Origin of the sequence: Actinosynnema sp. NPDC059797 (assembly GCF_042732085.1) — a bacterium.
In the GTDB taxonomy this organism is placed as follows: Bacteria; Actinomycetota; Actinomycetes; order Mycobacteriales; family Pseudonocardiaceae; genus Actinosynnema.
On the sequence record NZ_JBHWIE010000041.1, the window covers coordinates 1 to 43,922 of the forward strand.

Annotated in this window: 38 protein-coding genes, 2 pseudogenes and 1 riboswitch; of the genes and pseudogenes, 15 read left to right on the plus strand and 25 right to left on the minus strand. The window is 71.8% G+C overall.

What is annotated here, in order from left to right; translation table 11 throughout:
• The coding region (locus ACFV4N_RS13750) for a S1C family serine protease (RefSeq protein WP_499672851.1) at positions 1–239 on the plus strand (239 nt) is incomplete at its 5' end.
• A 145-nt stretch (positions 240–384) separates the two neighbouring features.
• Here the strand turns inward: ACFV4N_RS13750 and ACFV4N_RS13755 are convergent.
• The gene (locus ACFV4N_RS13755) at positions 385–1,611 is read right to left on the minus strand and encodes a class I SAM-dependent methyltransferase (protein WP_499672852.1); all 1,227 of its coding nucleotides are present in this window, start codon (positions 1,609–1,611) and stop codon (positions 385–387) included.
• 13 nt (positions 1,612–1,624) lie between these two features.
• Positions 1,625–2,956, minus strand: a complete 1,332-nt coding sequence (locus tag ACFV4N_RS13760) for an FAD-binding oxidoreductase (RefSeq protein ID WP_499672853.1) — start codon at positions 2,954–2,956, stop codon at positions 1,625–1,627.
• An 88-nt stretch (positions 2,957–3,044) separates the two neighbouring features.
• Here ACFV4N_RS13760 and ACFV4N_RS13765 point away from each other — a divergent pair, with 88 nt between their 5' ends.
• Positions 3,045–4,637 carry an acyl-CoA dehydrogenase family protein gene (locus ACFV4N_RS13765; protein WP_499672854.1) on the plus strand — a complete coding sequence of 531 codons (1,593 nt, stop codon included), beginning with the start codon at positions 3,045–3,047 and terminating at the stop codon, positions 4,635–4,637.
• Positions 4,634–5,389 (plus strand): crotonase/enoyl-CoA hydratase family protein, encoded by a 756-nt coding sequence (locus ACFV4N_RS13770; protein ID WP_499672855.1) that lies wholly within the window; start codon positions 4,634–4,636, stop codon positions 5,387–5,389. Before ACFV4N_RS13765 ends, ACFV4N_RS13770 begins: the two co-directional genes overlap by 4 nt.
• Positions 5,390–5,407: 18 nt before the next feature.
• On the opposite strand, the gene ACFV4N_RS13775 is transcribed toward ACFV4N_RS13770, so the two are convergent.
• The 5 genes from ACFV4N_RS13775 to ACFV4N_RS13795 all read right to left on the minus strand — a co-directional run bounded on the left by ACFV4N_RS13775 (position 5,408) and on the right by ACFV4N_RS13795 (position 11,347).
• Entirely contained in the window at positions 5,408–5,605 is a 198-nt protein-coding gene (locus ACFV4N_RS13775) for an Imm1 family immunity protein (protein WP_499672856.1), read from the minus strand.
• Between the two features lie 99 nt (positions 5,606–5,704).
• Complete coding sequence (locus ACFV4N_RS13780; protein ID WP_499672857.1) at positions 5,705–6,859, minus strand: acyl-CoA dehydrogenase family protein; 1,155 nt, start codon at positions 6,857–6,859, stop codon at positions 5,705–5,707.
• A 3-nt stretch (positions 6,860–6,862) separates the two neighbouring features.
• The gene (locus ACFV4N_RS13785) at positions 6,863–8,779 is read right to left on the minus strand and encodes an acetyl/propionyl/methylcrotonyl-CoA carboxylase subunit alpha (protein WP_499672858.1); all 1,917 of its coding nucleotides are present in this window, start codon (positions 8,777–8,779) and stop codon (positions 6,863–6,865) included.
• Positions 8,780–8,784: 5 nt separating this feature from the next.
• Positions 8,785–10,389, minus strand: coding sequence for a carboxyl transferase domain-containing protein (locus ACFV4N_RS13790; protein WP_499672859.1), 1,605 nt, complete (start codon positions 10,387–10,389; stop codon positions 8,785–8,787).
• Between the two features lie 169 nt (positions 10,390–10,558).
• The gene (locus ACFV4N_RS13795) at positions 10,559–11,347 is read right to left on the minus strand and encodes an SGNH/GDSL hydrolase family protein (RefSeq protein ID WP_499672860.1); all 789 of its coding nucleotides are present in this window, start codon (positions 11,345–11,347) and stop codon (positions 10,559–10,561) included.
• Between the two features lie 191 nt (positions 11,348–11,538).
• Here ACFV4N_RS13795 and ACFV4N_RS13800 point away from each other — a divergent pair, with 191 nt between their 5' ends.
• Entirely contained in the window at positions 11,539–12,114 is a 576-nt protein-coding gene (locus ACFV4N_RS13800) for an SACE_7040 family transcriptional regulator (RefSeq protein ID WP_499672861.1), read from the plus strand.
• Positions 12,115–12,219: 105 nt separating this feature from the next.
• Positions 12,220–14,361, plus strand: coding sequence for a phospholipase A2 (locus ACFV4N_RS13805; protein ID WP_499672862.1), 2,142 nt, complete (start codon positions 12,220–12,222; stop codon positions 14,359–14,361).
• 6 nt (positions 14,362–14,367) lie between these two features.
• Here ACFV4N_RS13805 and ACFV4N_RS13810 read toward each other — a convergent pair.
• The 4 genes and pseudogenes from ACFV4N_RS13810 to ACFV4N_RS13825 all read right to left on the minus strand — a co-directional run.
• Positions 14,368–15,264 (minus strand): annotated as a pseudogene (locus tag ACFV4N_RS13810) (acyltransferase family protein); the annotation flags it as partial.
• Positions 15,261–15,941, minus strand: a complete 681-nt coding sequence (locus tag ACFV4N_RS13815; RefSeq protein WP_499672863.1) for an alpha/beta hydrolase — start codon at positions 15,939–15,941, stop codon at positions 15,261–15,263. The pseudogene ACFV4N_RS13810 and the gene ACFV4N_RS13815, both read right to left, overlap by 4 nt.
• A 63-nt stretch (positions 15,942–16,004) precedes the next feature.
• Positions 16,005–16,652: a response regulator transcription factor gene (locus ACFV4N_RS13820; RefSeq protein ID WP_499672887.1), complete on the minus strand. Its 648-nt coding sequence runs from the start codon at positions 16,650–16,652 to the stop codon at positions 16,005–16,007.
• 106 nt (positions 16,653–16,758) lie between these two features.
• Positions 16,759–17,886, minus strand: a complete 1,128-nt coding sequence (locus ACFV4N_RS13825) for a sensor histidine kinase (protein ID WP_499672864.1) — start codon at positions 17,884–17,886, stop codon at positions 16,759–16,761.
• A gap of 159 nt (positions 17,887–18,045) precedes the next feature.
• Between ACFV4N_RS13825 and ACFV4N_RS13830 the strand changes: the two genes are divergently transcribed.
• Both ACFV4N_RS13830 and ACFV4N_RS13835 read left to right on the plus strand, forming a co-directional pair.
• Complete coding sequence (locus tag ACFV4N_RS13830) at positions 18,046–18,546, plus strand: hypothetical protein (protein ID WP_499672865.1); 501 nt, start codon at positions 18,046–18,048, stop codon at positions 18,544–18,546.
• Between the two features lie 139 nt (positions 18,547–18,685).
• The gene (locus tag ACFV4N_RS13835; RefSeq protein WP_499672866.1) at positions 18,686–20,245 is read left to right on the plus strand and encodes a cellulose binding domain-containing protein; all 1,560 of its coding nucleotides are present in this window, start codon (positions 18,686–18,688) and stop codon (positions 20,243–20,245) included.
• Here ACFV4N_RS13835 and metX read toward each other — a convergent pair.
• Positions 20,229–21,314, minus strand: coding sequence for a homoserine O-acetyltransferase MetX (gene metX, locus ACFV4N_RS13840; protein WP_499672867.1), 1,086 nt, complete (start codon positions 21,312–21,314; stop codon positions 20,229–20,231). The genes ACFV4N_RS13835 and metX overlap by 17 nt on opposite strands.
• Positions 21,311–22,603, minus strand: a pseudogene (locus ACFV4N_RS13845) (bifunctional o-acetylhomoserine/o-acetylserine sulfhydrylase); the annotation flags it as partial. The gene metX and the pseudogene ACFV4N_RS13845, both read right to left, overlap by 4 nt.
• Positions 22,604–22,820: 217 nt before the next feature.
• Here ACFV4N_RS13845 and ACFV4N_RS13850 point away from each other — a divergent pair.
• Positions 22,821–23,840 carry a Gfo/Idh/MocA family oxidoreductase gene (locus ACFV4N_RS13850; protein WP_499672868.1) on the plus strand — a complete coding sequence of 340 codons (1,020 nt, stop codon included), beginning with the start codon at positions 22,821–22,823 and terminating at the stop codon, positions 23,838–23,840.
• A 115-nt stretch (positions 23,841–23,955) separates the two neighbouring features.
• On the opposite strand, the gene ACFV4N_RS13855 is transcribed toward ACFV4N_RS13850, so the two are convergent.
• Entirely contained in the window at positions 23,956–25,290 is a 1,335-nt protein-coding gene (locus ACFV4N_RS13855) for an MFS transporter (protein WP_499672869.1), read from the minus strand.
• Between the two features lie 195 nt (positions 25,291–25,485).
• On the opposite strand from ACFV4N_RS13855, the gene ACFV4N_RS13860 reads away from it, so the two are divergent.
• The 4 genes from ACFV4N_RS13860 to ACFV4N_RS13875 all read left to right on the plus strand — a co-directional run bounded on the left by ACFV4N_RS13860 (position 25,486) and on the right by ACFV4N_RS13875 (position 29,293).
• Positions 25,486–25,839 (plus strand): SSI family serine proteinase inhibitor, encoded by a 354-nt coding sequence (locus ACFV4N_RS13860; protein WP_499672870.1) that lies wholly within the window; start codon positions 25,486–25,488, stop codon positions 25,837–25,839.
• A 308-nt stretch (positions 25,840–26,147) separates the two neighbouring features.
• Positions 26,148–28,061: an ABC1 kinase family protein gene (locus tag ACFV4N_RS13865; protein ID WP_499672871.1), complete on the plus strand. Its 1,914-nt coding sequence runs from the start codon at positions 26,148–26,150 to the stop codon at positions 28,059–28,061.
• Positions 28,062–28,092: 31 nt separating this feature from the next.
• Positions 28,093–28,794, plus strand: a complete 702-nt coding sequence (locus tag ACFV4N_RS13870) for a hypothetical protein (RefSeq protein WP_499672872.1) — start codon at positions 28,093–28,095, stop codon at positions 28,792–28,794.
• Positions 28,795–28,804: 10 nt separating this feature from the next.
• Complete coding sequence (locus ACFV4N_RS13875; RefSeq protein WP_499672873.1) at positions 28,805–29,293, plus strand: glutathione peroxidase; 489 nt, start codon at positions 28,805–28,807, stop codon at positions 29,291–29,293.
• A gap of 246 nt (positions 29,294–29,539) precedes the next feature.
• On the opposite strand, the gene ACFV4N_RS13880 is transcribed toward ACFV4N_RS13875, so the two are convergent.
• The 9 genes from ACFV4N_RS13880 to ACFV4N_RS13920 all read right to left on the minus strand — a co-directional run bounded on the left by ACFV4N_RS13880 (position 29,540) and on the right by ACFV4N_RS13920 (position 38,030).
• Positions 29,540–31,240 carry a hypothetical protein gene (locus ACFV4N_RS13880; protein WP_499672874.1) on the minus strand — a complete coding sequence of 567 codons (1,701 nt, stop codon included), beginning with the start codon at positions 31,238–31,240 and terminating at the stop codon, positions 29,540–29,542.
• Between the two features lie 64 nt (positions 31,241–31,304).
• Positions 31,305–32,501 carry a tyrosine-type recombinase/integrase gene (locus ACFV4N_RS13885; protein ID WP_499672875.1) on the minus strand — a complete coding sequence of 399 codons (1,197 nt, stop codon included), beginning with the start codon at positions 32,499–32,501 and terminating at the stop codon, positions 31,305–31,307.
• A gap of 9 nt (positions 32,502–32,510) precedes the next feature.
• Positions 32,511–32,690, minus strand: coding sequence for a helix-turn-helix transcriptional regulator (locus ACFV4N_RS13890; protein WP_499672876.1), 180 nt, complete (start codon positions 32,688–32,690; stop codon positions 32,511–32,513).
• Between the two features lie 32 nt (positions 32,691–32,722).
• On the minus strand, positions 32,723–34,336 hold the full coding sequence (locus ACFV4N_RS13895) for a replication initiator (RefSeq protein ID WP_499672888.1): 1,614 nt from the start codon (positions 34,334–34,336) through the stop codon (positions 32,723–32,725).
• 56 nt (positions 34,337–34,392) lie between these two features.
• Complete coding sequence (locus tag ACFV4N_RS13900; protein ID WP_499672877.1) at positions 34,393–35,868, minus strand: FtsK/SpoIIIE domain-containing protein; 1,476 nt, start codon at positions 35,866–35,868, stop codon at positions 34,393–34,395.
• A 318-nt stretch (positions 35,869–36,186) separates the two neighbouring features.
• Complete coding sequence (locus tag ACFV4N_RS13905) at positions 36,187–37,095, minus strand: helix-turn-helix domain-containing protein (RefSeq protein WP_499672878.1); 909 nt, start codon at positions 37,093–37,095, stop codon at positions 36,187–36,189.
• Entirely contained in the window at positions 37,095–37,355 is a 261-nt protein-coding gene (locus ACFV4N_RS13910; protein ID WP_499672879.1) for a transcriptional regulator, read from the minus strand. The genes ACFV4N_RS13905 and ACFV4N_RS13910 overlap by 1 nt, the downstream gene beginning before the upstream one ends.
• A gap of 1 nt (position 37,356) precedes the next feature.
• Positions 37,357–37,596 carry a hypothetical protein gene (locus ACFV4N_RS13915; protein WP_499672880.1) on the minus strand — a complete coding sequence of 80 codons (240 nt, stop codon included), beginning with the start codon at positions 37,594–37,596 and terminating at the stop codon, positions 37,357–37,359.
• A gap of 5 nt (positions 37,597–37,601) precedes the next feature.
• Positions 37,602–38,030 carry a plasmid replication, integration and excision activator gene (locus ACFV4N_RS13920; RefSeq protein WP_499672881.1) on the minus strand — a complete coding sequence of 143 codons (429 nt, stop codon included), beginning with the start codon at positions 38,028–38,030 and terminating at the stop codon, positions 37,602–37,604.
• A gap of 147 nt (positions 38,031–38,177) precedes the next feature.
• Between ACFV4N_RS13920 and ACFV4N_RS13925 the strand changes: the two genes are divergently transcribed.
• Both ACFV4N_RS13925 and ACFV4N_RS13930 read left to right on the plus strand, forming a co-directional pair.
• The gene (locus ACFV4N_RS13925) at positions 38,178–38,963 is read left to right on the plus strand and encodes a GntR family transcriptional regulator (protein ID WP_499672882.1); all 786 of its coding nucleotides are present in this window, start codon (positions 38,178–38,180) and stop codon (positions 38,961–38,963) included.
• Between the two features lie 14 nt (positions 38,964–38,977).
• Positions 38,978–39,604, plus strand: coding sequence for a 2'-5' RNA ligase family protein (locus ACFV4N_RS13930; protein ID WP_499672883.1), 627 nt, complete (start codon positions 38,978–38,980; stop codon positions 39,602–39,604).
• 897 nt (positions 39,605–40,501) lie between these two features.
• On the opposite strand, the gene ACFV4N_RS13935 is transcribed toward ACFV4N_RS13930, so the two are convergent.
• On the minus strand, positions 40,502–41,866 hold the full coding sequence (locus ACFV4N_RS13935; protein ID WP_499672884.1) for an L-serine ammonia-lyase: 1,365 nt from the start codon (positions 41,864–41,866) through the stop codon (positions 40,502–40,504).
• 2 nt (positions 41,867–41,868) lie between these two features.
• Positions 41,869–42,249, minus strand: coding sequence for a glycine cleavage system protein GcvH (gcvH, locus tag ACFV4N_RS13940; RefSeq protein ID WP_499672885.1), 381 nt, complete (start codon positions 42,247–42,249; stop codon positions 41,869–41,871).
• A gap of 123 nt (positions 42,250–42,372) precedes the next feature.
• Positions 42,373–42,467, minus strand: a riboswitch (glycine riboswitch).
• Between the two features lie 195 nt (positions 42,468–42,662).
• Here gcvH and ald point away from each other — a divergent pair.
• The gene (gene ald, locus ACFV4N_RS13945) at positions 42,663–43,769 is read left to right on the plus strand and encodes an alanine dehydrogenase (RefSeq protein ID WP_499672886.1); all 1,107 of its coding nucleotides are present in this window, start codon (positions 42,663–42,665) and stop codon (positions 43,767–43,769) included.
• Positions 43,770–43,922 lie beyond the last annotated feature (153 nt).

The window sequence follows — 43,922 nt, forward strand, 5'->3', positions numbered from 1 at the left end:
CGCCGGGCGCGACCACGGGCCGCCGCGGCGCGTCGGTGAGCTACCAGGCGATCCAGACCGACGCCTCGATCAACCCGGGCAACTCGGGCGGTCCGCTGGTCGACGCGGCCGGCGAGGTCGTGGGCGTGAACTCGGCGATCTACTCGCCGGCGTCGGAGAGCGGTGCGGCGGGGAGCGTGGGCATCGGGTTCGCGATCCCGTCGAACCAGGTCCAGCAGATCATCGGCGGGATCGCCTGAGCGCGCGGGCGGGTGAGGACCGACCGGGCGCTCAAGGGCGGTGGACCCTTGAGCGCCCCGGCAGCGGTCACCCGGCGGGGCGGCGGGGCGGCCGATCGGGCGGTCACCCGGCAGCGGTCACCCGGCAGCGGTCACCCCCGCGCCGTCACCACTCCGGCCGCAGCGGCATGTGCGCGTCCGTGCCGTCCAGCTTCACGCCCAGCACCTGGTGCAGCTGGATGTTGTTGCGGTCGAACCCCAGCCGGGACGCGGCCAGGTACAGCCGCCACACGCGGGCGCGGCCCAGGCCGACCTCCGCCACCGCCTCCTCCCAGTGCTCGTCCAGGTTCCGCGACCACGCCGCCAGGGTCAGGGCGTAGTGCTCGCGCAGGTTCTCCTCGTGCCGCACCTCGAAACCGGTGTCGTGCACGAGCGACACGATGTGCCCCGGCCCGACCAGCTCGCCGTCCGGGAACACGTACCGGTTGATGAACCCGCCGGTCCGGGCGGGCTGCTTGTTGTCCGGCCGGGTGATGCAGTGGTTCAGCAGCCGGCCGCCGGGGCGCAGCTTCCGGTGCAGGGACCGGAAGTAGCCGGGCAGCTTGGCCTTGCCGATGTGCTCGGTGAGGCCGATGGAGCTGACCGCGTCGAACCCGTCCTCGCGCACGTCCCGGTAGTCCAGGTGCCGCACCTCGGCCAGGTCGGACAGGCCCGCCTCGGCGATGGCCTTGCGCGCCCACTCGGCCTGGTTGCGCGACAGCGTCACGCCCAGCGCCCGCACGCCGTACTCGCGGGCCGCGTGCACGACCATCCCGCCCCAGCCGCAGCCCACGTCGAGCAGCCGCATCCCCGGCCGCAGGCCCAGCTTGCGCGCCACCAGGTCGTGCTTGGCGAACTGGGCCTGCTCCAACGTGGACCCCGGCGTCGGGTACACCGCGCACGTGTAGGCCATCGACGGCCCGAGCAGCCACTCGTAGAACCTGTTCGACACGTCGTAGTGGTGGGCGATGGCCTCGCGGTCCCGCGCCTTGGAGTGCCGCAGCCCGCGCAACCGCCGCTCCTGCGGCGGCGGCTCGACCCTCGTGCCCAGCCGGGCCCGGCCCAGGGTGCTCAGCAACCCCACCCGCTGCCCCCACGGCACGTCCCGCAGCGACAGCTCGGACAGGCGCGTCAGCGCCCCGTACACGTCCCCGATGATCTCCAGGTGCCCGGTCACGTACGCGCGGGCCAGGCCCAGCTCGCCGGGCGCCGACGCCAGGTAGGACAGCGCCTGCGGGGTGCGGACCTCGATGCGCACGTCCGCGTCGCCGGGCCCCGCCCGGCTCCCGTCGTACGCGGTGAAGACGACGTCCCGCCCGCCGACCGCACGCTGGAACACCTCAGCCAACCGCACGACCACGCTCCTCTCATCCACGCAGAACGCACTTGGCGTACAGATCGGGCAGCCGCCCGTCCGGGTCGTAGCGCTCCTTGAGCCGCCGGTAGGCCGACCCGTCGTAGAGGTCCCAGAACTCCTCTTCCCCGTAGTAGGAGTCGGAGTACAGCGACTTGTGCCCGCCCAGCCGGGTGACCTCGGCCTCGATGAGCCGGTTGCGGCTGCCCAGCTCCTCGTCGGGGCGCAGCGGCACCGACGACCAGAAGCCGACGTTGACGTACAGCACGTCCGGGTCCATCGGGTACAGCGGCCAGCCCGCCCGGTCGCGGAGCCGGATCGGGCACAGCCACACCGGGCTGATGCCGATCTCGCGGTGGAAGAAGTCGAGGAACTCCGCGAGCCGGTCCACCGGGATCTCCACGTCCTGGATCACCGGCTCCTCCACCGCCTTGCTCAGCCGGGCCGAGAAGCGGTGCCGCCGGTCCCACGCCACGACCCGGCGGTAGACGTCCGACCGCAGGTAGCGCTTGGGCACCAGCCGCCGGACCAGCGGGCGCTGCACGCCGAACGCCCGCGAGCACCAGAACCAGTCGGTGTCCCACCGCCACAGGTAGTCGCGCGCGGTCAGGTAGTCGGTGCGCCGCTCCTGGATCGACCGGTAGTAGATCCGGTTGCCGGTGTAGTCGGAGGTCCACGGCGCGGTGCCGGTCCAGTTGCCCAGGGTCAGGTACTGCTCGCCCGCCGAGAACACCGTGCCGTCCACGAAGTCGACCGGTTCGCCCAGGTACGCGCCCTCCGCGCAGATCGCGGAGATCACCCGGGCGCATTCGGCGGCGTCGCCGAACGGCACGTGCCGCAGCCGCACGTACGGCGAGACGGGCTCCAGCTCGATGTCGAGCCGCAGCGCGTAGCCGAGGGTGCCGTAGGAGTTCGGGAACCCCCGGAACAGGTCGTCGCCCGGTTTGACCACCTCGACGGCGCCCTCGCCGGTCATGACCTCCAGCTCGCGCACCGACTCGTGCGGCAGGCCGTTGCGGTACGAGCTGGACTCGATGCCGAGGCCCGCCACGGCCCCGCCGAGCGTGATGGTCTTGAGCTGCGGCACGACCAGCGGCATCAGGCCGTGCGGCAGGGTGGCGTCGACCAGGTCCTCGTAGGTGGTCATGCCCTGGACCCGAGCGGTCCGGGCCTCGCGGTCGACCGAGAGCACCCGGTTGAACCGGTGCACGTCCAGACCGCCGGGTTGGTCGGCGCGGAACCGGAACAGGTTCGACGTCGACTTGGCGAGGCGCACGGGTGCGCCCGCCGGGATAGCCGCGTACTGGCCGCGCAGCGCGGCCACCGCCCCTTCGTGATCGCTCACCGGATCGACGGTAGGCCCGAACGGTTTGATCAGCACCCCCGACTTTCCGGGGTCCACGAAGTTACCCGCGAGTAGTACTCTGACGTGCATGACGCGCGTCACGCACGAGGTGACCAACCAGGTCCCCCCGCTGGAGGGCCACGACGTCTCCGCCGACCCGGCGCTGCTGGACGGCCTGCACCGGGGCGGCGCGGGGTGGGCGGAACCGGAGCTGCGCGAGCTGGGCGCGCTGGCCGGCACGGCCGAGGTCCAGGACCTGGGCCGGCTCGCCAACGCCCACCCGCCCGTGCTGCGCACCCACGACCGGTACGGGCGCCGGATCGACGAGGTCGAGTTCCACCCGGCCTGGCACCGGCTGATGACCACCGCCGTGCGGCACGGCCTGCACGCCTCGCCGTGGCGGGACGACCGGCCCGGCGCGCACGTGGCGCGGGCCGCGAAGTTCTACGTGTGGAGCCAGGCCGAGGCCGGGCACGGGTGCCCGATCTCGATGACCTACGCCTCCGTGCCCGCGCTGCGCGTGTCGCCGGACCTGGCGGCGCGGTTCGAGCCGCTGCTGGCCTCCCGCGAGTACGACTTCGGCCTGCGCGCGCCCGAGGGCAAGCGCGGGCTCATCGCGGGCATGTCGATGACCGAGAAGCAGGGCGGCTCGGACGTGCGCTCGAACACCACGCGCGCCGTGCCGAACGGGGACGGGTACCTGCTGACCGGGCACAAGTGGTTCACCTCGGCCCCGATGTCGGATCTGTTCCTGACGCTGGCGCAGGCGCCGGGCGGCCTGTCGTGCTTCCTGGTGCCGCGCGTGCTGCCGGACGGGACGCGCAACGCGGTGTTCCTCCAGCGCCTGAAGGACAAGCTGGGCAACAGGTCCAACGCGTCGGCGGAGGTCGAGTACGACGAGGCGGTCGGCTGGCTGGTCGGCGAGGAGGGCCGGGGCGTGCGGACCATCATCGAGATGGTCAACACGACGCGGCTGGACTGCGTGATCGGCACGGCCGCCGGGATGCGGGCGGGGCTGGTCCAGGCCGCGCACCACGCGGCGCACCGCGGCGCGTTCGGCGCGCTCCTGGTCGACCAGCCCGCGATGCGCAACGTGCTCGCCGACCTGGCCGTGGAGTCGGAGGCCGCGACCACGGCGGCGCTGTGGCTGGCGGGCGGGCGCAGCCGGCTCGGGCTGGCGGTGACCAAGTACTGGGTGTGCAAGCGCGGCCCGGCGCACGCGGCCGAGGCGCTGGAGTGCCTGGGCGGCAACGGGTACATCGAGGACTCCGGGATGCCCCGGCTGTTCCGCGAGTCGCCGCTGATGTCCATCTGGGAGGGCTCGGGCAACGTGGCGGCGCTGGACGTGCTGCGGGTGCTCGGGCGCTCCCCCGACGCGGTGGCGGAGTTCCTCGCCGAGCTGGACGCGGCCCGGGGCGCCGACCGGCGGCTGGACGGCGCCGTGGCGGCGCTCAAGGACGAGCTGGCGGACACCGGTGACCTGGAGGTCCGGGCGCGCAGGCTGGTGGAGCGGATGGCGCTGGCGCTGCAGGGCTCGCTGCTGGTGCGGTTCGGGCACCCGGCGGTGGCGGACGCGTTCTGCGCGTCCCGGCTGGCCGGCGACCGGGGCGCGGCGTTCGGCACGCTGCCGCGCGGCGTCGACTTCGGCGCGATCGTGGAACGGGGGCTGCCCGAGCTGTGAGCGCGGTGCGAGTGGAGCGGTCGGGACCGGTGTTCACGGTCCTGCTGAACCGCCCGGAGGTGCGCAACGCGGTCGACGGGCCGACCGCCCACACCCTGACCGAGGTGTTCCGCGAGTTCGACGAGGACCCGACCGCGTCCGTGGCCGTGCTGCACGGCGAGGGCGGCACGTTCTGCTCGGGGGCGGACCTGAAGGCGGTGGGCACGGCCCGGGGCAACGACCCGATGTCGGCGTCCGGGCCGATGGGGCCGACCAGGCTGCGCCTGTCGAAGCCGGTGATCGCCGCCGTGTCGGGCCACGCCGTGGCGGGCGGCCTCGAACTGGCCCTGTGGTGCGACCTGAGGGTGGTGGACGAGGACGCGGTGTTCGGCGTGTTCTGCCGCCGGTGGGGCGTGCCCCTGATCGACGGCGGCACGGTGCGGTTGCCGAGGCTGATCGGGACGTCACGGGCGCTGGACCTGGTCCTGACCGGCCGGCCCGTGCACTCCGGCGAGGCGCTGCGGATCGGCCTGGCGAACCGGGTCGTGCCGAACGGCACCTGCCGGGCGGCGGCCGAGGAGCTGGCCGCGCAGGTCGCCGGGTTCCCCCAGGGGTGCCTGCGCCGGGACCGGTTGTCGGTGCTGGAGCAGGAGGACCTGACGGAGGAGGAGGCGTTGGCGAACGAGCGGGACCACGGGGTGGTGTCGTTGCGGGAGGTGGGGAGCGGGTTGCGGCGGTTCCTGGCGGGCGAGGGGCGGCACGGGCGGTTCTAGCCGGTTCCCGGGGGTGGTCTACCGGCGGTCCTCCTGCCAGGTCACGCAGGTCGGCCGCTCGCCGCCGGTGGTGAGCAGCTCCCACATGGCCTCGCGCACGGTGTCCAGGGGCACTTCGGCGTCGGCGGGGAAGTCGTGGGGCACGCCGAAGTACGTGAGAACAACCTGGCCGGGGTTGATCCGCCTGCTCGACCGGCAACCGCGCCTCTTCGGCACCTTCGGCGGCATCGGCCAACCGCGCGAACGGCAACAGGAACAACACCCGGCAGGGCTACAGCCCTGCCGGGTGTTGACCAACGGTCACCGCGAGGAGCGCTACTTCAGCCCCAGCTCCCGGGCGATCAGCATCTTCTGGACCTCGCTGGTCCCCTCGCCGATCTCCAGGATCTTCGCGTCCCGGTAGAACCGCCCCACCGGGAACTCGTTCATGAACCCGTACCCGCCGAAGATCTGGGTCGCCTCGCGCGCGTTGTCCATCGCCGCCTCCGACGACACCAGCTTCGCGATCGCCGCCTCCCTCTTGAACGGCTCGCCGCGCAGCATCTTCGACGCCGCCTGGTAGTACGCGAGCCTCGAGGTGTGGGCGCGGGCCTCCATCTCGGCGATCTTGAACTGGATCGCCTGGTACTCGCCGATCTTGCGGCCGAACGCCTCGCGCTCGCCCACGTACCCCAGGCACTCGTCCACGCAGCCCTGCGCGAGCCCCACGCCGATCGCGGCGATGGCGATGCGGCCCTCGTCCAGGGTCTGGAGGAACTGCGCGTACCCGCGCCCCCGCTCACCGACCAGGTTCCCCACCGGCACGCGGCAGTCCTGGAACGACAGCTCGCGCGTGTCCGACGCGTTCCACCCGACCTTGGAGTACTTGCGCGACACGGTGAACCCGGGCGTGCCGGTCGGCACGATGATCGCCGAGATCTCCGGCTTCCCGTTCTCCCGCCGCCCGGTCACGGCCGCGACCGTCACCAGGCCGGTGATGTCCGTGCCCGAGTTGGTGATGAACGCCTTGGTCCCGTTGATCACCCACTCGTCCCCGTCGAGCACGGCGGTGGTGCGCAGCGCGCCCGCGTCCGACCCGCCGCCCGGCTCGGTGAGGCCGAACGCGCCCAGCACCTCGCCCGAAGCCAGGCTCGGCAGCCACCGCGCCTTCTGCTCGTCCGACCCGAACCGGTACACCGGCATCGCGCCCAGCGACACACCGGCCTCCAGCGTGATCGCCACCGACGAGTCGACCCGCGCCAACTCCTCCAGCGCCAGGCACAGCGCGAAGTAGTCGCCGCCCATGCCGCCGTGCTCCTCGGGGAACGGCAGCCCGAACAGGCCCATCCGCCCCATCTTGGCGACGATCTCGTACGGGAACTCCTCGCGCTCGTAGAACCCGCCGATCACGGGCGCCACCTCCGCGCGCGCGAACTCCTCGACGGTCTTGCGCAGCGCCTCGTGTTCCTCGTCAAGGCGGAAGTCCAACATCGCTCACTCCTGGTGGGGCACGACGACGGCAAGGGTTTGGTCCAGCGCGACCTGTTGGCCCGCCCGGACGTGAACTTCGGCGAGCACGCCGGCCACGGGGGCCGTGACGGTGTGCTCCATCTTCATCGCTTCGACCACGAACAGCGGCTGCCCCGCGACCACCTCGTCACCGGCGGACGCGCGCGCCACGAGCACCGTGCCCGGCATGGGGCTGGTCACCGGTCCGCCCGCGCCGCCACCGCCGGCCGCCGCGACCTCGGACGGCAGGGTCTCGGTCAGCGCCCACGAGCACCCGTCCGCGCCGAGCCACAGCACGTCGCCGGACCTGGCCACCGCGTACCGGCGGGTGCCGACCACCAGCGCGCCGTCCTCCGCGGAGACCTTGAGCCGCAACGGTTCCCCGCCGTCGACCGAGACCTCGTCGCCGCGCACGCGCACCGGCACGCCGTCGATCAGCCACGTGGTCCACGCGTGCTCGCCGACGCGCCACCCGTCGACGCGCTCCCACGGGTCGTCGCCGCGCAGCGAGAGCTGACGCTCCAGCGCCGCCGCGGCCAGCACCTCGTCCGGCCGGTCGACGGCCACCAGCTCGTCCAGCTTGCGCTCGACCAGGCCGGTGTCCAGCGCGCCCGCGCGCACGTCCGGGTCCTTCAGCAGCGCCCGCAGGAACGGGATGTTCGTCGTCACGCCCAGCAGCACCATGCGCCCGAGCGCGGCGTCCAACCGCCGCAACGCCTCCTCGCGCGTGTCGCCGGACGCGACGACCTTGGCCAGCATCGGGTCGTAGTCGCTGCCGACGGTCAGCCCGACCCGCAGCGCCGAGTCCACCCGCACGTCCGCGGGCTCCTCCAGCGCCAGCACGGTGCCGCCGGTCGGCAGGAACCCGCGCGCCGGGTCCTCCGCGTAGACGCGCGCCTCCACGGCGTGCCGCCGGAGCCTCACCTCGCCGAGCCGGAGGTGCTCCCCCGCCGCGACGCGCAACTGCTGCTCGACCAGGTCCACGCCGGTGGCCAGCTCCGTGACCGGGTGCTCGACCTGGAGCCGGGTGTTCATCTCCATGAAGAAGTAGTCGCCGGAGGCGCCGTCGACGATGAACTCCACCGTGCCCGCGCCGACGTACCCGACGGACCGCGCCGCCTCCACCGCCGCCCGGCCCATCGCCTCCCGCACCTCGGGCGTGAGCAGCGGCGACGGCGCCTCCTCGATGATCTTCTGGTGCCGCCGCTGGAGGCTGCACTCGCGCTCGCCGAGGTGGGTGACGCCGCCGTGCGCGTCGGCCAGCACCTGGATCTCGACGTGCCGCGGGTTGGTCACGAACCGCTCGATGAGCAGGGCGTCGTCCCCGAACGACCCGCGCGCCTCGCGCCGCGCCGACTCGATCGCGTCCCGCAGCCCGGACGGCTCGTGGACCAGCCGCATCCCCTTGCCGCCGCCGCCCGCGGACGGCTTCAGCAGCACCGGGAACCCGATCTCGCCGGCCGCCTCCACCAGGTCGTCGTCGGTCATGCCGACCGCGGTCCGCCCCGGCACCACGGGCACGCCGGCCGCCGCCACGGTCAGCTTGGCGCGGATCTTGTCGCCCATCGCCTCGATCGCCTCGGCGGGCGGCCCGATGAACACCAGGCCCGCCTTCTCGCAGGCCCGCGCGAACTCGGCGTTCTCGGCCAGGAACCCGTACCCGGGGTGCACGGCCCGCGCGCCCGTCGACACCGCGGCCCCGACCACCCGCTCGATCGACAGGTAGCTCTCCCGCGCCGCCGCCGGCCCGAGCCGCACCGCCTCGTCCGCCAGCCGCACGTGCAGCGCGTCGGCGTCCGCGTCGCTGTAGACGGCGATCGACCGGATGCCGAACCGCCGCAGGGCGCGGACCACCCGCACCGCGATCTCGCCGCGGTTGGCCACCAGAACCGACTCGAACATCCCCATCACATCCGGAAGACGCCGTAGGAAACGGGCTCGATCGGGGCGTTGGCCGCGGCGGACAGCGCGAGGCCCAGGACGGTCCGGGTGTCCATCGGGTCGATCACGCCGTCGTCCCACAGCCGGGCCGTGGAGTAGTACGGGTTGCCCTGGTCCTCGTACTGCCGCCGGATCGGGGCCTTGAACGCCTCCTCGTCCTCGGCGGACCAGGCGTCGCCGAGCTGGTCGCGCCGCACGGTGGCCAGCACCGACGCCGCCTGCTCGCCGCCCATCACCGAGATGCGGGCGTTCGGCCACATCCACAGGAACCGGGGCGAGTAGGCCCGCCCGCACATCGAGTAGTTGCCCGCGCCGAACGACCCGCCGATCACCACGGTGAACTTCGGCACCCGCGCGCACGCCACCGCGGTCACCATCTTCGCGCCGTGCTTGGCGATGCCCGCCGCCTCGTACTCGCGGCCGACCATGAACCCGCTGATGTTCTGGAGGAACACCAGCGGCACGGAGCGCTGGTCGCAGAGCTGGATGAAGTGCGCGCCCTTCAGCGCGGACTCGCCGAACAGCACGCCGTTGTTGGCGACGATGCCGACCGGGTGGCCGTGGATGCGGGCGAACCCGGTGACCAGCGTGGCGCCGTAGTCCTTCTTGAACTCCTGGAACCGGCTGCCGTCGACCACGCGGGCGATGACCTCGCGCACGTCGTAGGGGGTGCGGCTGTCGGTGGGCACCACGCCGTACAGCTCGGCGGGGTCCGCGGCCGGCTCGACGGCCGGCTCGACCCGCCAGGGGCGCGGCGGGCGGGGGCCCAGCGTGCCGACGATGGAGCGCACGATGCGCAGCGCGTGCTCGTCGTTCTCGGCGAGGTGGTCGGTGACGCCGGAGGTGCGCGAGTGCAGCTCGCCGCCGCCCAGCTCCTCGGCCGTGACGACCTCGCCGGTCGCGGCCTTCACCAGGGGCGGGCCGCCGAGGAAGATCGTGCCCTGGTTCCGCACGATGACCGCCTCGTCGGACATGGCGGGCACGTACGCGCCGCCCGCCGTGCACGAGCCGAGGACGGCCGCGACCTGCGCGATGCCCCGGGCGGACATGGTGGCCTGGTTGAAGAAGATGCGGCCGAAGTGCTCGCGGTCGGGGAACACCTCGTCCTGCTTCGGCAGGAACGCGCCGCCGGAGTCCACCAGGTAGACGCACGGCAGGTTGTTGTGCAGCGCCACCTCCTGGGCGCGGAGGTGCTTCTTGACCGTCATCGGGTAGTAGGTGCCGCCCTTGACGGTGGCGTCGTTGGCGACGACCACGACCTCGCGGCCCGACACGCGGCCCACGCCGGTGATGACGCCCGCGGCGGGCGCCTCGTCGCCGTACATGCCGCCCGCGGCCAGCGGCGAGAGTTCGAGGAACGGCGAGCCGGGGTCGAGCAGGGTGTCGACGCGGTCGCGGGGCAGCAGCTTGCCGCGCGCCACGTGCCGCTCGCGGGCCTTCTCCGGTCCGCCGCGCGCGGCGTCGCGGAGCTTGGCGCGCAACTCGTCCACCAGGCGCGCGTGCTCGTCGTGGTAGCGCCGGAAGGCGTCGGCCGACTTGTCGGCCGCGCTGCGCAGCACCGGGGCGTCCATGGGCTCCTCGTGGTTAGCCGTCGTTAACCTACGAGGATGTTAGCGCCTGTTAACGGCACCGGACAAGCAAGAGGGGACCGCGGCTGCGGCCCCCTCTTCGGTGCGCCCGACGAGCGCACTGCAGATCACTGACAAAATCTGTTATCTGTTATTTGTTATCTGTCCTTTGTCAGCCGGCTGCGGAGCTGAACTGCGGCAGGTAGCCGAGGCGCTGGCCGTTGCGGTTCGGGTGGTAGGACTCCTCGACCGGCCAGGACAGGCTGTTCAGCCACCAGTCCGACGAGCAGATCTCGTGACCGGTGAACGCGCCGCGCAGGTCGCGGTAGGCGAACGACTTTGCCGCCGCGCGGGCCGAGATGACCTGGTGCAGGGTGTCGGAGGCGGAGTTGATCGCGGCCCGCTTGGTGTCGCTCAGGCCGACCGAGCAGGTGCCCGGCACCTTGTAGAGGCGCGGGTAGCCCAGCACGACGACCTTGGCGGACGGCGCGCGGTTGCGGATCTGGGTGTAGACGTTGTCGAGCAGGCCGGGCAGGGTGCCGGTGGCGTAGGCCTTGGCCTGGTTGACGCGGTTGGTGCAGGTCGCGTCCGTGCCCAGGGTGCAGGTCGTGATCACGTCGGAGAAGCCGGCGTCGTTGCCGCCGACCGAGATGCTGACCAGGGAGGTCGACGCGCTGAGCGCGCTGACCTGGTTGTTCAGCACGTCGCCGGTGCGGGCGCCGGAACAGGCGACGAACCGGAACGACGCGGGCGCGTTCGCGGCGGCCCAGAGCGCCGGGTAGGCGTACTGGCTGCGCTTGCAGCTGCCGGAGTCGCTGTAGTAGGTGCCGGTTCCGGTCCCCGAGGAGTAGGAGTCGCCGAGCGCGACGTAATTGGCGCCGGCCGCTTGGGCCGGCGTGACGAGCGCCAGCGACGCGGCGATCGCGACCGCGGCGCTGGACAGGGTTTTGACAAGGCGCATCGGAGCCTCCCGGAGGGAAACAACGCAGGGTGTGATGCAGTGCACAACAACAGGTACCAGCAGGTAGACCTGATCAAGAAGAGTGGGTCAAGAGTTAACGTCGCGTTACTGAAAGTAGTAAACGATCTCCACGTGGCACTGGAGTTAACGGTCGTTTACCTCAGGTGGGCCGGCCGCTTAAGATGGGTGCCGTGCCGGACGTACCCGTGAAGCAGAGCCGCCGTGACCAGATCCTGGCCGCCGCCGCCGAACTGTTCGCCCGGCACGGCTTCCACGGTGTCGGCATCGACGACATCGGCGCGGCGGTGGGCATTTCCGGACCGGCGCTCTACCGGCATTTCCGCAGCAAGGACGCGATGCTGGGAGAAATGCTCACGCAGATCAGCGAACGCCTGCTCGACGGCGGGCTGGCGCGCGTCGCGGCGTCCCGCGACCCGGAGCACGCGCTGCGCGAGCTGATCCGCTGGCACGTCGACTTCGCGCTGGACGACCCGGCGCTGATCACCGTGCAGATCCGGAACCTGGCCAACCTGACCGACCCCGACCGGCGGCTGGTGAGAGCGCTCCAGCGGCGCTACGTGGAGGTGTGGGTCGAGACGATCCGCAAGACTTCGCCGGAGGTCGACGAGCCGACCGCGCGGGCCGCCGCGCACGCCGTGTTCGGCCTGATCAACTCCACGCCGCACAGCGCCCACCTGGACCGGGAGCAGATGGCGAAGCTGCTCTCCCGGATGGCGCTGGCCTCCCTGTCGGGCGCGATCGCCTGAGCGACCTGGCGCCGATCGGCCGATCGGCGGTGGGGCGGGCCCCACCGCGACCGGGGGCGCAACGGGTTGGCGGCGCGCGACGCCGGTCCGTAGCCTGGACGGCCGATGGGTGACGCAGAGGGGAAGACCACCGGGGGGTGGCCGGGCTTCCGGTCGTTCGCCCGCTTACCGGCCTGGTTCCGGTTCACCCTGATCACCCTGGCCGTCTTCGCCTGCGGCGTCATCGCCTCCCGCCCCGCGGGCGCCACCGACCCACCGCCGCTCACCGGGGACGTCGCCGTCGCCGCCCGCGCCGTCACCGCGCTGGCGAACCCCTCCGCCGCCAGCCCCCTGGCCGAGTTCCCCGCCGACTTCACCGAGGTCGTGCACCGCACCCCGCGGGTCGTCACCGCCCCGGACGGCACCACCCGCGCCATCGACCCCGGCGGCGGCTGCTCCGGCCCCGCCGGCGACACCGAGTGGGACTTCGGCGCCTTCTGCAAGGCCCACGACCTGGGCTACGACCTCCTCCGCTACGCCGAGAGCAAGGGCCGCCCCCTCGACCGGCAGGCGCGCGAGGCCCTGGACACCCGCCTCACCCTGGACATGGACGCCCAGTGCGACCGCAACCCCCGGGGCAACGCCGGCCGGTGCCACGCCACCGCCCAGCTCTACACCGCGGGCCTCGAGTTCAACTCCTGGCGCCAGCGCTGGGGCCCGCCGGGGCACGAACCGGTGCTGGCCTGGGGCTTCGGCAGCGCCGTCGTCGTCTTCCTGCTCGTCGCCCGCCTGCCGGGCCGCCGCGGGCCGCCCGGACCGCGGCCGGAGCCCAGGCAGCCCGACCGCTACGCCACCTTCCTGCGCCTGGCCGCCCTGGGCCTGGTCGTCATCGGCCAGTCGGTGCTGACCGTGACGCACTGGGCGGGCGCGAGCGCCCACTGGCTGTGGCTGCTCACCTGGTTCCTCCAGGCCACCCCGGTCTTCTACTTCGCGGGCGGCCACGCCAACCTGGTCAGCTGGCACGCCGTCCAGGCCGAGCACGGCGGCTACGGCCGCTACCTGGCCGCCCGCACCTCGTGGCTGCTGCGCCCGGTGCTGGCGTTCGTGCTGGCCTGGCTGGTCCTGCCGCTGCCCCTCGAACTGCTCGACGTGGACAAGTCCCGGGTCGAGCTGTTCGGCAGGCTCATCGCCCACCCGCTGTGGTTCCTCGGCCTCTACCTCGTCGCGGTGGCCGCCACCCCGGTCATGGCCCGGCTGCACCGCGACGCCCGCCTGCTCGCGCCGGTCGCGCTGGTCGCCCTGATGATCCTGGTCGACGCGCTGCGCATCGGCTTCGACTGGCGCACCGGCGGCCACCTCAACCTGCTCCTCGGCGCGCTGCTGCTCCAGCAGCTCGGGTTCCACTACGCCGACGGCAGCCTGCTGCGCCTGCCCCGCCGCGCCCTCGCCCTGCTCGCGGTCGCCGCCGTGCCCGTGCTGCTGGCGCTGATCACGGTCGGCGGCTACCCGCGCACCATGATGGCGCTGCCCGGCGAGCGGACCTCCAACCTCACCCCGCCCACCGTCTGCCTGCTGGTGCTCGGCCTGGCCCAGATCTGCGTGGTGCTGCTGCTGCGCCCCCGCGTGGCCGCGTGGCTGGAGGGGCACCGGCAGTGGCGGGTCGTCGAGTTCGCCCGCACCGCGCCGATGACGGTCTACCTCGGCTACCTCACCGCCCTCGCCGCCGTGGTCGGGCTGCTCGGCGTGCTCGACGGGCCCGCCGCGTTCGGCTGGGTCGTCCACCGGCCCCGCTGGACGGCCGTGCTCGTGCTGCTGCTCCTGCCCGTGCTGCTGCTGTTCCACCGCTTCGAGCGCGGCGCCACCCACCCGCCGTGCCGGACCAGGGAGACCCACCGCACCCGGCTGGCCGTCACCCTCGGCGTCGGCTACGGCGCGCTGGGCGTGCTCGGGTTCGTCGTCACCGGCTTCTCGGGCGCGGCGGACGTGCTGGTGGTGTTCCGGGTCGACCCGCTGCAGAACCTGATCCACCTGCTGCTCGGCTGGTACCTGCTGCACACCGCCCACTCGGGCGGCTGCCACACCCGCCGCCCCTGGCTGCTGACCGCGCTGGCCTGCGTGCCGCCGCTGCTGGTGCTCCGGCCGACCGCCGCGGAGATCGCCCTGCACGGCGCGACGATCGTGCTCGCGCTGCTGGCGGCGCTGCCGAAGCAGGAGCAGGCACACGCCGAGGAACACCGGCAGCCACGTGAGGCGCTCCAGCACCCATAGCCCGTCCGAGGGCACCGTGTTGAGGCCGCGCAGCGACCCGAACGCCGACCCCACCAGCACCACCACCAGCAGCGCGCTCTGGTGCGCCAGGAACACCGGCAGCGCCTTGGCGTTCACCGCGGGCGCCCGGAACCTCGGCCGCACCAGCAGCACCAGCCCGACCTGCGCCACGGCCAGCGCCAGCGCCGCGGCCGACGGCGGCGACAGGTTCGACTCCACCGCGCCCGGCACGCCCACCGCGCTCGCCGGCCACCCCAGCGCCAGCAGCCCGGCGAACGCGACCGCGCCAACCCCGAACAGCGCCGCGCCCCACGACCTGCGCCACCCGTGCCGGGCCACCAGCACGCCCAACTGCCACGGCACGCACCACACCGCGACCACGTTCACCCACCCCGCGCCCACCCACCCCGCACCCGCCCACCCCGCGTCCAGCGCCACCAGCGCGACGGGCACGGCCACGCCCCACCACCCGAGCCGCGCCAGCACCGGCGTGAGCGCCGACAGCAGCAGGTGCACGACGAGGAACCACAGCGGCGTGACGACCAGGTACCCGGCCGTCCACACCGTCTGCTGCGGCAGCCCGCGCAACGACAGTCCGAACAGGACCAGCGCCCACGCGCCCAGCAGCACCGCCACCGGCGCGACCAGCCGCCGCGCCCGCCGCCACCACGGCGTCGCGCCGCGCGCCGCGCCGAAACCGCCGACGAAGAAGAACAGCCCCAGCACCTGGAGCACCCAGGTCAGCGGCGCCAGCTCCGGCACCCACCGCAGCGGGCTGTCCACCACCAGGCCGTCGGCGGTCAGCACCGGCGCCGTCACCAGCCAGTGGCCCAGCACCACCCCGCCGACCGCCAGCGCCCGCGTGGCGTCGACCGCCCGGTCCCGCTCCCCCGGCGCGCTCACGGCTCCTCACCCACCGCGATCCGCGCCACCGCCCGCAGCGGGGCCGACCCCGCGCGGAAGTACCCGTCGTGCCCGGCGTCACCGGCGTCGAAGACCCGCGCGCCGAACCCGGGTCCCACCGGGTCCGCGCCGTGCCCCAGGTCGCCCAGCCGGACCGCGGGCACCCACCGCACCCAGTCCCGCCCGCCCCGGGCCGCCCACACCCGCGTGTCGCCGAACTCGGCCGCCGAGTCCGCGCGCACCCCCGGCGAACCGAGGAACACCAGGTCCTCGACCCGCGGCCGGGCCAGCGAGCACACCACCGCGCCGTAGCTGTGGCACACCAGGCGCACGTGGCCCGGCAGGCCCCGCACGTACGCGTCGAGCGCCCGCGCGCCCGCCCTGGCCAGCCGCCCGCCCGCCGCGTCGACGCCGAGGCCCGACGGGGTCCGGTAGCCGAGCCAGGCGACCACCGCGAGGTCGTCCCGCCCGGCCTCGGCCCGCAGCTCGCGCGCCATCCGCCCGACGGTGCCGGCGAACCGCGGACCGTCCACATCGGAGCCCGGCACGAGCACGACCACGTGCGCCGCCCGCGCCAGGTCACCCAGCACCTCGACGCGCGGGGTGAAGGGAGGCGGCCCACCCCCGGGCGCGGCGAGCACCAGCAACGCCGCCAGCAGAGCGATCTTCCCCGTCATGCCCGGAAACCTAGGAAGACCACGGGCCCCGGGGCGTCACACCGCGGTGCCGTTCCGCCGGCCCTACCCGGGTACCACGAGCCCGGACTCGTAGGCCGCGATCACGGCCTGGGCCCGGTCGCGCAGGCCGAGCTTCATCAGCACCCGGCTCACGTGCGTCTTGACCGTCTGCTCGGCCAGCACCAGGTGCGCGGCGATCTCGGCGTTCGACAGGCCCCGCGCGACCAGCCCGAGCACCTCGGTCTCCCGCTCGGTGAGCGCGCCCAGCGACGCGGGCCGCACCACCCGCGCCGGCCGCGACTTGACGAAGTCCTCGATGAGCCGCTTGGTCACCGAGGGCGCGAGCAGCGCCTCGCCGCGCGCCACCACCCGCACCGCGGCCAGCAGCTCGCTCGCCGGCGCGTGCTTGAGCAGGAACCCGCTCGCGCCGGCCCGCAGGGCCTCGTACACGTAGTCGTCCAGGTCGAAGGTGGTCAGCACGAGCACCCGGACCGGGTCGTCGGCCAGCAGCCTGGTCGCGGTCAGGCCGTCCGTGCCCGGCATCCGCACGTCCATCAGCACCACGTCCGGCCGCAGCCGCCGCACCTGCGCCACGGCCTCCGCGCCGTCGCCCGCCGAGCCGACCACCTCGATGTCGGGCTGGGCCGCCAGCAGGGCCGCGAACCCCTCGCGGACCATCTCCTGGTCGTCGGCCACCAGCACCTTGACCACCGCCGCGCCACCCCCGCCCACGCCGCCGCCGTCCCCGCCCCCGCTCACGCCGCCGCCCCCGCTCACGCCGTCGCCCCCGCTCACGCCGCCGTCCCCCTCCACGCCGTCACCCCCGCTCCACCGGGATCGTCGCACGCACCTCGAACCCGCCGTCGTCGGTGGGCCCGGCCGCCACCGACCCGCCGTGCACCGCCACCCGCTCGCGCATCCCGCGCAGCCCGTGCCCGCCACCGCCGCCGCGCGACGGCCCGCCCGCCGTGTTGCGGACCACGACCCGCAGCCCACCGGCCTCGAACCCGACCTCGACCGAGGTGGTCGAGCCGGGCGCGTGGCGGGCCGCGTTGGTCAGCGCCTCCTGCACCACCCGGTACGCGGTCAGCCCGACCGCCTCCGGCACCTCCACGTCGGGCACCGCGGCCCCGGGGTGCAGCGCGCGGACGTCGGCCAGGCCGGGCTGCGGCAGCCGGTCGGCCCGCTGGTCCGCCGCCCGCAGCACGCCCAGCAGCCGCTGCATGTCGGTGATCGCGGCCCGCGCCGCGCCGCCCAGCTCGGCGAACTCGCGCAGGCCCGCCTCCGGCAGGCCGGTGATGCGGTAGGGGGCGGTCTCGCAGCGCACCACGACCATCGACATGTGGTGCGCGACCACGTCGTGCATCTCGCGCGCGATGCGGGCCCGCTCCTCCAGCGCCGCCTTCGCGTCCCGCTCGGCGTGGTACCGCTGCTCGGCCCGCCCGCGCGAGCCGAACGCGTACCCGAGCAGGAGCGGCAGCGCCAGCACCGGCGCGGTGACGGTGAACAGGTCGAGCGTGCCCGTGAGCGCGCCGACCAGGTAGGTCGCGGCGGTGGTGAGCAGGCCGACGACCAGCACGACCCGCCCGGTGTGGAGCACGCCGACGGCCAGCAGGACCGGCAGGTACCAGCCCCAGTGCCAGCCGTCGAGCGGCGCCGTGCCGGAGTCCTGGAGGATCCGCGCCACCAGCAGGCCCGCCGTGGCCAGCCGCCACGCGCCCAGCACCGAGCGGAACAGCAGCAGGAAGCTGCCGGCGACCAGCGCGAAGATCAGCGGCCACCACCCGTCCGGGTCGCGGGAGTCCACGTAGTCCACGCTCAGGGTGATCGCCACGACGAGGCCCCAGGCGAGCACCGGCACGGCGGCGAGCCGGGGGTGCCGGGAGCCCTCGAAGACCCGCGTGCGGTCGCGGAGCAGCACGACCCGGAGGAAAGTGCGGATCATGCGCCTGATGCTAGGTCGGCCGGGTACCCCGGCACATGCCCCCGCGGATCGACATACCCGAGTAGCACCCCACCGGACAAGGCGTTGCTTCAGCCGAACACCACCGGGTAGGCAATAGGCAAGAGCTGTGCACACCTACTCCCCTCGGAAGATGGCCGCATGCACCCGCAGCAAGATCCGGACCGCCGCGCACGGCTCCAGGCCGTGGCCGCCGAGGCCCTGGCCGCCGCCAAGGTCGGTGAGGACGCGGTCGCGGTCGACCTGGTCACCGGCTACCTCAGCGGTTCCCCGGAGGGCAACGAGGAGATCCGGGAGCTGGTCCTGCTGCTGTTCTCCGAGTGCAGCGAGATGGTCGCCGCGCTCGGGTCGGGCGGCGCGACCCCGGTGAAGATGCAGGTCTTCGACGAGGACGGGCAGGAGGTGCCGATCGACGACGCCGACCCCCCGGTCCGCACCGCCATCCGCACGCTGCTCGCCGAGGTGCACGGCGACCAGGAGGCGGCGGCCGAGCAGATCGAGATCGCGCTCGCCAACGGTCAGCCGCAGGAGCTGGCCACCGTGGTGCTCCAGGCGCTGCGCTGGACGGTGAAGCTCGCCGCCGAGTGCCAGACGCGCGACCTGCCGGTGTCCCCGTGGATCGCCGCCGCCTTGGACGAGTGACCGTTTCCGGCACCGCTGTCCATTTTCGCTGGTCAGACTCTCGCACCTGATCGATGCAGAGCCTTGACAGCACCATTGGTCTAGACCAGCCTCCTCGTGGGCGCGACATCCCTGCCACCCACGAGGAGGAGACTTCCTCATGTCACCACGATGGGGCGCGTTGCTCACGGCGAGCGCGCTCGCCCTCGGCTCCCTGGCCCTCACCGGTCCGTCCGCGGTCGCGGCGCCCGGTGTCACCGCGACCTTCGCCAAGACCCAGGACTGGGGCAGCGGCTTCGAGGCCCGGTTCACCGTCGCCAACGGCGGCCCCGCCGCGGTCACGTCGTGGCGGGTCGAGTTCGACCTGCCCGCGGGCACCGCGGTCGGCTCCTACTGGGACGCCCTGATCACCCGCACGGGTGATCACTACGTTGCCACCAACCGCACCTACAACGGCACGGTCGGCGCCGGCGCCTCGGTGACCTTCGGGTTCCTCGGCACCGGCTCGGGCGCGCCGCTCAACTGCACCGTCAACGGCTCGCCCTGCACCGGCGGCGGTGGCGACACCACCCCGCCGAGCGCGCCGAGCGGCCTGCGCGTCACCGGCACCACCGACACCACCGCGTCGCTGGCCTGGGACGCCGCCACGGACAACGTCGGCGTGACCGCCTACGACGTGCTGCGCGGCGGCGCGGTCGCCACCTCGGTCAGCGGCACCACGGCCACGGTGAGCGGCCTGACCCCGAGCACCGCCCACACCTTCACCGTCCGGGCCCGCGACGCCGCCGGCAACACCTCGGGCCCGTCCAACCAGGTCACCGCGACCACCCAGCCCGGCCGGCCCCAGCCCGGCGGCCGGGGCGCGCCGTACCTGTTCCTCGGCTGGGGCAACCCGCCCGCGCCGCAGACCGTCATGAGCGCCACCGGGGTCAAGTGGTTCACCCTGGCGTTCGTGCTGTCCTCCGGCGGCTGCAACCCCGCCTGGGACGGCACCCGGCCGCTGACCGGCGGCGTCGACCAGCAGGTCATCAACCAGGTCCGCGCGGCCGGCGGCGACGTGATCCCGTCGTTCGGCGGCTGGAGCGGCAACAAGCTCGGCCCCAACTGCTCCACCCCGCAAGCGCTTGCGGGCGCGTACCAGAAGGTCATCGACGCCTACGGGCTGAAGGTGATCGACATCGACATCGAGAACACCGACGAGTTCGAGAACGCCGCCGTGCAGGACCGCATCCTGGAGGCCCTGAAGATCGTCAAGCAGAACAACCCGGGCATCCAGACCATCGTCACCTTCGGCACCACGACCACCGGCCCGAACTCCTGGGGCAACCGGCTGATCGAGCGGGCCGCGGCGATCGGCGCGAACGTCGACGTGTTCACGCTCATGCCGTTCGACTTCGGCAGCTCCGACGTCGCGACGGACACGATCAACGCGGTCACCGGCCTCAAGAACAGGCTCAAGGCCACGTTCGGGTGGTCCGACGCCGAGGCGTTCGCGCACAGCGGCATCTCCGGCATGAACGGCCTGTCCGACCAGCGCGAGGTGACCACCACCCAGGCCTGGACCAGGATCCGGGACTGGTCCAAGGCCAACGGGCTGGGCCGCCTCGCGTTCTGGGCGGTCAACCGCGACCGCGGCGGGTGCGACGGCCAGGTGTCGTCGAACTGCTCGGGGATCGCGCAGCCGGACTGGGAGTTCACCCGCATCACCGCGGGCTTCTGACCCCTTCCAGCAGCTCGTCCACGAGCTTGGCCACCTGGTCGACCTCGATGAGGAAGGCGTCGTGGCCGTAGGGCGAGGTCACCACGCGGAGGTCGCCGGCGCCGGGCACGGCGTCGGCGATCTCCCGCTGGAGGCGCAGCGGGTAGAGCCGGTCCGAGTCGATGCCCGCCACGATCGTGCGCGCGGTGACCCGGCCCAGCGCCGCCCGCACGCCGCCCCGGCCCCGGCCCACGTCGTGGCCGTTCATGGCCTCGGTCAGCACCACGTAGCTCTCCGGGTCGAACCGGCGGGCCAGCTTGTCGGCGTGGTGGTCCAGGTAGGACTCGACCGCGAACCGCCCGTCCGGCTGCACCTCGCGCCCGAACCGGGCGTCCAGCTCCGGCTCGCTGCGGTAGCTGATGTGGGCGATCCGCCGGGCCACGCCCATGCCGCGCACCGGGTCCAGCTCGATGGCGCGCAACTGGGCCGAGGCGAGCGCGACGTTCTCCGCGGTCGACGCCGCGGGCGCGGCCAGCACCAGCAGCGACCGCACCCGGTCGGGCTCGGACACCGCCCACTCCAGCGCGCGCATCCCGCCCATGGAGCCGCCCAGCACCGCGGCCCACGCCCCGATGCCCAGGTGGTCGGCCAGCAGCACCTCGGCCGCCACCTGGTCCCGCACCGACACGCGGGGGAACCGCGCGCCCCACGGCCGGCCGTCCGGCGCGGTCGCCCACGGCCCGGTGGTGCCCTGGCAGCCGCCCAGCACGTTCGGCGCGACCACGAACCACTCGGCGGGGTCCAGCGCCTTCCCCGGCCCGACCAGGCCGTCCCACCAGCCCGGCGTCGGGTGGCCCGGCTCGACCCCGCCCGCCACGTGGCTGTCGCCGGTCAGCGCGTGCAGCACCAGCACCGCGTTCGAGCGGTCCGCGTTCGGCTCGCCCCACGTCTCGTAGGCGATCGCCAGGGGCAGGTCGGGCAGGGCGCCGCGGAACCAACGCCTGCGCCCGTCGGGGTCCCCCTCGCGCCACCCTCCGGCGGCGCGAGGGGTCTCCCCGACGGTGGCTCCGGGGCCCGGAGCGGTCGTCACAGCACCGACTTGGCGGCGCGGAAGCCCGCCTCCAGGTCCGCCTTGAGGTCCTCCACGCCCTCGATGCCGACCGACAGCCGGATCAGGCCGGGCGTGACGCCCGCGACGGCCTGCTCCTCGGGGGTGAGCTGGCTGTGCGTGGTGCTGGCCGGGTGGATGACCAGGCTGCGGACGTCGCCGATGTTGGCGAGCTGGCTGAACAGCTCCAGGCCGTCCGCGAACGCCCGGCCCGCCTCGACGCCGCCGCGCAGCTCGAAGGACACGATGCCGCCCTGGCCGTTCGGCAGGTACTTGCGCGCCAGATCGTGCCACGGGCTGGACTCCAGGCCCGCGTAGTGCACCTTCTCGACCTCGTCGCGCGACTCCAGCCAGCGGGCGAGCTCCAGCGCGTTGGCCGAGTGCCGCTCCAGGCGCAGCGACAGCGTCTCGATGCCCTGGATGACCAGGAAGCTGGTCAGCGGCGCGATGGCCGCGCCGGTGTCGCGCAGGCCCTGCACGCGCAGCTTGGCCGCGAACGCGCCGTGGCCGAGCGCGGGCCAGTACTGGAGGCCGTGGTAGCTGGGGTCGGGCTCGTTGAAGTCCGGGAACCGCTCGGCGTCGGAGAACTCGAACTTCCCGCCGTCGACCACCACGCCCGCGATGGCGGTGCCGTGGCCGCCGAGGTACTTGGTGGCGGAGTGGATCACGATGTCCGCGCCGTGCTCCAGGGGCCGCAGCAGGTAGGGCGTCGGCACGGTGTTGTCCACGATCAGGGGCACGCCCGCCGCGTGCGCCACCTCGGCCACGCCCTCGATGTCGAGCACGTTGCTGCGCGGGTTGGCCAGCGACTCGGCGAAGAACGCCTTGGTGTTGGGCCGCACGGCCGCGCGCCACGCGTCGAGGTCGTCGGGGTCGTCCACGAAGGACACCTCGATGCCGAGCTTGGGCAGCGTGTAGTGGAACAGGTTGTAGGTGCCGCCGTAGAGGGAGGCGCTGGAGACGAGGTGGTCGCCCGCGCGGGCGAGGTTGAGGATCGTGGCGGTCTCGGCGGCCTGGCCGGAGGCGAACGCCACCGCCGCGATGCCGCCCTCCAGCGCCGCGACCCGCTGTTCGAGCACGTCCTGGGTGGGGTTGTTGATGCGGGTGTAGATGTTGCCGGGCTCCGCGAGGCTGAACAGCGCCGCGCCGTGGGCGGTGTCGCGGAACACGAACGAGGTGGTCTGGTAGATCGGCGTGGCCCGGGCGCCGGTGGCGGGGTCGGGCGCGGCGCCGGAGTGGACCTGCTTGGTGTCGAACGACCAGGACATGCTGGGGCTCCTGTCAGGCTGGGGGTGGTGACGAGGGCACGCCGAAGGGAGGACGACGGTGCTGGAACGAGGTGGATCAGCCGAGGCGACAGGCCATGCTGGTGACACGTGCGTAATCCACGTGCCGTCGCGTCACCAGCAGACTCATGGGGCTGAACGTAGCGGTGGGTGACGAACCTGGACAGGGCGTCCACGTCGTGGGAAGCCTAGGGTTCCTCGCATGCGCACCGCACTCATCGGCTACGGGCTCGGCGGAGCCGCGTTCCACGCACCGTTCCTCGACGTGACCCCCGGCCTGGAGCTGGCCGCCGTGGTCACCGGCGACCCGGGGCGGCGGGCCGAGGTGGCCGCCCGCTACCCCGGGGCGGAGCTGATCGCGTCGCCCGACGAGCTGTGGGCGCGGGCCGGCGAGTTCGACCTGGCCGTGGTGACCACGCCCAACCGCTTCCACGCCGCGCACGCCCGCGCCGCGCTGGAGCACGGCCTGGCCGCGGTGGTGGACAAGCCGTTCGCGGCGACCGCGGCCGAGGCCCGCGAGCTGGTCGACCTGGCGGCGTCCCGCGGCCTGCTGCTCGCGCCGTTCCACAACCGGCGCTGGGACGGCGACTTCCGCACGGTGGCGCGGCTGGTCGGCGAGGGCGCCCTGGGCCGGGTGCACCGGTTCGAGTCGCGGTTCGAGCGGTGGCGGCCGGAGGTCAAGGACTCCTGGAAGGAGTCCGGCGACCCGGCCGACCTGGGCAGCGTCGTCTACGACCTGGGCACGCACCTGGTCGACCAGGCCATCGCCCTGTTCGGGCGGCCCACCGCCGTGTACGCGGAGGTGCGGGTGCTGCGGCCGGGCGCGAAGGCCCACGACGACGCGTTCCTCGCGCTGACCCACACCACCGGCGCGGTGTCGCACCTGTGGGCGTCGGCGCTGGCGGCCTCGCCCGGACCCCGGTTCCGGGTGCTGGGCGACCGCACCGCGTTCGTGAAGTTCGGCATGGACCCGCAGGAGGAGGCGCTGAAGGCGGGCGCGACCCCCGGCGGCCCCGGCTGGGGCGAGGACGCCGAGGAGCGGTGGGGGCTGCTGGGCGACGCGCCGGTGCGCACCGAGCCGGGCGCGTACCAGGACTTCTACGCGGCCGTCGCGGACGGGCGGGCCCCGGTGCCCGCCGGGGACGCGGTGGCCGGGCTGGAGGTCGTGGAGGCGGCGTTCGAATCGGCGCGGACGGGCGCGGTCGTCCCGCTCCCCGGCTGATCGGGCCGCGCCCGGGAACGCCCGGCGGGACGCGGGAGCGGGTGGGAGTCCCGGCGGGCGGGGGTCCCGGCGGGCGGGGGTCCCGGCGGGCGGGAGTCCTGGCGGGCGGCGGCCGTCAGCGCGGCGCCGGATCGGGTGTCGGGCCGGGTGCCGAACCGACACCCGGGTCGGGCACGCCCTCGTCCGGGCCCCGCCGCAGCGTCTCGCCGATCGCCAGCAGGCACAGGGCGCTGACCACCGCGCCCCCGACCAGGTACAGCGAGATCGGCCACGAGGCGCCCCCCGGCGTGGCGCCCAGCAGCCACGTCGCCACGAACGGGGACAGCCCGCCGCCGAGCACCGCGCCGAGCTGGTAGCTCAGCGACACCCCGCTGTAGCGCACCCGCGGGCCGAACAGCTCGGCGTAGTAGGCGGCCATCGGCCCGAACAGCGCGGCCGCCCCCGCCATCGCCACCACCACCGACAGCACGACCAGCCCGGTCGACCCCGTCTCCAGCAGCCAGAACAGCGGGAACGCCCACACCGCCTGGAACACCGCGCCGCCCAGCATCACCGGCAGCCGCCCGACCCGGTCGGCCCGCCGCGCGAACACCAGGATCGCCGCGGCCTGCGCGGCCGACCCGAGCAGGCCGGCGGTCAGCAGCGTCCCGCGCGGCACCCCGAGCTGCCTGGTCCCGTAGGACACCGCGAAGGTGACCACCACGAAGATGAACGCGTTGAACCCGAGGTTCACCCCCGCGCCCAGCAGCACCCGCCGCCACGAGTCCCGCAGCACCACGGCGATCGGCAGCCGCACCGCGCCCGCCCGGTCCCGCGCCTCCCGGAACACCGGGCTCTCCTCCACCGACAGCCGCAGGTACAGGCCCACGCCCACGAGCACGAGGCTGAGCAGGAACGGCACCCGCCAGCCCCAGTCGGTGAACGCGTCGCCGGACACCGCGGCGGACGCCGCCATCGCGCCGTTGGCCAGCAGCAGCCCGAGGGGCGAGCCGAGGAACGTCCAGCTCCCGTACCACGCGGTCCGCCCCGGCGGCGCGTGCTCGACCGCCATCAGCGTCGCGCCGCCCTGCTCGCCGCCGAGGAAGAAGCCCTGGAGGACGCGCAGGAGCACCAGCAGCAGCGGCGCGGCGATGCCGATCGAGGAGTAGCCGGGCAGCAGGCCGATCAGCGCCGTGCACACGCCCGTGGCGGTCAGCGTCAGCACCAGCATCGCCCGCCGCCCGACGCGGTCGCCGAAGTGGCCGATCACCACGCCGCCCAGCGGGCGGGCGAGGAAGCCCGCGCCGAACGTGGCGAACGCGAGCAGCGTGCCGACCCGCGGGTCGAAGGACGGGAAGAACAGCTCGTCGAACACCAGCGCGGACGCCGTGCCGTAGAGCAGGAAGTCGTACAGCTCCACCGCGTTCCCCGCGGAGGAGGCCAGCGCCACCCTGCGCACCCCGGAAGCCATCCACCCACCCTGGCCCGCGCCGGCGCGCCGCGCCAGTGAGCCGGCCCGGCGCGGGGATCCGAACCCCGCTCGGCCTACCCGCGGGTAGCGAGGTCATCGGCCCGGACCGCGCGAACCTTGAGCGGAACCACACTTTTCGGTGAGATGACCGCGAGATGACTGGAGGAGGCGGTGCGGGAGGCCCATCGTGGGCACATGGCAGCACTCCCCGCCCTCGCGGCGATCGTCGCGCTGGTACCCGGTTTCTCCGTCCCCCAGTCCAACTTCGTGCTCAGCACGACCCGCGACGGGACGCTCCAGGTCGTCAACCTCGTCTGCGAGCCGAACGGCGGCCTGCACCCCAGGGCCGACGAGAGTTGCGCGGTCCTGTCCGCGGTGGACGGTGACGTCGGCAGCCTGACCCCGACCGCCGTCGCCTGCACGCTGGAGTACGCCCCCGTGCGGGTCAAGGCCACCGGCAAGTGGCGCGGCGAGAAGCGCACGTTCGAGGCCGAGTTCCCGAACGCCTGCGTGATGCGCTCGCACACCGGTCCGGTCTTCGACTTCTAGACCACCACCGTCCCCGCGACCACCGGCCCACGGGCCCGGGAAGGGGGCCACGACACCGCCGCCGAAGTCGTGGCCCCCTCCTCGGGTTGACGAGGTCCTCGGACCTCTCCCGTTGACGTTAGGGAGTGGGTTACACCAGCGTCAACGAAGTTCACATCGGTGAAACCGCGCCGGGCCGTCACCCGGCGCCCGGGGATCACGGAGCGGTGGCGTCGCCTGCTCCACCCGAGTGATCGGACCTCTCCCCGCGGTCGCACCGTCTCAGCAGGCCCGATCTATCCTCCGGCCCAATCGCTTGGGGGATGACGATGGGTGACTTCCTGCTCTACGCGGTCGGCGTTCCGGTGACGTTCCTGGCGCTGGTCACCGGGCTCGCGCTGGGCGCGCGGCGGCTGTTCGGCCTGCGCGTCGGCCTGGTCCGCACCGCGCTGGCGTGCCTGCTCGGCCTGGCGCTCAGCGAGGCGGCGCTGAGCGGCATGCCCGGCACGGAGGCCGCGCCGGCGCTGGCCACCGTCCAGTTCGGCGTCGCGGTGCTGATCCTGGTCGCGATGCTGACCGCCGCCGAGGTCGTCGCGCCCACCGGCACCATCCCGCCGCCCACCGAGTGGTGGCGCGCGCTGCGAGGCCGTTCGGCCCGCGCCCGCCGCTACTCGCGGATCACCGCGATCGCGTTCCGCCACGGCCTCGGCCCCTACCTGCGCGGGCGGGAGCGCACCGACACCCGGCTGGCGCGGTCGCTGCGGCTCGCGCTGGAGGAGGCCGGGGTCACCTTCGTCAAGCTCGGCCAGGTGCTGTCCACGCGGCCGGACCTGCTGCCGCCGGACGTGGTGGCCGAGCTGGTCCTGCTGCAGGACCGGGTGCCGCCCGCGCCGTGGCCGCGGGTGCGCGAGGTGCTGGTGGCCGAGCTGGGGCGGGCGCCGGAGGAGGTGTTCGCCGAGTTCGACGAGGAGCCGATGGCTGCCGCGTCCGTGGCGCAGGTGCACCGGGCGCGGCTGCGCTCCGGCGCCGAGGTCGTGGTGAAGGTGCAGCGGCCGGGCGTGCGGCGGGTGGCGGAGGGCGACCTGGACATCGTGGACCGGCTCGCCGCGACGCTGCACGACCGGACGCGGTGGGGCCGGGCGATCGGCGTGCGCGACCTGGCCGCCGGGTTCTCCGCCGCGCTGCGCGAGGAGCTGGACTTCCGGGTCGAGGCGCGCAACCTCGCGGCGGTGCGCGCGGCGTCCGCCGGGACCGACGTGGTGCTGCCCGCCGTGCACGAGGACCTGAGCACGTCACGCGTCCTGGTGATGGAGCGGCTCCACGGCGTGCCCGTGCGGGAGGCGCCGGCGGGGGCCGCGGACCGGGACGCCCTGGCCCGGTCGCTGCTCGACGCGCTGCTGCGCCAGGTGCTGGTCGACGGCGTCTTCCACGCCGACCCGCACCCCGGCAACATCCTGCTGCTGCGCGACGGCGGCCTCGGCCTGCTCGACCTCGGTTCGGTGGGTCGGATCGACGCGCAGCTGCGGGCGGCGCTGGGCAAGCTGCTGCTCGCGGCCGACCGGGGCGACCCGGCCGGGATGCGGGACGCGCTGCTGGAGCTGGTGGCGCGGCCCGACGAGATCGACGAGCTGCGCCTGGAGCGCGCGCTCGGGCAGTTCATGGCGCGGCACCTGGGCGCGGGGTCGCGGACGAACGCGGAGATGTTCGCCGACCTGTTCAAGCTCGTCCACCGGTACGGGCTGAGCGTCCCGCCGGAGGTCGCGGCGGTGTTCCGGGCGCTGGCGACCGTGGAGGGGACGCTGGTCGCGCTGTCGCCCGGGTTCGACATCGTGGTCGAGTCGCGGGCGTTCGCGGAGCAGCGGTTCAGCGAGCACCTGACGCCGGGGTCGCTGCGCCGCGCGGTCACCGAGGAGCTGCACGCGGTGCTGCCCGTGCTGCGCCGCCTGCCGCGGCGGCTGGAGCGGATCACCGGCGCCCTGGAGCAGGGGCGGCTGGGGGTGAACCTGCGGCTGTTCGCCGACGAGCGGGACCGGCGGTTCATCGTGTCCCTGCTGCACCAGGTGATGCTGACCGTGCTCGGCGCGACCGCCGGCCTGATGGCCGTGCTGCTGCTGGGCGCGGACGGCGGGCCGCGGGTCGGGCCGGAGCTGGGGCTGTTCGAGTTGCTCGGCTACAACCTGCTGGTGATCAGCGCGCTGCTCGGGCTGCGGGTGGTGGTGACGGTGTTCCGGCCACGCGGTTGACCGGCGCGGAGGGCGCTGCCAGCCTGGCTGGGTGGGGGTACCGAGATGGGTCTGGGCCGTGCCGCTGCTGTTCTTCGGCACGGCGTCGCTGCTGGCCGTGCCGCTGCACCGGCCGGGGACGGGAGAACTGGAGCTGAGAGTGCTGGCGGTGCTGGGGACCAACGAGCACCTGCGGTCCCCCACCACCGTCGGCCTGTACTGGGTGGGCGTGCTCATCCTGGGCGCGTTCCTGGGCGAGTGGTGCTGCCGGCGGGCCGCGGTGCCCGATGTCGCGCCGGCCGCCGGCCCGGCCGCGCTCTCGGCGGCCCTGGGCGCGGTGCCCCTGACCACCGCCCTGGCCGGCCTGCCGCGCGGGTGGGCCGGCACGGGCACCGGTGTGATCCTGCTGGCCCTGGCGGTCGTCCTGTGGCGGCGCGACGCCGGGGTCGGGACGATCCTGGCGACGGGCGCGGGCACCGCCGTGCTGGTGTGGTCGCACCCGGTGGTGGGCCAGTTCGTCGTGCTGGGCGTGGGCCTGTTCGTCCTGGCCGCCGGGGTGCGGGACAACGCCCTGCGCACGACCGTCGGCGCGTTCGCGGTGGCGGTGTGCCTGTCCGCGGCGTTCACCCCCGTGGGCGTCGGCTCGACATGGGCGCTGGCCAGCCCCGTCCTGCTGCCGGGCGCCGTGCTGCTGATCGGCGGCGCGGTCGGCCTGCGGCCTGCCGTGCGGCGGGGCCGGGTCGCGGTTACGTAGCCTCGGGCGCATGAACATCCACGACATCCCGGTGCACACGCTGTCCGGCGAGCCGACGACCCTCGGCGCCCTGGCCGGCAAGGCGCTGCTGGTGGTCAACGTCGCGTCGCGGTGCGGCCTGACGCCGCAGTACAAGGGTTTGGAACGGCTGCACGAGCGGTACGCGGAGCGCGGCTTCTCGGTGGTCGGCTTCCCGTGCAACCAGTTCGCGGGCCAGGAGCCGGGCACGGCGGAGGAGATCGCGACGTTCTGCTCGACCACGTACGGGGTGACGTTCCCGCTGTTCGAGAAGATCGACGTGAACGGCCCCGACCGGCACCCGGTGTACGAGGAGCTGACCGCCGTCCCGGACGCCGCCGGCGCGGCCGGGGACGTGCAGTGGAACTTCGAGAAGTTCGTGCTCTCCCCGACCGGCGAGGTGATCGCCCGCTTCCGCCCGACCACCGACCCGGAGGCGGACGAGGTGGTCGCGGCGGTCGAGTCCGCGCTGCCGCGCTAGGACCGCGCCGGGGGCGGCACACCCGCCCCCGGCACCACGCCTCCCCGTTCGGGCCGGGCCGGCGTCGCCGACCGCATCCGCCCTGGTCAGGGGCTGACGATCAGCACTCGATCACGTTCACGGCCAAGCCGCCGCGCGCCGTTTCCTTGTACTTGTCCTTCATTGCGGCAACACCCTGACCAGCACGAATGCTGTCACGACGCCTTCCTGGCCGCATTCAGGCCGTATGGCACCGCTGTTGAAGCATCACGGCGCGGGAGCCGTAAAGTTCGACCAGTTGACCATGACGCCTCTCAGTGGCATGAGTCGATATTCTTCCAACCAGTCACCGACGAGAGTGATATTATCAATCGGCTCTTTCGCCATTTTAATCGATATTGAGTTGTAGGCATAAGGACTTGCGGCGTGTTCAGCTAGGCGATTCTCTACGTTCATCATCATTGAACTAAATTCTTCGGTAGACCCGTCTATGTGCACCTCAACAGCCTGTCCCGTAACTTCATCGTGCGCTATGAATTGCGTCGGCTTTCCTTCATGGTACACAGCCAATACACCGGCTCTATTCAAGTCGGAAACTCGTGGAGTCACCTTATCTCCCATAAGGCGAACGTACGCTTTATGCCAGAGTCCGAACGTAGGGGCCCACGGCGGTTCGGCGACATCCTTCTGCAGTCGCTTGATTCGATTAGTGTAACGGCCGCGACGCTGAAGCCCTTCACTGCCAATCAACATGATTGCAGTCCTAGGATACTTGTTCAAACTCTTTCCACGACTCAAACTGTCACCAATATAAGTGAGCAGTTCTCTCGATACGTCAATCGCTTTCTCCGCCTCGCCATAGCTAGGAAGATAGCCAGCGTGGACTACTCGGTGACGAACCCCGGCGACATGCCTAGACCAATCACCGATAGTGCCGGAATCGGCCTGGTCCCAGGATCCTCCGAGACGGCATCCGTATTCACTTTTAACTCTACCGGCCAGGCCGTCGCTCCAGTTTTTTGCTACATCTTCAGGTGTTTTACCTTCTTCCCACAACATCATCAGAAGAGACAAGTTCAGGATTACTTCGGCCGCAGCTGCTGCCATCACTACCGAAGACCGAGTGTTACCCAGTCTAATTAGCGCAATGCCAGCTTCCCGATCAAGATCCAAGTAGGTAGAAATAGGCGTGCCCTGCAGGTGGTTTCCGTAATCGAATATACGGGACACCTGATCTGACGATAGGTCGCCTTTTCGGGTTACGTAATTCATCCCGGCAAACAGTGGAAAAAACCGCATCTCCACTACTTGCTTCCTCGCGATCTGCGTTGGCGTTCTAACAACATATGGGATCAGTGGCGGAAGCGTCTGGGCCGTTAGTAGAGTCAAAGGTTCGCGCTGAACGGAATGATAGGCGGATTGAAACTCCCTGACCGCGTCGATAGCAAGGTTAAGCAACGGCTTAACCTGTTCATGCGTCCATTCTTCAGCGTTTTCCAGTGATTCAGTATTCCAATCATCAGAAAACATTCCGGAATTGAGAACCCGAGTAACTTCGACCGGCAAGGCAATTTCAGCCACCGTGCAGTCAGCAGTCAACTCTTTTGACCTAGGATCGGAGGTAGAATTCGATCCTGCGATCCCTGCAGCAGCAGCCATGATAGACGCATCGAGGCCGAGAACCGTCGCAGCATCAACTTTTACATGATGCAGAATCATGGAACTTGTAGTTACATAAGTATTGGTGAAGTCTTGATGATCTTTCGCTTCCTCGCCTAGCACCTTAACCACTCGATTTCTCAGCCACCCAATATCGAAGGCGCCGGCTCGTGCCCTAGCGGGAAAAGCTTGCTCCGAAGGAACTGAAATCGGCTCAGGAAGTTTGAGAAAGAAGGTCACATATAGCTCATCAACGTCATCAAGGAGGACGAGATCAACCTCATCCTCGCTACGCACATCATCACTCATGACTTATGATCTCGAACCTAGCCAAGATTCGCCACTCGACACGCCAGCACACGACAGGTTTCCATCATCTCTCGAAGACCCGATCAATCGCACGCCTTGTTCGATCACTACTCGCAGGGAGGAGATGCGTATAGACGCGCATCGTGAAGGCAGGGTCGGCATGACCCAGCCACTCAGCGAGGGCCTTGATCGACTCGCCGCCGTCCAGTAGAGCCGAGGCGAAGAAATGCCGCAGCGCGTGCATCCCATCCTGCCGCTTGGTCCGTCCCATGCCTGCCTTGTCGAGCGCGGGCCGCCACACAAGCCGATTGAAGTCGGACCGGTAGACCGCTCCCCCGGCGTCCGTGGACAAGATCAGCCGCACAGTCTCTGACGGGCCGTCCGGCTCCTTCCACGGCAAGGTGACTGTGACCGGCTCGATGGCTCGCATGTGCGCGTCGACATCCCGCAGGACCGACTGCGCCAGAGGCAACCAGCGCTCTTTGCCTCCCTTGGGAGGCGCGAACACCAAGCGGTTGTCGACTACGGTCACCTGACGGACGACGTGAAGCATATTCGCCTCACGATCGATGTCCGCGTCCGAGAGTCCAAACACCTCACCCTGCCGCAGCCCGCAACCCGCACCCAGCACAACAGCGAGCCGGTACCGAGTCGGTAGCTCAGCCTGGACCGCCGCCACTTTCTGCGGGGTCCATGGGACGATCTTCCGCTTGTCCGGCTGCGGCCGGGGCACGCTCTTGACCTTGCAGGGGTTGGACCCGATCCGCTTGTCGTCAACGGCCGCGTCGAGGATGGCGGACAGGTGGACGAAGCACACCGATCGGGTGCTGTTGGCGATCTTCTTGGAAGTTAGCCAGGCCAGCCAGTCCCGGACGTGCCGGGGCAGCAGCGCGCCCAGCTCGACCTCACCGAGCTTCGGGTAGATCAGGCTGTCGAGCCGGCTCCGCACGGAGTTCCGCGTCCCACCGGAGAACGCCATCCCACGGAACCACTCGTCTCCGTAGGCCCGAAGGGTGATCTTGCCCGCGTTCGGGTCGCGGTAGTCACCGGAGTGCTTGGCCGACTCCACCTCACGCAGGTAGTCGTCCGCCGCCTTCTTCGCGCGGTCCGGGAAGCTCTTGCCCCTCTCGTTCCCCTCCGGGTCGATGTAGCGCACCCGATACCGCATCCCCTGCCCGTACAGGGCCGTCTTGACCCGCTTGACCTCCTTGGTCGCCGGGTCGCGGACTTCCTTCCACCAGCGGTCTTGCACGTGTCCCACGACCGCCCCCTACGCCGCTCGCTCGTCGAGGCCGTCAACCCACGCGCGCACCTGGTCAGGCACGTACCGCAGGTGCTTCCCGACCTTCCGCACCGGCGGACCCTCGCCCCGCCACTTCCACTGGTAGAGCGTCTTTACCGGCACCCCGAGGTAGGCCGACACATCCCCGACGCTCCAGAGCCGATCCATCCCCCGCACGTCACTCATGACATTCCCCCCGGTCAGGCGGCTAGCGCTTGAGTTGCTGAAACATCCGGCCCAGGCGGTCGCAGGTGCGCGAGCGTGGCTTGCGCCTGCTGGTACTCGGCTTGCCAGGCCAAGCGCTGGGCGATCATGTGCATGAGCAGTTCGGTCCGGGACGGGACGTGCGGGTCACCGGCTCGAACCGGACCCCACTGGAGTCGCGCCCGTTCGTCCTCCGGTTTGGCGATGCCAGCGGCCTTGAGCGCTTCCCGGACGAACGTGGCCCGGTCCGCCTTGTGCTCCGCGAGGGTCTTGCCCGACCAGCGGCGAGAGACCAGGACCCGGCGGCCGGGCAGGCCGAGGGTGTCGCGGCGGTGCGCCTTGCCCTTGCAGTGACCGGGAGTCGTCCTGGAGGTGGCCCCGCGTGGCTGAACGCCATAGAGCAACCACACCGCGCACCGCTCCGAGCACGGCGTGACGGCCAGCTCCGCCGCCAGGCGGTCGGCGTGGTCCGCCAGCCTGGGCGAGGCGTCGGAGTCGACGACTTCGGTGATGGCCTTGGTGAGGTATTTGGTCAGGTAGCCGATGTGGCGTCCGGCTTCCTCGGTGCCGCCGAGGATGCCCTTGGAGTGGACCTGGCGGCCGAACTCGACCACGTGCGCCGGGGTGTCTAGCTCCGCGACCGCGTCCGCCCAAGTTTTCAGCGGTTGCTGGGTGTCGGGGTCGACGAAGCCCTTGGCGCGCATGTCCCAGACCGGCAGCCGGTCCCCGCCGTAGGTGGGTGTGTCGTGCGGAGGCCACCAGACCTGGAGGTAGGTGGCTTCGGTGACCTGGCGGATGACCTTGTGCGGGATCGAGCCGCGCACGGCGAAGTGGGCGTGCGGGGTGATGCGCCGTTGTGGTTCGACCGTGCCGAAGTATTGGACGTCCCAGCCCACGACGCGGCGCAGGTTCTGCCACCAGCGGTCGAGCAGGGAGGCGAAGTGCACGGCGTCGCGGGCCGCCCGCCGGTAGTCGTAGGCGTCCGGATCGACCGGGGATCCGTCCGGCCTGACCTTGCCGTAGGTGTCCAGCGTCAGCGTCACGAACGTCGAGGGCCGATAGCGGCCCGCGAACTCGCGTCCCACGGTGCGCTTGGCGACCTTGCGCCGAGGCAGGTTCGGCGTGTCCTGCCTGCGGCGGGTCGAGCGGACCGGCGCCGGTCGGGCAGGCCGTTCGACGGCGGGGAGGTTGCCGCGGACTCCCTCCCGGCGCAGGTCGGCGTCCGCCTCCCGGATGCCCTCGCGCAGGTCGTCGACCTGGTCGAGCGCGCCTTCGGCCACGGCGCGGCGGTACTCGGCGGTCAGGTCGGACCGGTAGGTCACCAGCTCCACCTGGTCGACGGTCGGGGCGTGGCGTTCGGCCACCGGTTCGTGGTCGAGATGCCAGCCCTCGCGGCACTGGGCCATGCGCGAGCGGCGGTTGCGCTCCGCGCAGGCCGGGCACTTCGACGCCTGGGTGGAGTTGCACCGGATACCGACGATGCGGACCTCTCCGGTGTCCAGGTCCACGACCTCCCGCAGCACCGGCCGGGTGCACACCCCGTGCTGCTCAGCCGCAGCCTTGACCACGTCCAGCGACAGCGGCAGCCGGGCGCGTTCGGCCGAGGTCATGCCGGCCACGTCCAGCGGCACCGCCGGCACCGCCGGCACGGTGTTGGTCGGTTCGGTCATGCCGCAGCACCCCCACTCAGGTCGCCGTCGGGTCGGGTGGGCAGCTCGTGCACGGTCGCATCGGCCAGGAACACGCCCAGCTCGACAAGATCGGCGTCGGTGACGTGGAAGGCGCGGACTCGCTCCGGCTCTCCCCTGCCATCGGTCTTCACCCACGCCACGCCGGGGGTGTTCTCGCTGATCTCGTGAGCCGCCGCGCCCCGCTGCCGGGCACCGTCACCCAGGACCATGTCGACCTGTTGTGGCTCGTCCAGCCGCAGCGCCACACGGGTGCCGAACAGGTGCCGGAACCCCACGACCTCCTTGCGCGGGTCCTGTACCAGCCCCAGCACGCAGAACCCCGGCGCGCGTCCCTGCGAGGTAATGGTCTGGACGGCCCGTGCCGCCCGTTCCCGCAGGCCCTTGTCCGGCTGGTAGGCGATCAGGTCCGCCAGCTCGTCGACCACCAGCACGGTGAACGGCTCGCCGTTGGACCGGGCCCACAGCCGCCGCACACCCCGATACCGCGCGGCCCGCTCCTTGACCTCCGCCGCCAACTGCTCCAGCAGCTCCACCGCCTCACGGCCGTTGTCGAACACCAACCGGGAGAAGGCGTCCGGGCACTGCCCCAGCTCCATCCCGCCCTTGGGGTCGATCCCCACCAGCCGCACCAGACCGGCCCGCACAGCCGGAGCCAGGTGCCACACGATCGACCACAACACCGACCCCTTGCCCGCGCCCTGCACGCCGACGCCGAGAACCTGGTTGCCCTGCAAGCGAATCCGCCACGGCCGACCGGTCTCCGTGCGGCCGACCACCACCCGCTTGAGGTCCACCGCGTCCGCGTCGTCCGACAGCGCGGGCACCGCCAGCGGACGCGCCAACGGGTCGGAGTGGATCAGGTCCATTTCGATCACTCGCGGCTTGAGCACCCGAACCCGGCACGACCGCGCGCCGAAGGAGTGCGCCAGGCCGTCACGGCGCAGCTCCCACGCCTCCGGGGACTGGGCCGGGATCATCCGCACCCGGACCCGATCCCGCCAGCCCTCCGACCGCACCCGCCGCAACCGGGGCCGGTACTCCCGTCGACGACTGTCCTTGGCCAGCTCTGCCAGCCGCACCACCGTGCGCCACCGGGGCACGTACACGGTCGCCCGGCGGTACTCGCCCACCACCCGGAACCACACGTGCCGCAGGAACGACACCCGGTCCAGCCCGAACCAGATGAACAACGCCGCCGTCAGCGACAACAGCGCCAGCACCAACGGCGACAGGCCGAACCGCCACCAGCACCAGGCCGCCAACGCCGGCACCAGCGTCACCACCGGATACCGGACCACGACCAGCACCAGGCGCACGACACCGACCACCAGCAGCCACACCAGCGCCACCACAGCGGCAATCCACTTCAACCTGCCCGGCACCAGCGCCCACCACGGCACCCGAGGCCGAGCACCCTCGAACGGGGCCGGGTCCACCCACCTGCCGCTCATCGCACCCGCCCCACCGGGGCGAAAATCAACGGCAACCACCCCAGGCAGGCACAGCACACCCGCTGATTGGGGGCATACACACCGAAGCGACGGCATCGACCGCAGGGGCGACCATTGCGCAGCTTCCACACCGATGGGCCAACGGGCCGGCTTGACGCGCGACCCTCACCGACAGATACCCTTGACATGACTGGAATCCCTTGTGCGTCAACGAAGTGCAGGAGACGCCGGTCAGGTGAGTCGCAGGGAACAGACCAGAGCCCGCCAAGACTTTCGGACTGTTCCCCGCGACTCACGCCAACCGGCGATGAACTCGATTCAGGTGCCGGCTTCGGTCGGCTCGCGCACCTGCCCCGCCAAGTACCCGATCAATGTCCGGGACTCCTCAGCGCTCATGGCGTTCTCCAGCAGCAACCGCGCACTCTCCCGGTACCCGTTGGCTTCCCGGGGATCGTCGAGGAACACGCTGTAAGCAGGAGTCTCCACGTGCACCACCGGGCGAAAGCCCGGCGAGGTCATCAACGTGAACGCGGTGCCTTCCCACCAACCCGCCTTCGAATTCAGGCCGATGACGCGAACACTCACCTTGCCGGTGTTGGCCAACCAGAACAGGTGCATCAACTGCTCCCACACCACCCGAGGACCACCACCCAGATGCCGCAAGGTCCACTCGTGGACCACGAAGGTGTACCGGGACGGGGTCGGCCGGTCGAGGATCACCTGACGCCCGCCCCGCACGGTCACCAACCGCTCAACCTCAACGGAGGACGTGCGCCCGTCACGACCGAACAGGGCACGCATGTGCCCCTGGGCCTGCGCCAACACCGGAATCGAGATCACCCCGTAGGAAAAGATCTCCCGAGCCGCCGCCTCGTGCCCAAGCAGCACCGGCAGCCCGTCAGCCTCCCCCGGACCGTGCTCGCAGATCAGGACGCCGTCCTCCCTGTCCCGGTACAGGCCCATCACCCGCTCATAGGTCTCTGAATCCACCCGGTAAGCCCCCAACAAGCGGGCGATGTTGTGCGCACTGGTCCGCCGAAACCCCAACTCCAGTTTCGACAACCACGCAAACGTAATACCCAGAAGATCCGGCAAATCACTGTGCTTCAATCCCGATCGCTTCCGAGCCTCGCGCAGTTCGGCCCCCAACGCCCTGCTCCGCACGGTTGAACCCAACCGCGAACCAGCCTCAGCCATGACAACCTCACGATCGACACGCGCCGCCATCAGCGCGGAAACTCGACAACCTCGAACAAATCACCGAACTCCATCGGGGCCAACGCGGCCAATGCGCTACCGATGAAAACCGGTCCGGGCTGAATGCTGCCCTTCAACATACGCATCACCGTCGAACGGTTCACCCCCATCGCCCGCGCAAGCGAATAACCCGACTGATAACCGGCCAAGCGAGCCGCCTTCTCAAAGGCCTCAACACGGAGCTTGACGGTGTGGGCAACCGGCCAAGTCGTGTTCGAACCGCCGCCCATGTCATTCCTCCCGCACGAGCGTCCGCTCACGCGCCTTGGCCACCAACGCGGCCAGGCGGTCCAACTCGGAGGCGACGACGCGCAGTGAGACACGAGCCCCCGCCGCACCACCGCCGAAGACGAACGTCGCCGCGCTCTGCTCCGGCCAAGGGCCGTTGTCGCCCAGTTCCATCACGCCGCCCTTGTGGACGACGACCTGGACGTGGATCTCGGTCAGGCCCCGAGTACGTGCCCGCGACACGCCCGTCAGGCCGCAACGCTCTTGGGCGCTTCGCCCGCATCACCGGACCGACCACGCCCGACCACGGGCGCACGCATCCCGGTGGCGCGGAAGCTGTACGCGACCCTGCCGTTGCGACCGGCGTACGGGGTGATCGTCAGACCCTCGAACTCCACCGCCGGGAACGGGAAGCCGCCGGTCTTGGCCGGGGGCACCGGCTGCACCGGAGCGGCAATCTTGACCTTGAACTCTGCCCCGAACTTGGCCGCCTCCTCGTTGGCGTCCAAGGCCCGCACGGTCCAGAGCAGCAAGCTCGTGTCCTTGTCCCGCTCCTGCCTCCGAGGGGCCTTGGAGTCCTCGTTGAACGCCATCGACGGCTCGACGCCCAGCACGAAGCAGCCCATGGGGAAGACCTCCCCGAAGCTCACCGGGAACCGCGAAGGGATGACCGGCACCTGCCTCACCTCTTCCTGTCTTCAACTCCTCATTAGGAGTTGGGGGTGAGGCCCAAGCTACGGAGCAGTGCACATGTCGTCAAGTCCTCATGAGGAGTAGCTTGATGCGTGGGTGCGCAGACGCCCCACGACTGGAGGTGCAGCGAGATGACCGAGGGGCTTGGTGCGCGAGCGCCCAAGTACCACCGCGTAGCGGACGCCCTGCGACGAGAGATCAGGGACGGCGACCTCGCTCCCGGACAGCGACTCCCGGCGGAAACGACGCTGGTCGAGCGCTTCCGCATGAGCTTGCCGACGATCCGCCAGGCGCTGGGGGTGCTCCGCGCCGAAGGGCTGATCGAGTCGCGCCACGGCATCGGGACGTTCGTCAAGGAACAGCGCCGCCTGCAACGGCGCTCCCGTGGCCGCTACGGCAACGCCCGCGGGCACCAGCAGCTCCTGACCCACCACCTGCGCCACGAGATCGTGTTCGCCGGACGCGGGCCGGTCCCCTCCCACATCGCGGAGGTCATGGGCATCGACCCCGGCACCGAGGTGGTCATCCGCAGGCGGCACCTGTTCGACAGGGACACCAACCGCCCCGAGGAGATCGGCGCGAGCTACCTCCCGGTCGACGTGGCCGGCGGCAGCTTCCTCGAACAGCCCGAGGTGGTGCCCAAGGCCCTGTTCCTCTGCGTCGAGGACCTGACCGGCCGCCGCTACACCCGCGCCCGCGACCAGTGGATTGCCCGGATGCCCACCGCCGAGGAGAGCGGCATCCTCGAACTGCCGACCGGCGCCCCGGTCATGCACGTGGTCCACGTGGCCCGCGACGAGGACGGCGACGTGCTGGAGGTCTCGGAGTCGATCTGGTCGGCCGACCGCGTCATCGTGATCGACGACTACCCCGTCGAGCAGGAACCGGAGCAGCCCACCGCAGCCAGCGAGCTGTGAACCAGGAGGGAACGATGCCCGAGCACGCCGAACAGCTCGTCAACCACTGGTACTGGCGACCCGGGTGGAGGCCGGGCAGGGAGTTCTACACCTGGCACCTGACCTTCAACGGCGAGCACGACCTACACCGGCTGGTCAGCGAGTACCAAGAGGCGCTTCGCGACGTTCCCGGCCTGGACCTGGTGCCGCTGGACTGGCTGCACATCACCATGCAGGGCGTCGGCTTCGTGGACGAGGTCCCGGAAACCGACATGCGGAAGATCGTCGATGCGGTGAGCGCACGACTGTCCGACCTACAACGAAAAACGTTGCGGTTCCAGGCTTTCACGACCAGGCCGCAGGCCATCGCACTCAAGCCCGAACCGCCGGATGCCGTGCACGACATCAGGAACCGCATCCGGCAAGGCATCGCGGACGTGTGGGGCGAGAGCCGGGTTCCCGAGAGCGATGTGACGTTCGAACCGCACCTCAGCGTGGCCTACGTCAACACCGATGGCCCTTCGACCCCTGTCCGGACAGCGTTGAGCGGGCACGGGTTCGAGCCGGCGGAAGCCGTCATCGACCGCGCACACCTCATCCGGCTCAGGAGGCACGAGCACACCTACGTGTGGAGCGACGTAGCCGCCGTGCGGTTGGGCTAGACCGCGTCCGGCCGGACTTCGCAGTTCATCACGAAGCGGTCGACTGCCGAATTGAGCTTTATGGGATCAAGGCGCGCCGCCTGCGGCGGCGCGCTGCGTTGGCCCGTCACGCTGGCAGCACCCACGGTTGCACCGACTCCCCGCATCGGGGCACGCCGGGCTCCCGCTCCGCTCCGCCCGGCGGCCCCGCGCGGAGTCGGTGCAGGTGGTCGGGCGCAGCGCGCCACCGCAGGCCCACCCCTCATGCATGAGCGAACCTCATCGGCACCACTGTCGAGTGGTACGACTTCTTCCTCTACGGCCGGGACCGCGCGCACGGCGCAGACGCTGGCTGTCCCCGGATGGCCCCGAGATCGTTTAACACCGGGCCAACGGCATCAAGGGCGCTTCGCGTCGCTGCGCGATGGCCTGCGGCCACCCTTGACACCGCCGACCCGGCGCTAACCGCGGCAAGGGCCGGGGAACAGGGGGCGACCAGCCACCGAGGTTCATCGGGACCGTTGTCGGCCGGCGGCAGAGGGAGGCAGCAATGCGAGGCACCAGGACCAGCAACCCCAACCAGTTCGCGCTGTGGGGCCGCTACGAGCTGGAGGACCAGGCCGTCACCCACGCCAACCGCCGCCAGGTCCACGCACCCGCCGTCCCGGAGCCCGTCCGGCAGGCCGCCGTCATCCCAGCGCCCCGAGCCGAGCTTGCGCCGATCTTCTGCCCGCCCGTCCACCTGGCACCGACCTTCAGCGCTCCGACGACGAACGGCCCCTCAGCCCACACGCGAGTGTGGAGCCGAGGGGCCGCCATGATCGTCAGCCAGGCCGTCACCAGGCCGTGGGACGTCGGGCAGGGTCGAGAAGCATCGAGCAATGATGCAAGGCATCCGCGCTGGTCAGATGCCGTTTCTCAGCACTCGATCACGTTCACGGCCAGCCCGCCCCGAGCCGTCTCCTTGTACTTGTCCTTCATGTCCCGGCCGGTCTCCCGCATGGTCTTGATGACCTTGTCCAGCGACACGAAGTGCGACCCGTCCCCCCGCAGCGCCATCCGCGCCGCCGTGATGGCCTTGATCGACGCCAGCGCGTTCCGCTCGATGCACGGGATCTGCACCAGCCCGCCGATCGGGTCGCAGGTCAGCCCGAGGTTGTGCTCCATCGCGATCTCGGCCGCGTTCTCCACCTGCTCCGGCGTGCCGCCCAGCACCTCGGCCAGCCCGCCCGCCGCCATCGAGCAGGCCGAGCCCACTTCGCCCTGGCAGCCCACCTCGGCCCCCGAGATCGACGCGTTCTCCTTGAACAGCACGCCGATGGCGCCCGCGGTCAGCAGGAACCGCACCACGCCGTCGTCCGAGGCGCCCGGCACGAACCGCGCGTAGTAGTGCAGCACCGCGGGCACGATGCCGGCCGCGCCGTTGGTCGGGGCCGTCACCACCCGACCCCCGGCGGCGTTCTCCTCGTTCACCGCCAGCGCGAACAGCGTCACCCAGTCCATCACCCGCAACGGGTCGGTGGCGTAGTGCTCGGCCGCCAGCCGCTCGCGCATCTCCGCGGCCCGCCGCCGGACCTTCAGCCCGCCGGGCAGGACGCCGGTCTCCGTGCAGCCCCTCTCGACGCAGTCCTGCATGACCCGCCAGATGTGCAGCAGGCCGCCCCGGACCTCGGCCTCGTCGCGCCACGACCGCTCGTTGGCCAGCATCACGCCGCTGATCGGCAGCCCGGTCTCGCGGGTCCGCGCCAGCAGCTCGTCACCGGTCTTGAACGGGTGCGCCAGCTCCGTCCGGTCCGCCTTGATCCGGTCGGCGCCGGAGGCCGTCTCGTCGACCACGAAACCGCCGCCGACCGAGTAGTACACCGCCGAGTCCACGACCCGCTCCCCGGCGTACGCGGTGAAGCTCATCCCGTTGGGGTGCAGCGGCAGCGACTTGCGCCGGTGCATGACCAGGTCGTCGTCCTCGGTGAAGGCGATCTCCCGCGCACCGCCCAGCCGCAGCCTGCCGGACGCGCGAACCTCCGCCACCCGGGCCTCGGCCGCCGACGGGTCCACCTCCTCCGGCCGGTGCCCCTCCAGCCCGAGGAGCACCGCCTTGGGGCTGCCGTGGCCGTGGCCGGTGGCCCCGAGCGACCCGAACAGCTCCACCCGCACCCGGTCGACCGACGCGAGCTCGGGCCGCAGCCGCGCGGCGAACATCGTCGCCGCGCGCATCGGGCCGACCGTGTGCGAGCTGGACGGCCCGATGCCCACGGAGAACAGGTCGAACACGCTGATGGCCACGATCAGGCCTCGGTCAGTTCCGCGTACTTCGCCGCGGTCAGCAGCCCGGTGGCCTCCTCGACCGCCACCTTGAACAGCCAGCCGCGCCCGTACGGGTCGTTGTTGATCAGCGACGGGTCGGTGACCACGGCCGGGTTGACCTCGACGACCTCGCCGGTGACCGGCGCGTACAGCTCGCTGACCGACTTGGTCGACTCCAGCTCGCCGCACACCTCGCCGGACGTCACCCGGGTACCCGCCTTGGGCAGGTCGACGAACACGATGTCGCCCAGCGACTCGGCCGCGTACGAGGTGATCCCGATCGCCACGGGGTCCTGGGCGCCCGGCGCCCAGTCGACCCACTCGTGCTCGGGCGTGTACAGCAGCTTCTCCGGAAAGGTCACGACAGCGCTCCCTGGGTGGTGGTCCTCGTTCCCCCACTCTGTCCTGGGACCTGAGAGCTTCGCCGCACGAAGCTGCGGCTTGCACCGTGGGTGCGCGCTGTGGAGCACGCTTTCCAGAGTCGCCTCACCCGAGCGGTTCTCGCTGCCTGAGAGTGTGCGGGGTGCTTGCTCCTTCGGCGCCCCGGGACGGTGCCCGGGGTCTCTCCCGCGCGGGTTCCGGCGCCCTCGGGGCGCCGCGGCCGATGTTCAGTTGGCTTTCCCGCACGCTAGGTGGCCGGCGGGACGGGTGTCAACGCGCCGGTCGACTTGTTCTCCCGGCACAACCCGCCCCCCGGCCGTTCGTGCGGCGGGCACGATGACACCGCGGACCGGGTAACCGACCTTTGGTGCAACGACGGCCGAAGGAGCCCACCGTGCGGATCGCAGTTCCCCGCGAGATCAAGAACCACGAGTACCGCGTCGCGCTGACCCCGGCGGGCGCCCACGAGCTGACCACGCGCGGCCACGACGTCTACGTGGAGGCGGGCGCCGGGCTGGGTTCGGCCATCACCGACGAGGAGTACCTCGCCGCCGGCGCCAAGGTGCTGGCGAGCGCGGACGACGTGTGGTCCGAGGGCGAGCTGGTGCTCAAGGTCAAGGAGCCCGTGGCCGAGGAGTACCCCCGGCTGCGCCGCGGCCAGGTCCTGTTCACCTACCTGCACCTGGCCGCCGACCGGCCGCTGACCGAGGCGCTGCTGGCGTCGGGCACCACGGCCATCGCCTACGAGACCGTGCAGACCCCGAACGGCGCGCTGCCGCTGCTCGCCCCGATGTCCGAGGTCGCGGGCAGGCTCGCGCCGCAGGTGGGCGCGTTCGCGCTGATGAAGCCCTCCGGCGGCCGGGGCGTGCTGCCCGGCGGCGTGCCCGGCGTGCACCCGGCGCGCGTGGTCGTCATCGGCGGCGGCGTGGCGGGCCTGAACGCGGCCACCATCGCCGCCGGCATGGGCGCGGACGTGGAGATCCTGGACACCAACGTCGACCGGCTGCGGCACGTCGACGCCCTGTTCCAGGGCCGGCTGCGCACCGTCACGTCCACCCGCTACGCGGTCGAGCAGGCCGTGCGCGAGGCCGACCTGGTGATCGGCGCGGTGCTGGTGCCCGGCGCCAAGGCCCCGAAGCTGGTGTCCAACGAGCTGGTGGCGCAGATGAAGCCCGGCTCGGTGCTGGTGGACATCGCGATCGACCAGGGCGGCTGCTTCGCCGACTCGCGGCCCACCACGCACGCCGACCCGACCTACCAGGTCCACGACTCGGTCTTCTACTGCGTGGCCAACATGCCCGGCGCGGTGCCGCGCACGTCGACCTACGCGCTGACCAACGTGACCCTGCCGCACGCCGTGGCGCTGGCCGACCGGGGCTGGCGGGAGGCGCTGCGCGCGGACGCGTCGCTGGCCCTGGGCCTGAACGCGCACGAGGGCGCGCTGACCAACCTGCCGGTCGCGCAGGCCCACGACCTGGAGCACACCGCGCTGACGATCTGATCCGGCTGGTCCGGGAGAGGACCACGAGCTGATCCGGGAGAAGAGAGGGCCCCGCTCACCGAACGTGTGCGGGGCCCGCGTCATGAGATGGGGCCCGCGGAAACGGGCTGGGGGGGCGTGGGGGGGGGCCGGGCTGGCCAGCTTTGCCGGGGT

Excerpts from the sequence above, each read along its gene's own strand:
- ACFV4N_RS13765 (WP_499672854.1), top strand. The coding sequence starts at position 3,045 with ATGACGCGCGTCACGCACGAGGTGACCAACCAGGTCCCCCCGCTGGAG.
- ACFV4N_RS13780 (WP_499672857.1), bottom strand. The coding sequence starts at position 6,859 with ATGTTGGACTTCCGCCTTGACGAGGAACACGAGGCGCTGCGCAAGACC.
- ACFV4N_RS13785 (WP_499672858.1), bottom strand. The coding sequence starts at position 8,779 with ATGTTCGAGTCGGTTCTGGTGGCCAACCGCGGCGAGATCGCGGTGCGG.
- ACFV4N_RS13790 (WP_499672859.1), bottom strand. The coding sequence starts at position 10,389 with ATGGACGCCCCGGTGCTGCGCAGCGCGGCCGACAAGTCGGCCGACGCC.
- ACFV4N_RS13795 (WP_499672860.1), bottom strand. The coding sequence starts at position 11,347 with ATGCGCCTTGTCAAAACCCTGTCCAGCGCCGCGGTCGCGATCGCCGCG.
- ACFV4N_RS13805 (WP_499672862.1), top strand. The coding sequence starts at position 12,220 with ATGGGTGACGCAGAGGGGAAGACCACCGGGGGGTGGCCGGGCTTCCGG.
- ACFV4N_RS13815 (WP_499672863.1), bottom strand. The coding sequence starts at position 15,941 with ATGACGGGGAAGATCGCTCTGCTGGCGGCGTTGCTGGTGCTCGCCGCG.
- ACFV4N_RS13825 (WP_499672864.1), bottom strand. The coding sequence starts at position 17,886 with ATGATCCGCACTTTCCTCCGGGTCGTGCTGCTCCGCGACCGCACGCGG.
- ACFV4N_RS13830 (WP_499672865.1), top strand. The coding sequence starts at position 18,046 with ATGCACCCGCAGCAAGATCCGGACCGCCGCGCACGGCTCCAGGCCGTG.
- ACFV4N_RS13835 (WP_499672866.1), top strand. The coding sequence starts at position 18,686 with ATGTCACCACGATGGGGCGCGTTGCTCACGGCGAGCGCGCTCGCCCTC.
- ACFV4N_RS13850 (WP_499672868.1), top strand. The coding sequence starts at position 22,821 with ATGCGCACCGCACTCATCGGCTACGGGCTCGGCGGAGCCGCGTTCCAC.
- ACFV4N_RS13855 (WP_499672869.1), bottom strand. The coding sequence starts at position 25,290 with ATGGCTTCCGGGGTGCGCAGGGTGGCGCTGGCCTCCTCCGCGGGGAAC.
- ACFV4N_RS13860 (WP_499672870.1), top strand. The coding sequence starts at position 25,486 with ATGGCAGCACTCCCCGCCCTCGCGGCGATCGTCGCGCTGGTACCCGGT.
- ACFV4N_RS13865 (WP_499672871.1), top strand. The coding sequence starts at position 26,148 with ATGGGTGACTTCCTGCTCTACGCGGTCGGCGTTCCGGTGACGTTCCTG.
- ACFV4N_RS13875 (WP_499672873.1), top strand. The coding sequence starts at position 28,805 with ATGAACATCCACGACATCCCGGTGCACACGCTGTCCGGCGAGCCGACG.
- ACFV4N_RS13880 (WP_499672874.1), bottom strand. The coding sequence starts at position 31,240 with ATGAGTGATGATGTGCGTAGCGAGGATGAGGTTGATCTCGTCCTCCTT.
- ACFV4N_RS13890 (WP_499672876.1), bottom strand. The coding sequence starts at position 32,690 with ATGGATCGGCTCTGGAGCGTCGGGGATGTGTCGGCCTACCTCGGGGTG.
- ACFV4N_RS13895 (WP_499672888.1), bottom strand. The coding sequence starts at position 34,336 with ATGACCTCGGCCGAACGCGCCCGGCTGCCGCTGTCGCTGGACGTGGTC.
- ACFV4N_RS13900 (WP_499672877.1), bottom strand. The coding sequence starts at position 35,868 with ATGAGCGGCAGGTGGGTGGACCCGGCCCCGTTCGAGGGTGCTCGGCCT.
- ACFV4N_RS13905 (WP_499672878.1), bottom strand. The coding sequence starts at position 37,095 with ATGGCGGCGCGTGTCGATCGTGAGGTTGTCATGGCTGAGGCTGGTTCG.
- ACFV4N_RS13910 (WP_499672879.1), bottom strand. The coding sequence starts at position 37,355 with ATGGGCGGCGGTTCGAACACGACTTGGCCGGTTGCCCACACCGTCAAG.
- ACFV4N_RS13925 (WP_499672882.1), top strand. The coding sequence starts at position 38,178 with ATGACCGAGGGGCTTGGTGCGCGAGCGCCCAAGTACCACCGCGTAGCG.
- ACFV4N_RS13930 (WP_499672883.1), top strand. The coding sequence starts at position 38,978 with ATGCCCGAGCACGCCGAACAGCTCGTCAACCACTGGTACTGGCGACCC.